This is a genomic window from Mycolicibacter sinensis, assembly GCF_001667945.1.
Taxonomy (GTDB): Bacteria; Actinomycetota; Actinomycetes; order Mycobacteriales; family Mycobacteriaceae; genus Mycobacterium; species Mycobacterium sinense_B.
On record NZ_LZJK01000059.1, the window covers coordinates 1 to 57671 of the forward strand.

Sequence of the window (57671 nt, forward strand, 5' to 3'; positions counted from 1 at the left end):
GATGGTTCTCCAGCGCGGTGCGCAGCGCGGCGACCTGGTATTCGTCGTAGTCGATCTCGGGATCGAAGCCGCGGCTGAGCAATCTGGTCAGTACGCCGACCAGATCGACCGAGACCCGGCTCCACCCGGTGGACAGTTCGTCGAGCATCTTGCCCGCCTCGTCGACCGTGGCCCCCGGGATGTTCTCGAGGCCCTCCCGGAAACGGGTGGAGGCCAAGATCTCCGGCTTCACCAGCCGCGGCTTCGATCCCGAGATCGACTACGACGAATACCAGGTCGCCGCGCTGCGCACCGCGCTGGAGAACCATCCCGCGGTGTTGCTGTTCTCCCACCGGTCCTACATCGACGGCGCGGTCATGCCGGTGGCCATGCAGGAGAATCGGCTGCCGCCGGTGCACGTGTTCGCCGGGATCAACCTGTCGTTCGGCTTGATGGGACCGTTGCTGCGCCGCTCCGGAGTCATCTTCATCCGGCGCAGCATCGGTGACAACCCGCTCTACAAGTACGTGCTCAAGGAGTACGTCGGCTACGTGATGGAGAAGCGGTTCAACCTGAGCTGGTCCATCGAGGGAACCCGGTCGCGTACCGGCAAGATGCTGCCGCCCAAGCTCGGACTGATGACCTACGTCGCTGACGCCTACCTGGACGACCGCACCGATGACGTTCTGCTGCAAGGCGTCTCGATCAGCTTTGACCAACTGCACGAGACGGCCGAATACGCCGCCTACGCCCGAGGTGGGGAGAAGACGCCAGAGGGATTCGGCTGGCTGTACCGGTTCATCAAGGCGCAGGGCGAACGCAACTACGGCAAGATCTACGTCCGCTTCCCCGAGGCGGTGTCGATGCGCCAGTACCTCGGGCCGCGCGATGGCGCCGACGCGATCGACCCGGACGCCAAACGGTTGGCGATGCAGAAGATGGCCATCGAGGTGGCCTGGCGGATTCAGCGCGTCACCCCGATCAGCGCGACCGGCCTGGTGTCCGCGCTGCTGCTGACCACGCACGGGCTGGCGTTGACGCTGGAGCAGATCCACCATTCGCTGCAGGAGGGCCTGGACTACCTGGAACGCAAGCAGACACCGATCTCCACCAGCGCGCTGCGGCTGCGCAGCCGGGACGGGGTGCGGGCGGCGGTCGACGCGCTATCGAACGGGCATCCGGTCACGCGCGTCGACGGCGGGCGCGAAGCGGTGTGGCGGATCGCCCCGGAGGACGAACACGCCGCGTCGTTCTACCGCAACTCGGTGATCCATGCCTTCCTGGAGACCTCGATCGTCGAGTTGGCGTTGGCCCACGCCGGCCGCGGCGAAGGCGACCGGCTCGACGCGTTCTGGAATCAGGCGATGCGGCTGCGCGACCTGCTCAAGTTCGACTTCTACTTCGCCGACTCGGCCACGTTCCGCGACAACATCGCCGAGGAGATGTCCTGGTTCACCGATTGGGAAGCCCGGGTCGCCGCCGGTGGCGCTGAGATCGACGGGATCTTGTCGGAGAAGAAGCCGGTGATGTCCGACGTCATGTTGCGGGTGTTCTTCGAGGCGTACGAGATCGTCGCCGACGTGCTCTGCGACGCGCCGGCCGACATCGGTGAGAAGGAGCTGACCCAGCTGGCCTTGGGTGTCGGCCGCCAGTACGTGGCGCAGGGTCGGGTCCGCAGCAGCGAGTCGGTCTCCACCCTGCTGTTCGCCACCGCACGCCAGGTGGTGGCCGACCAGCAGCTGCTGCAGGACGCACCGGATTTGGCCGAACGCCGCAGAGCGTTCCGCGGTGAATTGCGACGCATCCTCAAAGACTCCGACCACATCGCCGGGATCGCCCGCCGGGAGTTCTTCGCCCGAGATGCCGAGGCACGGCGACTGCGGCGGGCTCGCGGCGAGCGGTAGCGCGGCCGCGCCCTCGATATGCCGTGCTTGGCGGGCGCGCCATACGCTGGGGGCCATGACGGCGATTCCGGCGACCCGCGCCCGCTCGGCCACCTACCTGCCGGTACTGGTCGGGGTGGCGATCTTGGCCGGTTGCACCGCCGCCGGGATCGCCGCGCTGTCGTTGGCCGATGCGCTGACCGCGACCGGTCTGCCTGATCCCGGCCCGGTGACCACGCTGGGCCTGCCGTTCGTGCGGGCCGCCGGCGAGATCGCCGCGGTGCTGGCGGTGGGGTCGTTTCTGCTCGCCGCATTTCTGGTCCCGCCGCAGGGCAGCGGCGTGCTCGACGCCGCCGGCTACCGCGCGCTGCGGCTGGGCACGGCGGCCTCGGGCACCTGGGCGGTGTGTGCGGCGCTGCTGGTTCCGCTGACCATCTCCGATGTCTCCGGCCACCCGCTGTCCGAGCTCCTCGACCCGGTGACGACGTGGTCGCTGGCCGGCCTGATCGACACCGCGTCCGCGTGGCGGTGGACCGCACTGCTGGCCGCGGCGCTGACCCTGGCGAGTCGGCCGGTGCTGCGCTGGTCCTGGACACCGGTGCTGCTGGCGGGCTCGTTGCTGACCCTGGTCCCGCTGGGATTGACCGGGCATTCGGCGGCCGGCGGCTCTCACGACCTGGCCACCAACAGCCTGCTGATCCACCTGGTGGCTGCGGGGTTGTGGGCCGGCGGCCTGTTGGCCCTGCTCGTGCACGCCCTGCGCGGCGCGGAGCACGCCGACCTGGCGGCCCGGCGGTTCTCCACGGTGGCGCTGTGGTGCTTTGTGGCCATGGGCCTGTCCGGCGTACTCAACGCGCTGGTGCGGCTGGCCCCGTCCGACCTGCTGACCACCGAGTACGGCCGCTTGGTGCTGGCCAAGTTCATCGCGCTGTGCGTGCTCGGTGTGGTCGGGGTCCGGCAACGGCGCCGCGGGGTGGCAGCGCTGCAGGCCGACGGCCAGGCACGCGGACCGCTGATCCGGCTGGCCCTGATCGAGGCCGGTGTCTTCGCGGTCACGTTCGGCATTGCGGTCGGTTTGGGCCGCACCCCGCCGCCCCCGCCGCCGGTGCTGAACCCGTCGATCCCGATGGTCAAGATCGGCTACGACTTCGCCGGCCCGCCTACCGTGGCGCGGATTCTGTTCGACTGGCGATTCGACGTGATCTTCGGTACCGCCGCGATCGTGCTGGCGGCCGTCTACCTCGCCGGGGTGTGGCGGCTGCGTCGTCGCGGGGACGCCTGGCCGGTGGGCCGCACCGCCGCCTGGCTGCTCGGTTGTGCGACGCTGCTGGTGGCCACCTCGTCGGGAACCGGGCGCTACATGCCGGCGATGTTCAGCATGCACATGGTCGTGCACATGCTGCTGTCCATGCTGGTGCCGATCCTGCTGGTGCTGGGCGGGCCGACCACGCTGGCCCTGCGGGCGCTGCCGGCGGCCGGTCGCGGCGAGCCGCCCGCAATGCGCGAATGGTTGCTGGCGGCGCTGCACAGCCGGGTCTCGCGGTTCTTCACCAACCCGATCATCGCGGCGGTGATCTTCGTCGCCGGCTTCTACGGGCTGTACTTTTCCACCATCTTCGACTCGATCGTCGGCAGTCACGCGGGGCACGTCGCGATGAACGTGCACTTCCTGCTCAGCGGCTACCTCTTCTATTGGGTGGTGATCGGCGTGGACCCCACACCTCGGCCGATCTCACCGCTGGCCAAGCTGGCGGTGGTGTTCGCCTCGCTGCCGCTGCATGGCTTCTTCGGGGTGTTTCTGATGGGCATGCACAAGGTGCTCGGCGAGTGGTTCTACGCCGGCCTGCGGCTGCCCTGGCACACCGACCTGGCCGGAGACCAGCACCTAGGCGGTGGCATCACGTGGGCGGCGGGGGAACTGCCCCTGGTGGTGGTGATGATCGCGCTGTTGGTGCAGTGGCAGCGCAGTGACCGTCGCACCGCGAAGCGGCTCGACCGCTCCGCCGACCGGGACGAGGACGCCGAGTTGGTCGCCTACAACGCGATGCTGGCCGAGGCGGCCCGCCGGGACGCGCTCGGGCAGCACTGAGCCCGGCGCGGAGACCGGCCTAGGCGATCGGGCCGGCCGCGGTGCGCACGGCCGCGCGCACCTGATCGGCAACGACCTGTGGCGACGACGCGTCGAGTTTGCCGTCGAGGTGCAGAAAGGCCAGCCCGTGCACCAACCCCCACACGGCGGTGGACATGGCCCCCGGATCGGCCGATGGAAACACCTGCTGCACAGCGAAGTTCAGATAGTCCTGGATTGCGGTGACTGCCGCCACCCGCTCGGCGTTGCTCGGATCACATCGTTCGGTGAACATCACCCGGAACAGCCCGGGCCGGCTCAGTGCGAACTGAACGTAGGCGACGGCGATCCCCGCGAGGTCGTCCGCCGTCTTCGGTGCGGGATGTGCCGCGACCAGGTCGGAGGCCAGTTCGCGATATCCCACCGCGGCGATCGCTGACAGCAGGGCGTTCCGGTCGGCGAAATGGCGGTAGGGCGCCGCGGTCGAGACACCCGCGCGGCGCGCAGCGGCACGCAGCGACAACTCCGTGGCGCCGTTGTCCTCGAGCAACTCCATGGCGGCGCGCACCAACGTCCCGGGCAGATCGCCGTGGTGGTACGTCTTGGTCGACGCAGACATCTGTACTATCCCGTGTTGACGCCGCTTACATGAGCTCCTCACGTTAGCCGACGGGCTCTGGGCCAGCTCCGCCGGCCTCGTCGGTCTGGGCTGATCGCCACGGCTGGTGGCCGAAGCGATCGACGTGCACCACGTCGTCGATCGGCGGACGTTGGGTCGGGCCGTATCGTCCACGAGCCCAGCCGATCGGGATGATGCATACCGGCACCATCTCGGGTGGCAGCTCCAGCACGCGGCGGGTGTTGCGGACCGACCACAACGGCAGCGTCTGCAGTGAGGCGCCCAGGCCCACGGCCCGGCACGCCAGAAGCAGGTTCTGCACCGCGGGATAGACCGAACCGTAGAACGACGAGACCCTGATCTGCGGCCACCCGACGGGCTGATGCTTGAGGGTGCGCCGGTAGCAGGCCACCACGAGGGTCGGCAGTTCGTGGTAGTGCTCACGCTGCCACTCGGAGACCTTTAACTGGCGTAGCGTCGGTTCGTCGGGGGCGCTGCGCCTGGCAAACCAGCCGAACAGGGTGAACGCCCGTTGGTAGCTGCGCACCAAGCGCCGCTTCTGCTGGGCGTCGTTGACGACGACGAATGCCCAGTCTTGGCTGTTCGAACTGGTGGGAGCCTTGAGCGCCAATGCCAGCACCTCGCGCAGGACGTCGGTGTCGACGGGGTCGAAGTGCAGTCGGCGGATCGCCCGCTGGGAGCGCATGGCCTCGGCGAGCGGCATGTTCAATCCCGCAAGTGCCTCGACGGCGTCGGGGGGTACGAACGGGCCGGGGGTTGCGGTCATCCCTTCTCCCCGACGACACGAAATTCGATGCCGGCGTCGGTGAGTCGGCGCAGGAGGTTTTCGCCCATCGCGGCGACCGTGGTGAGCTGACCGGAGGTCTGCGGGTTGGCGTCGAATGCCAGGCACATGGCGGACTCCGCGAGCATTTTCGCGGTTTCGCTATAGCCCGGATCGCCGCCGCGGACCTGGGTGTGCACCTGCTTGCCGCCGCCGGCGCCGATGAAGTCGACGGTGAACCATGAACCGGCCCTTCGGGACTCCGAGGGACCCTCGCCCTGCGGTATTCGCCTGCCGAGCACGCGACGCAGCAGCGGTACCTGTGCGGCGGCGACGAATGCCCCGACGCCCGCGAGGGCAGCGGCCAGCGTGGTGGCCCGCTGGATACCCGCGTAGTGGATGTAGGTGAAGTCGGGGCCGTAATCGGCGCGGGCGGCTGCGGATCGCTGCACTATCTGGGGGTCGACCGTCGGCAGCGGCAGCAGCCACACACCGAGTTCGGCATCGTGGCGCGGAACTCCGACGCGTGCCCGCGTCCGGCGGCCATCGGTGTGCGGCTCGGCTTTCTTGCGGGCCACCTCGACCTGGCGCATCTGCCGCAACCGCGACATCTGCGCCAGCGCGGAATGCAATGTGCCGCCGGAGATCATCATGTTGGCGCGCGCCACGCCGCGCACCGTCAACGGCACCCCGTGCGGCAGCTGCTGGACGGTGAAGAAGGCGCCCAGGTCATGCGGGATGGAGTCGAAGCCGCAGGCGTGAACCAGCCGGGCGCCGGTCTGGACGGCCGTGGCGTGGTGGTTCAGATACATCCGGTCGACGAACTCCGGCTCGCCGGTGAGATCGAGGTAGTCGGTGCCGGCTGCAGCGCACGCCGCCACCAGCGGCTCACCGTGCTCCAAATACGGACCGACCGTGGCGATCACCACCCGCGCCGACTCGGCCACCGCGCGCAGCGAATCCGGATCACCGGTGTCGGCCAGCAGGAGTTGCAGCGTGGCCGCGTCCGGATTGATGGCAGCGAGCCGGTCGCGCACGGCTTCGAGCTTGGCCTGGTTGCGGCCGGCCAGGGCCCATCGGGCGCCGGCGGGCAGCTGGGCGGCGAGGTAGTCGGCGGTCAGACCACCGGTGAAGCCGGTGGCGCCGAAGATCACCAGATCGAAAGGGCGGCGGGCAGTTCGGTCAGGGATGCTCATGGTCCATTCCTTGTCGGGTGGGCTGTGTCACGAGCACGACGTCCACCGGTCCGATCAGCACAATGTTAACAGTGCTTACGTCATCCCGAGTCGACGTGGAGTCGGCCTGGTCGGCGCGCTTCGTCGAAGCTATTCGTGGAGCCCGGCCTCGGCGATGGCGTCGGCCTCTTGTTCGGTGGCCACCGACGGCCCCGAACCCGGGAGTCTCTTGCCGGCCGTCTCCGGGGTGAACCACAGCGTGATCGCGCCGATGAGGCCCGCGCCAACGAGGATGTAGGCCGGCACCATCACGTTGCCGGTACCGGAGACCAGCGTCTCGGCGACCAGTGGAGTGGTGCCACCGAAGATCGAGACCGAGATGTTGAATCCGATCGCCACCGTGAACAGGCGCACCTGGGTGGGGAACAGGGCCGGCAGGGTCGACGGTGTGGTGCTGTTGAAGCACAGCAACATCACACCGATGAGCAGCACACCGAGCAGTCGCAGCGGATAGTTTCCGCCATGCCGGATCAGCAAGAAGGCCGGCACCGAGCCGAAGATCAGCAGCAGGCTGCCGGTCCACATGATCGGTTTGCGGCCGATCCGGTCGGAGAGCTTGGCCAGCGGAATCACCGCAACCAGCATCAGCAACAGCGCCACCACGATCATCGTCAGCCCGCGGCTGCCGCTGATGCGTCCGACCTGCTTGAAGTACGTCGGCAGGTAGCCGGTGAGCATGTAGTTGGTGACGTTCTCGGCCAGCACCAGGCCCATGCAGATCAGCAGTCCCTTGCGTTGCCGCACGATGGTCTGCTGGAACTGCTGCCACCCGCTGTCGCGGGCCCGGCCGCCGTGCTCACCTAGCTCTTCAAAGGCCGGTGATTCGTCGATGCGCAACCGCATGTAGAGCGTGACGAGGGCCAGCGGGACACCCAGCAAGAAGGGGACCCGCCAGCCCCAGTGCAGCATGTCGGAGACCGGCAGCTGGGATTTGATCAGCGTCACCACCGCGGCTCCGGTGATGTAGCCGCCCAACGTGCCCAGCGGCAGGAACCCGGTGAGCGCTCCACGGCTGCGGTCCGGGGCGTGCTCGCTGACGTAGGTCATCGCGCCGACGTACTCGCCGCCGGTGGAGAAGCCCTGCATGATTTTGGTGATGATCAGCAGGACCGGCGCCCAGATCCCGATCTCGTCGTAGGACGGCAGCAGCCCGGTCACCGTGGTGCCGATCGCCATCAGCGCGACGGTCATGATCAGCACCCGCTTGCGGCCGATGCGGTCACCGAGTGCGCCGAAGACGATGCCGCCGAACGGCCGCACGGCGAAGGCCGCCGCCAGGGTGCCGAACGTGGCGATCAGACCCACCGCGCTGGAACTGTCACTGGGGTAGAACACCTGCGCGATCGTGGTGGCCAGGAAACCGTAGATGCCGAAGTCGTACCACTCCATGAAGTTGCCGACAGCAGTGCCCGCGATCGAGCGTTGCATGGCCGCGGGATCCGAGACCCGGATGTCGTCGCGTGCCCACTGTCTGCGGCTCGTGTGTGCACCGCTGCCGGATAGGCCGTTGGTATCCACCGCAAGCAACGTATACCAACTGTCTGCACAGTTCTCGTTGACACAGGACGCCCTGCCCGGGCGGGCAGGCGCCCTCTACGATGACGGGCATGCGCAGGCTCCCAGCCGTCCTGACCGTTGTGAGCGCCGCCGCTGTCCTGTTCGCCGGTTGCTCATCCAGCCCGTCCCCGCCGGCTCCGACGCCGTCATCGGCCACCGCCATGTCCTCTGCGACCTCCCCGACGACCGTGCCGCCGTCGGCGGCTCCGGCGACGTCCTCGCCCACGTCACCGTCGCCGACGTCATCGAAGAAGGCCAGCGAGCCGCTGCCCGACGCCGCGGCGATCCTCAAGGAGTCCAGCGCCACCACCGCCGACCTCGACAGCGTGCACCTGAGCATGTCGGTGACCGGCAACATCGAGAACCTGGCGATCACCGCGCTCGACGGCGACGTGACCCGCCGGCCTGACGACGCGGCGAAGGGCTACGCCAAGATCGCCTACCGAGGCGCTCCGGCCTACGTCAAATTCGTGGTGTTCGGCGGCGATTTATACGTATCGCAGTCGTCGCACCGGTGGGTCGATTACGGACCGGCCGGCAATTTCTATGATCCGGCGACGATCCTGAGTCCAGCCACCGGACTCGCCGACCTGCTGACCGACTTCATCGATCCCGAGGTCAGTGGACGCGAGACGATCGACGGTGTACACACCGTCCGGGTCACCGGCGAGGTGTCGGCCGCGGCGGCGAAGAAGATCGTCCCCCAGCTGCACGCCAACAAGCGGACCTCGTGCACCGTCTGGATCCAGGAAACCGGTGATCATCACCTGGTGCGGCTTGAGCTGGCCTCCGGCGCCGACAACTCCGTCCAGCTCACCTTCTCGAACTGGAATGCGCCGGTGAGCGTCGGCAAACCACGCATGTAGCCGCTCGGGTCTTATCCCCAGTTCGTCGTTCTTCCACAGTTGCCGCTGCGCCGGACGCGCTGTCTGCCGTCGTTGTCGGGGACGCCGGGCCTACTGGTCGCAGCACCGGCGAGCCGTTCGCCCGCCGCAACCAGGAAGGAAGTGTGCAATGTACGAAACGCCTATCACCATCATCGGCAACGTCGCCACGGACCCCGTCCGCCGCCGGGTGGGCGACCATGAACTGATCAAGTTCCGGGTCGCCAGCAACTCGCGCAAACGCCGCGCCGACGGAACCTGGGAGGCGGGCAACTCGCTGTACATGACGGTCACCTGCTGGGACAAGTTGGTCACCGGCGTAGGTGCGTCGCTGAGCAAGGGGCTGCCGGTGATCGTGGTCGGTGACGTGTTCACCAGCGAATACGAGGACAAGGACGGCAATCGCCGCTCGTCGGTGGAGCTGCGCGCAACGGCGGTCGGCCCCAATCTGGCGCGGTGCGCGGCGCGGGTGGAGAAGATCATCGCCGCGGGGCCGGACAGTCCGCCTGCTGCCGTCCACGCCGATGAGGCCACCAGCCCCGATACCGCCGAGGACGATGCCGATCCCGGCGACGAGCGGGACGGCATGGCGCTGACCGCCTGAGCGCAGCCGACGGCCGGGGAAAACCACCACCTAGGATGGTCGGCGAGCAAATTCGCGAGACCAGGAGGCGACACCGCGGCATGGCTGAGTTCATCTACACGATGAGGAAGGTCCGCAAGGCGCACGGCGACAAGGTCATCCTCGACGACGTCACGTTGAGTTTCCTGCCGGGAGCCAAGATCGGTGTGGTCGGCCCCAACGGGGCCGGCAAGTCGAGCGTCTTGCGGATCATGGCGGGGCTGGACACCCCCAACAACGGCGACGCATTTCTGACCCCCGGGGCCAGCGTGGGCATCCTGCAGCAGGAGCCGCCGCTGAACGAGGAGAAGACCGTCCGCGGCAACGTGGAGGAGGGCCTGGGCGACATCAAGGTGAAGCTGGACCGCTTCAACGAGGTCGCCGAGCTGATGGCCACCGACTACTCCGACGAGCTGATGGAGGAGATGGGCCGGCTGCAGGAGGAACTCGACCATGCCAACGCGTGGGACATCGACTCCCAACTCGAGCAGGCCATGGACGCGTTGCGCTGCCCGCCGCCCGATGAGCCGGTCACCAACCTCTCCGGTGGGGAACGGCGCCGCGTCGCGCTGTGCAAGCTGCTGTTGAGCAAGCCCGACCTGTTGCTGCTCGACGAGCCCACCAACCACCTCGACGCCGAGAGCGTGCAGTGGCTCGAAGCGCACCTGGCCAGTTACCCCGGCGCGATCCTGGCGGTCACCCACGACCGCTACTTCCTCGACAACGTGGCGCAGTGGATCCTGGAGCTCGACCGCGGCCGGGCCTACCCCTACGAAGGCAACTACTCGACCTACCTGGAGAAGAAGGCCGAGCGGATCGCTGTTCAGGGCCGCAAAGACGCCAAGCTGCAGAAGCGGCTGCAGGACGAGCTGGCCTGGGTGCGCTCGGGCGCCAAGGCCCGCCAGGCCAAGAACAAGGCCCGGTTGCAGCGCTACGAGGAGATGGTCGCCGAGGCCGAGAAGACCCGCAAGCTCGACTTCGAGGAGATCCAGATCCCGACCGGTCCGCGGTTGGGCAACCAAGTGGTGGAGGTCGAGCACCTCGACAAGGGCTTCGGCGGGCGGCTGCTGATCAAGGATCTGTCGTTCACGCTGCCCCGCAACGGCATCGTCGGGGTGATCGGCCCCAACGGTGTCGGCAAGACCACGCTGTTCAAGACGATCGTCGGCCTGGAGGAACCCGACAGCGGCACGGTCAAGGTCGGCGAGACGGTCAAGCTGAGCTACGTCGACCAGTCCCGGGCGGGCATCGATCCCAAGAAGACGGTTTGGGAGGTGGTCTCCGATGGGCTCGACCACATCCAGGTCGGGCAGAACGAGATCCCGTCCCGGGCCTACGTTTCGGCGTTCGGTTTCAAGGGACCTGACCAGCAGAAGCCGGCCGGGGTGCTCTCCGGCGGGGAACGCAACCGGCTGAACCTGGCCCTGACCCTCAAAGAGGGCGGGAACCTGATCCTGCTCGACGAGCCGACCAACGACCTGGACGTCGAAACCCTGGGATCGCTGGAGAACGCGTTGGTGAACTTCCCCGGCTGTGCGGTGGTGATCTCCCACGACCGCTGGTTCCTCGACCGCACCTGCACCCACATCCTGGCCTGGGAGGGCGACGCCGACGACGAGGCCAAGTGGTTCTGGTTCGAGGGCAACTTCGGCGCGTACGAGGAGAACAAGGTGGAACGGCTGGGAGCCGAGGCGGCGCGTCCGCATCGAGTGACCCACCGCAGACTCACCCGCGATTAAGGTAAGGCCGGTAGCGGCGCTGCCGGAGCTGACACCTGGTCAGGAGGGGTGGGGATGACGGATGCCACCGAGCGGCGATCGGCCGTATGGACGACGTTTCCCGATCCCGCTCAGCCGCAGGGCATCCCCGAGTGGGTCGCGGGCGCCTATATCGCCACCTACCGTGGCCCGCACAGCGACGCACTCGGCGGCGACGATGCATCCGGCGCTGAGTCGGCCGGCCGGGCCGCGGCCACGGCGGTCGTGACTCCGGGGCTGCTGGCAGCCCACGCGCGGCTGGCACAACACCGGCCGGCCGGGGAGACCCGGGTCGGCGTCTACACCGGCGACGATGCGGCAGGGTTCGGGCCCGCCCTGCAAGCGGTGACCGGGCATGCCGGGATGCTGGTGGATTCCGTCGCGGTCCTGCTGCACCGCCTCGGGGTGGCCTACATCGGCATCATGACGCCGGTGTTCACCGTGCAGCGCGATGCGGACGGCGAACTGCGCTGCGTCGAACCGAAAGACTCGGACGTCGAACCGACCTCGACCGAGGGCGCCGTCGCTGCCGAGACCTGGATTCACGTCCAGCTCTCGCCGTCGGTCAGCCGTGAGACGCTGGCCGAGGCGAAACGGCTGCTGCCGCATGTGATGGCCGACGTCCGCCAGGTCGCCACGGACTCCGAGGCGATGCACGACGCGCTCACCGCACTGGCCGGTGACGTCGAATCCGATGCGCACGGGCACTACACCGCGCCGGACCGCCACGACGTGGCCGCGCTGCTGCGCTGGCTCGCCGATGGGCACTTCGTGTTGCTCGGCTACCAGCGCGGAGCGGTGCGCGACGGACAGGTGCTGGTCGACGACGCGGACCGGCTGGGGGTGCTGCGGCTGCGTAAGTCCGTGCGGCCCATGCTCACCGGCGACAATCTGCTGACCCTGGCGCAGGCCACCGTGCCCAGTTACATGCGGTTCGGGTCACACACCTACGTGGTGGTGATCCGGGAGGACACCGGCGATGACATCGTCGCGCACCGGTTCGTCGGACTGTTCACCGCCGGGGCCATGAACGCCGACGTCTTCGAGATCCCGGTCGTCTCCCGGACCGTGCGTCAGGCACTGGCGCTCTCGGAGCGCGAGCCCGGCCACCCGGGACAGCTGCTCCTGGACATCATCCAAACGGTCCCGCGCTCAGAGCTTTTCGCGATCAGCGCCGAGCAATTGCTGAACATGGCGATGGCCGTCGCCGATCTGGGTACGCGGCGCGGCACGTTGCTGTTCCTGCGCGGCGACCGGACCGGGCGTTTCGTGTCGTGTCTGGTCTACCTGCCGCGCGATCGCTACACCACGCCGGTCCGGCTGCAGATGGAAGACATTCTGGCCGCCGAATTCGGCGGTGTCGGTGTGGAGTACAGCGCCCGGGTCAGCGAAGCTCCCTGGGCGTTGATCCATTTCATGGTCCGGCTGCCCGACGATCCCAAGGCACGCACCGTTGACACCTCCGAAGCCAACCGGGTGCGGATCCAGGCCCGGTTGACCGAGGCCAGCCGCACCTGGGCGGACCGGTTGATCGCTGCGGCGGGCGGAACCCCGGCGGAGCCCCAGGCGCAGCACTACGCAGCGGCATTCGCCGAAACCTACAAACAGGCCGTCACGCCGGCCGAGGCCATCGACGACATCGCCACCATCGAGCAGTTGGCCGACGGCGCGGTCCGGTTGGTGGTCTCCGGCTACGGCACGGACGACGCGGTCCCGTTGACCTGGTTTCTCGGCGGCCACGGTGCGTCATTGAGTCAATTGCTGCCGATGCTGCAATCCATGGGTGTGGTGGTGCTCGAAGAGCGGCCGTTCACCGTCGCGCGCGCCGACGGTCTGACGGTATGGATCTATAAGTTCAAGGTGTCGCCGCACCCCACCATCGAGATTCCGGCGACCGGCGCCGAACGTGATGCGGCCCAAAGGCGATTCGCCGACGGGGTCACCGCGATCTGGGAGGGACGGGTCGAGACCGACCGGTTCAATGAGCTGGTGCTGCGGGCCGGGCTGAGCTGGCAGCAGGTGGTGGTGCTGCGCGGCTACGCCAAATACCTGCGGCAGGCGCGTTTTCCCTACAGCGAAAGCCACATCGCGTCGGTGCTCAACGAGCATCCGGACACCGCACGGGCGCTGGTGGCGTTGTTCGAGGCGCTGTTCGACCCGTCCCGGAAGTCCCGCAGCCGGGATGCGCAGCTGGCGGCCGCTGATGTCGCAGCCGGCATCGACGCAGTGGTGAGCCTGGACACCGACCGGGTGCTGCGAGCGTTCGCCTCCCTGATTCAGGCCACGCTACGCACCAACTACTTCGTCACCCGCGCTAATTCGGCTCGCGCACAGAATGTTCTGGCGTTCAAGCTGGACGCCCGCCTGATCGACGAGTTGCCACTGCCGCGCCCGAAGTTCGAAATCTTCGTCTACTCGCCGCGGGTCGAAGGGGTGCACCTGCGGTTCGGTTTCGTATCCCGCGGCGGGCTGCGCTGGTCGGACCGCCGCGAGGACTACCGCACCGAGATCCTCGGGCTGGTCAAAGCCCAAGAGGTCAAGAACGCCGTCATCGTCCCTGTAGGTGCCAAGGGCGGATTCGTGGTCAAACGCCCGCCGCTGCCCACCGGTGACCCGGCGACCGATCGGGAAGCGACCCGCGCGGAGGGGATCGCCTGCTACAAACTGCTGATCTCCGGCATGCTCGACGTCACCGACAACGTCGACCACGCCACCCGCGCCATCAGTGCGCCACCGCAGGTGGTCCGGCGCGACGGCGACGACGCCTATCTGGTGGTGGCCGCCGACAAGGGCACCGCCAGCTTCTCCGACATCGCCAACGAGGTCGCGCAGTCCTACGGCTACTGGCTCGGTGATGCCTTCGCCTCGGGTGGATCGGTCGGCTACGACCACAAGGAGATGGGCATCACCGCCAAGGGTGCCTGGGAATCGGTCAAGCGGCACTTCCGGGAGATGGGCATCGACACCCAGACCCAGGACTTCACCGTCGTCGGCGTCGGGGACATGAGCGGCGATGTGTTCGGCAACGGAATGCTGCGCAGCGAACACATCCGCCTGGTGGCCGCCTTCGACCACCGGCACATCTTCTTGGACCCGGATCCGGATCCGGCCCGGTCCTTCGCCGAACGTCAGCGGATGTTTGACCTGCCCCGGTCCAGTTGGGACGACTACGACAAGTCACTGATCAGTGCCGGCGGCGGTGTCTACCCGCGCGACCTGAAATCGGTGCCGGTCAGCCCGCAGGTGCGAGCGGTCCTGGGGCTCGACGACGACATCACCGAGCTGACCCCGCCGGCGCTGATCAGGGCGATTCTGCGGGCGCCGGTCGACTTGTTGTTCAACGGCGGTATCGGCACCTATGTCAAAGCCGAATCCGAATCCGACGGCGATGTCGGTGACCGGGCCAACGACCAGGTTCGGGTCAACGGAAACCAAGTGCGCGCCAAGGTGATCGGGGAAGGCGGCAACCTCGGCGTCACACCGCTGGGCCGCGTCGAGTTCGACCTGGCCGGCGGCCGGATCAACACCGACGCGCTGGATAACTCGGCCGGCGTCGACTGCTCCGACCACGAGGTCAACATCAAGATCCTGATCGACGCCCTGGTGACCCTCGGCAAGCTCGACGCGCAGGAGCGCCCGGCGCTGCTGGCATCGATGACCGACGAGGTCAGTGCGCTGGTACTGGCCGACAACACCGCCCAGAACGACCTGATGGGCACCAGCCGGGCCAACGCCGCCAGCCTGCTGCCGGTGCACGCCGACCAGATCCGGCACCTGGTGGCCGACCGCGGCCTGAACCGCGAGCTGGAGGCGCTGCCGTCGGAGAAGGAGATCGCCCGGCGCGCCGAGGCCGGACTGGGGCTGGCCTCACCGGAGCTGGCGACGCTGATGGCCCACGTCAAACTGACGCTCAAGGCGGCGGTGCTGGCCACCGATCTACCGGATCAGGACGTTTTCGCCGCCCGGTTGCCGCAGTACTTCCCGTCGGTGCTGCAGCAGCGATTCGCTCACGAGATCCGCTCGCACCAACTGCGCCGCGAGATCGTCACCACGATGCTGATCAATGATGTGGTGGACACCGCCGGCATCACCTACGCCTTCCGGATCACCGAGGATGTCGGCGTCGACCTCATCGACGCGGTCCGGGCCTACGTGGCGACCGACGCGATCTTCGGGGTGGGCCGGTTGTGGCGCCGGATCCGGGAAGCCGGTGAGCGCGACGGCCTGCCGGTGGCGGTGACCGACCGGATGACGCTGGACCTGCGCCGGCTCATCGACCGTGCCGGGCGCTGGCTGCTCAACTACCGTCCGCAGCCGCTGGCGGTAGGCGCTGAGATCAACCGGTTCGCCGACAAGGTGGCCCAGTTGACGCCGCGAATGTCGGAATGGCTGCGCGGCGACGACGCCGACATCGTGGCCGAACACATCGGGGAGTTCCGCGCCCAGGGTGTGCCGGAGGACCTCGCCGGCGACATCGCCATGGGCCTGTACCGCTACAGCCTGCTCGACATCATCGACGTGGCCGACATCACCGACCGCGACGCGGGCGAGGTCGCCGACACCTACTTCGCGTTGATGGATCGGCTCGGCACCGACGGACTGCTGACCGCGGTGGCCCGCCTGCCCCGCGATGACCGCTGGCATGCGTTGGCGCGGTTGGCGATCCGCGACGACATCTACAATTCGGTGCGGTCGCTGTGCCTGGATGTGCTGGCGGTCGGCGAACCGGATGAGGATGGGATGCAGAAGATCACCGAGTGGGAATCGACCAACGGGTCGCGGGTGGCACGGGCACGGCGGACGTTGAGCCAGATCTATGAGTCCGACCAACGGGACCTGGCCACGTTGTCGGTGGCGGCGCGGCAGATCCGCAGCATGACCCGCGCCAGCGGCCGGGGGTCGGCCTCGTGAGCACGCCGGGGTTTGTTGCCTCGATTCCGGTGCGCTGGTCGGACATCGACATGTACCAACACATCAACCACGCGACCATGGTGACCATCCTCGAAGAGGCGCGGGTGCCGTTCCTGTCGCCGGCCTTCGCCGTCGACATCACCAGCGTCGGCCTGTTGATCGCCGAAGTCCGGGTCGCCTACAAAGGGCAGCTGCGGCTGACGGACTCGCCGCTGCAGGTGACGATGTGGATCTCGCGGCTGCGCACGGTCGACTTCACCATCGGCTACGAAGTCCGCTCGGTCAGTGCCGCGCCGGACTCCAAACCGGCGGTGATCGCCGAAACCCAGTTGGCCGCGTTCAGCATCGACGAACAGAAGCTGGTGCGGCTGTCGGCGGACCATCGCGGCTACCTGGAGAAATTCCTTCGCTGAACGCGCGCTCTTCAGCGGGTCAGCCCTCGCTCAGCATGGCGTCGAGCAGCCGGTGCACCACCGTGCTCACCTCGGTCCGCGTCCGGTCCGGGTCGTCCGCTGTTGCGATGAGCATCGCGGCCTCGTCGAGCGCGCCGATGAGGACGTGCGCCAGTGCGCGGACCGGCTGGCGGGGGAGTTGGCCGGCCTTCATCGCTTCGCTGAGCAGTTGCTCGGTCATGCCGAGGCTGTAACGCTGGGCCACATCGCGAAAACCGTCCCAGCCCAGAACGTTTGGCGCATCGAGCAGAACGATCTGGCGTATCTCCGGATCGTTGGCCACCACCAGCCAGTTTTCCGCCGCCGACCGTAATGCGGCGGCGGGGGTAGTGGCCGCCGAGGCGGCGACCGCCTCGGCAAGGCGTGTCATGACGTCGGCCTCCACCGCCTCCACGACCGCGCGGAATAGCGCTGCCTTGTCCGGGAACTGGTGGTACATCGCGCCGCGGGTCACGCCGGCGGCCTCGGCGATCTCCGGGGTGCCCACGGCGGCGAACCCGCGCGCGCCCCACAGCTTGCGCGCGGCGCTGGTCAGCGCAGCGCGCGTCGCGGCGGAGCGCTCCGCCTGCGTCCGGCGCTTGATTTCCGTACAGGCTGTCGGTAAGTTATCGGCAGGTTGCACGTAACTATGTTAGGAGCGCCCAATGCCCACCGTTGACATTGACGCCGGAACAATCCACTACAACACCGCAGGCCCCCAAGACGGCCGTCCGGTGCTGTTCGTCCACGGCTACGCCATGGGCTCTTCGCTGTGGGAACCGCTGAGCGCACGACTGGCGGCGCGGCATCTGCGTTGCATCGCCCCGACCTGGCCGCTGGGCGCGCACCCGACGGCGTTGCGGCCCGGAGCAGACCGGACCCTGCCGGGCATCGCGGCGATGGTCAACGCCTTCATGGCCGCACTCGCCCTCGAGGACGTGGTGCTGGTCGGCAACGACACCGGGGGTGTGATCGCTCAGTTGGTCGCGGTGAACCACCCGGAGCGACTCGGCGGGCTGGTGCTCACCAGCTGCGACGCCTTCGAGCATTTCCCGCCGCCGATTCTCAATCCGTTCATCCTGGCCGCCAAGACGCCCCTCACCTTCCGCGCCGCGTTACAACCGATGCGGCTGCGCATCTTCCGCAAGCGCGGTTTCGGGGCGCTGGCACACCGGGACATCGATGATCTGGTGGCCCAGTGGGTGAAACCGGGTCTGCGCGACGCGGCAATCGCGGAGGATCTTCGCCACCTGACCAAGTCGCTGCACCAGCAGACCACGCTGGACGCCGGAGCGCGGCTCAGCGGATTCGCCAAGCCGGCTCTCATCGCGTGGTCGGCCGATGACCGATTTTTCCCGGTTGACGACGGCAAGCGGCTCGCCGATACGTTGCCCAACGCCCGTTTCGAGCTCGTCGACGACGCCCGTACCTTCTCGATGATCGATCAACCCGACCGGTTGGGCGAACTGGTGGCCGAATTCGCCGTCGCCACAAGCGGCCACGGGGGCCGCGGTCGCCGCTAGGCCGTCAGATCAGCCAGGCCGCGGCGTTGGCCGGCAGCACACCGTCGGCCGCCGGCGCACTGGCCAGGATCAGCTGCCCCTCCGGCCGGGCCACCGGCTGGTCACCGGCGTTGAGCGCGCAGACCAGCCCGCCGCACCGGAACATCACCACGTCCGCGGGGGCGGGCAGCCATTCGACGCGACTGCCGAAACCGACATGCTCCCGGCGTAATGCGATCGCTTGCTGATAGAGCGTCAGGGCGGAGCCGGCGTCACCGCGTTGACGTTCGACGGTCAGCGGCGCCCAATCCCGCGGCATCGGCAACCAGGTGTCGGGATTGTCGGAGAACCCGAACGGCGGCGCGTCACCCGACCACGGCACCGGCACCCGGCAGCCGTCCCGGCCGCGTTTGGTGTGGCCGGAGCGTTCCCACACCGGATCCTGCAGCGCCCCGTCGGGCAACTCGACTTCCGGCAGGCCCAATTCCTGCCCGTTGTAGACGAACACCGCGCCGGGAAGCGCCAGCAGCACCAGCGCCATCGCCCGCGCCCGGGCCAGTCCGGCCGCCCCGCCGCCGTAGCGGGTGACGGATCGCTGCACGTCATGGTTCTCCAGCGCCCAGGTCGGGGTGCCCCCCACCGATGCGACCGCGGCCAGTGAGTTCTCGATCGCGTCGCGGATCCCGGCGGCGTCGAAGTCGGCCTGCAGCAACCGGAAGTTGAAGGCCAGGTGCAGTTCGTCGGGGCGCAGGTACTCGGCGAACAGCGCGTTGTCGTGCACCCAGACCTCGCCGACCGACACCGCGTCCGGATAGTCGTCGAAGACGGCGCGAATCGCGCGGTGGATCCGATGGACGCCCGGCTGGTTGAACCGTGGGTCGTCGTCGCGGTGAGCGAGCAGTTCCACGTCGGTCACGGGCATGTCGGGCAGGCCGGGGGGTTTGGCCATGCCGTGGGAGACGTCGATGCGGAAACCGTCCACGCCGCGGTCCAGCCAGAACCGCAGAGTCTGCTCGAAATCAGCGAGGACCTCCGGGTTGTCCCAGTTCAGGTCCGGTTGTGACGTGTCGAACAGGTGCAGGTACCACTGACCGGGGCCATCGGGCTCGGTGACCCGGGTCCAAGCCGGGCCGCCGAACACCGATACCCAGTTGTTGGGCGGTCGCTCCCCAGCCGGGCCGCGGCCGTCACGGAAGAAGTAGCGCGCCCGTGCCCGACTGCCCGGCCTATGCGGCGGTCCCAGCTTCGCCTCTCCTTCGTCGAGGCTCGCTGAACCGCCCGGCCTATGCGGCGGTCCCAGCTTCGCCTCTCCTTCGTCGAGGCTCGCTGAACCGCCGGGCGCCGAGGCCAGGGCCTCGACAAACCACGGGTGCGCCGCACTGGTGTGGTTGGGCACCAGGTCCATGGTCAGCTTGATGCCGCGTTCGTGTGCGGCCGCCACCAGCCGGTCCAGCGCGGCCAGGTCGCCGAAGAGCGGATCGATGTCGCGCGGATCCGCGACGTCGTAGCCGTGGTCCGCCATCGGCGACACCGTCACCGGGTTCAGCCAGATCGCGTCGACCCCCAGCCCGCGCAGGTAGTCCAGGCGGGCGATCACCCCGTCCAGGTCGCCGACGCCGTCACCGTTGCTGTCGGCGAACGAGCGTGGATAGGCCTGATAGAACACGCTGTTGGCCCACCACGGGTTGCCGGCGCCCATCAGATCGGAGCGTTGACCAGGAAGTCGGCCACCGAATGCAGGTAGTGCAGCAGTTCGGCGCGATGTTCGTCGTCGAGGGTCTCGGCGTCGATCTCGTCGACCGCGCTGACCATGCAGCGCAGCCAGGCGTCGCGCTGCAGCGGACCGATGCGGTAGGGGATATGCCGCATCCGGAGCCGCGGGTGGCCGCGGCGTTCGGTGTAGGTGCGCGGCCCGCCCCAGTACTGCTCGAGGAACATCCGCAACCGCTCCTCGGCGCCGGCCATGTCGTCGGCGGGGTACATCGGGCGCAGGATCGCGTCCTGGGCGACCAGTTGATAAAACCGCGACACGATGGCGTGGAAGGTCTCCGCACCGCCGACGGCGTCATAAAACGAGGGCTCTTCTATCGGCTGCATCGCCCACCATTGTGGGGCATCGACGATTCCTGCCAATGAACACACAGCAAATAGGCGTGCGACCAGCGCCGAATCATGGTGAACTGTTCGGCGGAGGATTTATGGTGCTGCACAAAAGCCGCCCCCGAAGCCGGACATGAAGCGCCGGGGCCACCGCCGACCCGGTGCCCCCACGGCGAGCCTGTCCGGGCTTGCCGCCGCCCCATGCCTGCACTCGGTCGCGACCTCCGGTTCGGCGCCCGACGCCGCCTCGATCTGGACTCGGCGGCGGGTGTTGCTGCTGAATTCCACCTTCGAACCGCTGACCGCGCTTCCGTTGCGGCGCGCCGTCGTAATGCTGATCTGCGGCAAGGCCGATGTGGTGCACGACGATCCGAACGGGCCGGTCATCCATTCGGCGACCCGGTCGGTGCCGGTGCCCTCGGTGATCCGGCTGCGGACCTATGTTCACGTGCCCTACCGCGCCCGTATCCCGCTGACCCGCGCCGCGCTGATGCACCGCGACCGGCACAGCTGCGCCTACTGCGGCGGCAAGGCCGACACCGTCGACCACGTGGTCCCGCGCAGCCGCGGCGGCGACCACTCCTGGGAGAACTGCGTGGCGGCCTGTTCGACCTGCAATCACCGCAAGGCCGACCGGTTGCTCACCGAGCTCGGGTGGACGCTGCGGCTGGTGCCGACGTCACCGAAGGGCCAACATTGGCGGCTGCTGGCCGTGATCAGCGACCTCGACCCGGTGTGGATACGCTACCTGGGTGAAGGCGCCGCCTGAGCTCGGCTAGCCCCGCTGCAGCCATCCGGCGACGAACCCGGCGAGCAGAACGGCGAACCCGCCCATCTCACCGACGATGAGCAGCACCATCGAGACGTGCAGGCCCGTGCTGGGCTGCTCGAACTGATTGGTGGTGTCCTGCAGGGCGCCATGCACGATGTAGCTGACGATGGCGGCCAGGAAGTAGAACACCATCACCATGGCCGTGGTCAGGTTCACCCAGGTCGGCCAGGCGCTCAGCTCGACGAACACCGCCGTCAACAGCGTGGCGAAGGAATACAGCAGCGCGGCGCGGTGCGCGATGTCGACGTAGGGATGCGCCAAGCGCTCCGGCCGGGTCACCATCTGCCGGTATTTCCATACCCCGAGACCCAGCGCGAGCTGGAAGATCAGGCCCGCTGCCAGCAGCGTTACCAGCGTGTCGGCGCCCAGTGTCCGGCCGGTCCACTCCACGATGTCGCCTCCTCAGACGTTCTGCGCGACGTTGCGCCGGTAAAAGCGACGGCCATGCCAGCGTTGGTAGTGCCACACCGCGGCGGGCAGCGTCCCGCGGCGATGCAGCCAGAAGCCGGCCGGCGGTGCCAGCCGGGCCGGCTGCCGCCCCAGGGTGATCTCACCGAGCGCGACCCCTTCGCCCTCGTCGAAGCGCCGTTCCGCGACGACGGTGCCGTCCGCGGCGGCGATCAACGTGGCGCCTTCGAAGTGGCCGCGATAGCGCAGGGGCGCCCAGGGCATGGCGCAGTCCAGCGCACCCGCATGGGCGGCGTGCACCACCGGCGCCCCGACATACTGGGCGAAGGATGCCGCCGCCTGACGTGCGGTGCCGGCGTTTCTGCGTTCGAGGTGCTCGAACAGCGGGCGCGGCGACCAGCTCGGTATGGACCACCAACCCGAGCCCGTCATCACCAGGTCCACCCGGCCGCGCAGCCGGCGCACCGTCTGGGTGCGCATCAGCTCCCAGCACACCGCGGCCCCGACCGTGTGGTCGCCGGCGGCGAGCACCCCGTCGTCGTCGCCGCCGGTGTAGAACGCGTTCTCCCACATCGTCGGCAGATCCTTGTCGTGGCGGCCCACCACCCCGTCAGGATCAGCGAGCAGGTAGGCGTTGCGGACGTGGCCGTCGGGATCGCGGCACAGGAACGACCCGCCGACCAGCGCTCGGTGCCGGCGGGCCAGCGCGGTGAGAAGCTCGGTGGCCGCACCATCGGGCGGTAGTGCGGCGGCGGCCAGCGATGGCTCGAAACCGATCCCGGTGGTGAAGAACTCCGGCAGCGCGATAATCGCGGCGCCCGCTCGGCCCGCCTCATCGGCAAGGCGCTCGCAGGCGGCCAGATTGGCGGGGACATCGCCGAGCACCGCCTCCAACTGGACAGCCGCGGCAAGAACCATCGTGGTCACCTTTCTGGAACGATGGCGCAGCCCTGTACCTCGAGCAACGCCTGGGGGAGGGAGAGCCGCGCGACACCGATCGAAGTCAGAGCCGGTCTGTGCTCTCCGGCCCACGGTGCGTACACCCGCGTCAGCGCGACCGACAAGTCGTCGATCGCTGTGCTGAACATGGTCATGGCCACGATCTGCGTTCGATCGGAGCCGACCGCCGCCAACATGACGTCCAGCTTGTCCAGAATGAACGCCAGCTGCCCGGAGACGTCAGCCGCAGCGATGCTGATACCGTCCGAGACCGATTGGGCAGCAACGATTCCCGACCAGTGGACCATGCCGCCGGCGATCACGAGTTGGGAGATTCCCAACTCGTCGAACATCGCCGGGGGCAGATAGCCGACGTCGGGCGTGAGCCGCTGGATCATGGTGATCTCCCCTCGCTCAATTGGTTTCCGACCGCAATTGCACGGCGTCACCGACGCCGATCGCGCCCGCCGCCGTCACGGTGGCGTACACGCCGGCGCACGCCAGCTGACCCAAACCCGCAATGGTCTTGCTGTTGTGCTTGGCGATGGTGCGCAGGGTCGCCCGATCCAGCGGTACATCCTTGGCGTGCGCGAGCGTGGACATCACACATCGTGGCGTCCACATGTCGACCTTGGCCGATATCGCCGCTCCGATGGTGAGTCGTCCGCCCACCCAGGCATCTTCGGCAAGACCGGGTGCAGGGGTGTCGATGACCATCGTCGGCCGGTAGCGGCGCGGGTCGAAGTTCGCGCCGGGTTCCAGGCGCCGGAAATGCTGGATCGTCGAGGTGGTGATCAAGTGCAGCGGTGTCAGGTCGAAGAACCTATCGGCTTGCAGCGGGCCGTAGGTCAGGACGTCGTCGCCGTCGGAATTCTTGGTCGTGTAACGGTACACACCGTCTTTGGCCAGACCGGTGGTTGCGTCCCAGACCAACTCGGTCGTCGCGTCGCTGGGCACGGCGTCGACGAGTCGCACGTCGCGGCCGAGGTAGCGCGACATGGCGTCGTCCAGATCGGTGCCGACGTTTCGATGCCTGCTTCCGTCGGGGAAGGCGACTTCCAGGGTGGGCAGTGGTTCCCCAAGCCGTGGCTCGTCGAGATAGTAAGCGCGACAGCCCAGCATGCTGCCGTACTTGCGTGGGTTCTTCGCGTTGCACAAATTGCCGGTCTCGGTGTCGACAAAGGCGTACCGGTGATCTCCCAACCCGCCGTGGATGTCGATGTAGGCGCGGGCGACGCTTTCACCGCCGACCGACTTGATGGGGTAACGGAAGATGGTCTTGATCCGGCCGACCACATCGTCGGGCCGTGGATCGTCGTTCATGGAACTCCCACTGGCAGGACCCCTGCTGCCCAACGGCGCGCCCGCCTCGTGGAGGAAGAAGGCATCGCCGGCATCGCAGCAATGGGTGATCGTGCTATCGCCGAGGCCCGTTGCCAGGCCTCCCATGACTGCCCGGGGCAGCCCTTCCTCACGCTGATTGCCAGTGCGAAGGTATGGCGTCACCATATAGACGGCCCTGCACCGGCGCAAGACAGGTGCCTGGGCCTGGGTTCCCGCACCGATCGATTCGCCGTGGGATACGGTCTACGGCGTGAGCGTGTTGTCATTCCTCGGCTACTTCGTCGGCATTCCGGTTGTGCTGGTGTTGCTGCTGTCAGCGCGGATCTGGTCGAAAAAGGGGCCGCGTGCGGCCGTCTACCGGATGTCGGACCGTTGGACGCACCCGCCGATCCTGTGGGCGGCCACCGATGAGGTCATCGGTGGCGGACACGGCCACGGCAAGTCCGAGTTCAGTGTGGGGGGTGGAGCCAGTGGCAACTGGTGAGGTCGCGACGATCGATCCCGCGGACCTGCCGTACGGGTCGGCGATCACTTACAGCGGTCGGATCTCCGGGGTCACCGAGCCCGGTGAGGCCTCGCTGCACTATCCGTTCCCGGTCAAGGAGCTGGTGGCGCTCGATGACGCCCTGACCTACGGGTCGCGGGCGTCGAAGGCGCGTTTCGCCGTCTACATCGGCGACCTGGGTTCCGACACCGCCGCGCGGGCCCGCGAGATCCTGGCGAAGGTGCCCACCGCCAATGACGCGGTGCTGGTCGCGGTCTCGCCGGACCAGCGGGCCATCGAGGTGGTCTACGGCGCCGGCCTGACCGGCCGCATCGCCCCGGCCGCGGCACCGCAAGGTGTGGCTGCCGCGGCGGCGGCCTTCGCCGACGGCAACCTGATCGACGGCCTGGTCAGCGCGGTGCAGGTGCTCAGCGCCGGCATCACCCCGGCCTAGCCCCGGTCGTATCGGTCGCGCGCGTGCGGGTCTCAGCTCGCGCTGTCGCGGTCACGGCGTCCCCGGCGCACCGCAGCTGGCTGGCAAACCTCGACCGGCACGCGGTCGCCCCGCAGGCGGTAGCCGACATCGTCCGTCAGCGGCGCCTCACCCGCGACAGCTTTCGGGCGCTCGACGCGATGGAGCAGGTCACCGACTCGGACGGTAAGAGCTTCTTCCTGCTTCCCCGCGGCATCGGCGGCAGGGACGCCTGTCGGGCGGCTCTGCTGACCTACATCCTCAACGCCGGCACCGGCTATGGCCGGACCGGTAGCCGCAACGACTTTCCCGAGACACCGTACGGCGCCGCAGAGCTGCGGCGGATCGCCGAGCGGCAGCGCGCCAACCGCTGGAGCTACGAGGCTGTGCGGGGCATCGGCAACACCGGCGGTTGCTTGGTCACCACGCCCAACGGCGTCCTGATGGGGTTGGCGGGCAATCGGTTTCACGCCCAGCTCAGCCGCCGGGCCGGCACCATGTGGGGCGACTTGTTCATGCTCAACCTCACTCGTGTCTCCGACCCGGCTCGCCGGCTGCGGGACATCGTGGAATCCGGACGGGTCTGCAGCGGCGGGCCGGATCTGGACAGGCTGCTGCACCATGAGGAGATTCATGCCCAGCAGTGGGCCGCCCTGGGGCCGATACAGATGCCCGCGCGCTATCTCGCCGAAGAGGCAAAGGCACGGATCCTCGGCGGCGTCAACAGTTTTGAGCGGGCGGCCGGGTTATCCGACGGGGGATACCGGTGAGCCCCTCGCGGTTCTGACGGAACGGTGAATCAGCCGGCAGCTGTTCACGCGGTATCGAAGGTCCGCGCCCGCAGTGACCGCTCCACCCCGGCCCGACCCTCCAGCACCAGCCGCCGAAGCGCCGGTGGCACCGCGGGATCGGCCAGGAACGCATCGGCGGCGGCCAACCCGGCCTCGCTGACGTCCCATCCCGGGTACAGGCCCACCACCACCGTCTGCGCCACCTCGCTGGAGCGCCGCTCCCACACGCCGGGGATCGCCGCGAAGTACTTTTCGGTGAACGGCGCCAACAGGTCGCCCTGTCCGGGCTGGACGATGCCGGCGATGATCGCCCGGCCGGTGATATTGGCCAGCGTGTCGTCCTCGATCACCTGCTGCCAAGCCGCCTGTTTGACCGCCGCTTGCGGCCGCGCCGCGGCGGCCTGGGCGCCCTGGCGTTTGCCGGCCGCGGTCGGGTCGCGTTCGATCTCGGCGTCGATCGCCTCGGAGTCGAGGACGCCGCTGCGGGCCAACGCCACCACGATCCGCCAGCGCAGATCGGTGTCGACCGCCAGTCCGGCCAGGCCCTGATCCGCCGGGTCGGCATCCAGCAGGCTGGTCAGTACCGCGGTGTGGCGCTCGGCCAGTACCGACGTACACAGCGCGTTGACGTAGGCCAGTTGGTGATCCGAACCGCCCTCGGCCGCGCGGGCCAATTCCAGCAGCCGGTCGGCGAACGCCGGCCAGCCGTGCTCGGCGGCCCAGCCGGGGTCGGCGTAGAACCCCAGCGCGGTCTGTGCCTGCAGCAGCAGCCGCGAGGCGACGCCGACCTCGGTCTCGGCCTGAATTCCGCCTTGCACCAGCGCCAGGAAATCGCGGGCGCGCATCTCGGCCTCGCGGGTCATCTCCCAGGCCGCCGACCAGACCAGCGTGCGCGGCAGCGGTTCGGCGATATCAGCGATCCGTTCCAACGCGGTCGCCAGCGACTCCGGGTCCAGCCGCAGGGCACAGTAGGTCAGGTCGTCATCGTTGACCAGAATCAGCTTGCCGCGCGCAACCCCGACCAGGCCCGGCACGGCTGTCGCCGGCCCCTCGATGTCGAGTTCCTCCCGGTGCACCCGCACCAGCCGGCCGGAACCGGACGGGTCGTCGTCGTAGATGCCGACGGCCAACCGGTGCACCCGGGTCTCGCCTTCGCCCGGGGCGGCCCCGTCCTGGGTGATGGCGAACCGGGTGAATTTGCCGGCGTCGTCGAGGTCGAAGTTCGCGCGCAGGGTGTTCAGGCCGGTGGTCTTGAGCCACTGCCGGCCCCAGTCGGACAGGTCACGGCCGGAGGCCTTCTCCAGTGCCGCCAACAGGTCGTCGAAGGTCGCGTTGTCGAAGGCGTGCGCGGCGAAGTAGTCGCGAAGCCCGGCCAAAAAGTGTTCCAGCCCGACGTAGGCCACCAGCTGTTTGAGCACGGATGCGCCCTTGGCGTAGGTGATCCCGTCGAAGTTCACTTCGACGGCGGCCAGATCCGGGATGTCGGCGGCGATCGGATGCGTCGACGGCAGCTGGTCTTGGCGGTAGGCCCACGACTTCTCCGCGTTGGCGAACGTGGTCCAGGCATTGGTGTATTCGGTCGCCTCGCTCTGACACAGCACGGAGGCGAACGTCGCGAACGACTCGTTGAGCCACAGATCGTCCCACCAGCGCATGGTGACCAGATCGCCGAACCACATGTGCGCCATCTCGTGCAGCACCGTCTCGGCGCGCCGCTCATACGACGCCCGGGTCACCTTGCTGCGAAAGACGTAGTCCTCCAAAAACGTTACGGCTCCGGCATTCTCCATCGCCCCGGCGTTGAACTCCGGTACGAACAGCTGGTCGTACTTACCGAACGCGTACGGGGTGCCGAAGTTGCGGTGATAGAAGCCGAAGCCCTGCTTGGTCTCGGTGAACAGACGCTCGGCGTCCATGTGCGGCGCCAGCGAGGCGCGGCAGAACAGGCCCAGCGGAATCTCGCCGTGCTCGTCGCGGTAGACGTCGTCCCATCGGGCATATGGCCCGGCGATCAGCGCCACCAGGTAGGTGCTCATTTTGCGGGTGGTCGCGAAGGTGTGTACGCCGGCGTCGACGCTCACTGTGGCGCCATTGGAGACCACCTGCCAGTGCTGCGGAGCGGTGACGGTGATGTCGAAGGTGGCCTTGAGGTCCGGCTGATCGAAACAGGCGAACATCCGCTTGGCGTCGGCGGTTTCGAACTGGGAGTACAGGTACACCTCGTCGTCGACCGGATCGACGAAGCGGTGCAGGCCCTCACCGGTGTTGGAGTAGTAGCAGTCGGCGTCGATCTCGAGAACGTTGTGCTGATCCAGCCCGGTCAAGACGATGCCGGTCGACTCGTCGTAGGCCGAGACGTCGAGCGCGCGGCCGTTGAGGGTGGCGCTGCGAACGGTCTCGGCGGCGAGGTCGATGACCGTCTCGGCGCCGGGCAGGGCCTCGAACGTGACGGTTGTGGTGGAACGGAACGTGCGCTCGCCCGGGTTGCCGCTGCCGTCGGTCAGGTCCAGCGCGATCCGGTAATTGTCGACAGTGACCAGCGCGGCCCGTTCGGCGGCCTGGTCGCGGGTGAGGTTAGGAAGTGCCACGTCCGCCAACAGTAGTTGCGGCGGGCCGGGAACACCGGCCCGGCGGGCATAGTTGTGCTCAACGAAGCGTCCGTCGCCGGTTGAGAGGATCCCCATGCCCGAGAAATCACAAGCCGCATTCTGGTTCGACCCGCTGTGCCCGTGGTGCTGGATCACCTCGCGGTGGATCCTGGAGGTCGAGAAGGTCCGCGACATCGACGTCACCTTCCACGTGATGAGCCTCGCCGTGCTCAACGAGGGCCGCGACGACCTCCCCGAGCAGTACCGTGACGGCCTCAAGCAGGCGTGGGGCCCGGTGCGGGTGGCGATCGCCGCCGAACAGCTGCGCGGCAACGAGGTCCTGCGCCCGCTGTACACCGCGATGGGAACCCGGATCCACAACCAGAACAACAAGGACTTCGCGGACGTCATCGCGGGTGCGCTGGCCGAGGTGGGCTTGCCGGCCGAGCTGGCCGACGCGGCCACCACCGACACCTACGACGAGGCGCTGCGCAAGAGCCACCACGCCGGGATGGACGCCGTCGGCAAGGACGTCGGCACCCCGACCATCCACGTCAACGGGGTGGCGTTCTTCGGTCCGGTGCTGTCCCGCATTCCCCGCGGCGAACAGGCCGGCAAGCTGTGGGACGCGTCGGTGACGTTCGCGTCCTACCCGCATTTCTGGGAGCTCAAGCGCACCCGCGCCGAGGCGCCCGAATTCGACTGACTCGCCTCTCCCCGCGAGTCGGAACCACACGACGCGACACGCCGCAAACGCGTCGTGTGGTTCCGGTTCGGCGCGCAGGCTGGGGAAAGTTCGGTGCGCCGGCTCTGAGACAATGGCCGCCATGCGCGTCTACCTGGGTTGTGACCACGCCGGCTATGAGCTCAAAGAACAGATCATCGAGCACCTGAGGCATGCCGGGCATGAGCCGGTCGACTGCGGGGCCTACAGCTACGACGCCGACGACGACTACCCGGCGTTCTGCATCGCCGCGGCATCGCGCACGGTCGCCGACCCGGACAGTCTCGGAATCGTGATCGGCGGGTCCGGCAACGGTGAGCAGATCGCGGCCAACAAGGTGCCCGGGGCGCGCTGCGCGCTGGCGTGGAGCACCGAGACCGCGCAGCTGGCCCGCGAACACAACAACGCGCAGCTGATCGGTATCGGCGGCCGGATGCACTCGACGGCCGAGGCGCTCGCGATCGTCGACGCCTTCCTGAGCACCCCGTGGTCGCAGGCCGAACGCCACCAGCGCCGCATCGACATCCTGGCCGCCTACGAAACCACGCACGAGGCACCCCCGGTCCCCGGCGCGCCCGCTTGACCCCGACCGCACCGACATGCCCGAGGGGCACATCCTGCACCGGCTGGCCCGGTTGCATCAGCGGCGCTTCGCCGGCGCCCCGGTGGCGGTGTGCAGTCCGCAGGGCCGGTTCGCAGCCGGTGCCGCCGTGGTCGACGGGCAGCCGCTGGTTCGTGCCGAAGCGTGGGGCAAGCATCTGTTCCACCGCTACGCGCACGGGCAGATCGTGCACGTACATCTGGGGATTTACGGGCACTTCACCGAATTCCAGCTGTCTGAGGGCGGCGTGCCCGACCCGGTCGGGCAGGTCCGCATGCGCATGATCGGCTTGAAAAACGGTTCGGCATACGGCACCGACCTGCGGGGCCCGGCGGCTTGTGAGGTGGTCGACGAGGCGCAGGTCACCGACGTGATCGCCCGCCTCGGGCCGGACCCGCTGCGTCGCGACGCCGACCCGGCGCTGGCGTTCAAACGAATTGCAAAGTCGCGCAGGCCAATTGCCGCACTGCTGATGGACCAGTCGGTGCTGGCCGGCGTCGGCAACGTTTACCGCAGCGAAGTGTTGTTCCGCCATCGGATCGACCCGTACCGGCCCGGCACCGACATCGGCGAAGCGGAATTCGCCGCGGTCTGGGCCGATCTGGTGACGTTGATGAACGTTGGGCTGCGCCGCGGCAACATCGTCGTCGTGCGGCCCGAGGACGACCACGGGGCTCCGGCGTATGCACCCGGCAAGCCGCGCACCTACGTCTACCGCCGCGCCGGCGATCCGTGCCGGCTGTGCCGAACAACCGTGCGCACCGCGGAACTGGAGGGCCGCAACGTGTTCTGGTGTGCGGCCTGCCAGGGCTAGTCGTCGTACACGGTTTCCCGCCGGGGCCGGATCGGCACGCCGAGGGCCCGGTAGATCTCGTTGGACAGCACCACGCTGCGCGGGTCGGCGTTGGCTTGGGTGTGGTCGAACCGGTTCATCACATAGCCGTAACCGATCCGGTGCTCCAGATCGACGAACGCGAACGAGCCGCCCAGGCCACCGTGACCGAAGATCCGCCGGTTGGGTCCGTTGACCCCCTGGGCGTTGAGCATGTAGCCCAGGCCCCAGCCGTGCTCGGCGACCCGGGGCCCGAGCACCAGATCGGTTTCGGTGCCGCCCTGCAGCACCCGAAGCCGGTCCATGGCCGCCCGGCTGAGCAACTTCTCCTGCACCAGCGCGTTGTAGAACGTGGCCATGCCCAGCGCGGAGACCTGGGCGTTGGTGCCGGGGAACTCCAATTGCCGCCACAGCGTCAGGTCGTTGGTGGCGATCTCGTCGTCGGGGGCGAACCCCATCGCGACCGCCAGCCCCGCCTTGGGGTGGTCGTCCAGCGAGGTCGGACGCTTGGGCGCGCCGGCCGAGGCCAGCATCTCCCGGATCGTCGGCTTGCCCACCGGGTCGGCGCAGCGGTAGGGCTGCTGGTCGGCCGGCACGCCGATGTGCACTTCGGCGCCGAGCGGACCGGCGACCTCCTTCTGCAGGTACTGGCCCACCGTCATCCCGGTTACCCGCCGGACGACCTCGCCGACGATGAAGCCGTAGGTCGTCATGTGATAGCCCTGGGCGGTGCCCGGCCGCCACCACGGTTCGGCGGCGGCCAGTCTTTCGCAGACCAGATCCCAGTCGGTGACGTCGCGCCAGTGCATCGGTTCGCGCGGGCCGATCGCCCCGGAGCGATGCGCCAGCACCATCGCCAGCGAGATGTCCTGCTTACCGGCCCGGCCGAACGCCGGCCAGTAGTGGGCCACCGGCGCGCGCAGATCCAGTTCGCCGGCCTCGGCGAGCCGGTGCACACAGGTGCTGGTCAATCCCTTGGTGCCCGAGAGCACGGTGCTCAGGGTGTCTTCCGCCCAGGGGCGTTGGCCCTCGACATCGACTGAGCCGGCCCACAGATTGACGACGAGTTCGCCGTCCACATACGCCGCGACCGCCGCCCCGAGCTCGTCGCGCAGCGTGAAATTGCGCTCGAACTCGTACCGCACCTTCTCGAAGCGCGGTGAGCACGACCCATGAATCTGGACGCGCTGGGTGCCGCCCATGGCGTGCCTTCCTGCCAGGGAAAATCCCCGTTTCGAGCGGGCGACGGGAATCGAACCCGCGTAGCTAGTTTGGAAGACTAGGGCTCTACCATTGAGCTACGCCCGCAATATCCAGGGCAGACTGTACCGGCGAAGTCGGCCCCAAATCCAATTGGCACTCCCATTGCGGCCGTGTGGTGCGGGCGGCTGTGTTGCCGTAGGCGCCGGGCCGTAGGATCGCCTGGTCAGTGCGGGGTGTAGCGCAGCTTGGTAGCGCATCCGCTTTGGGAGCGGAAGGCCGCAGGTTCAAATCCTGTCACCCCGACCAGCAGCGCGCGCCGCACCGGCACGACTGACCGTCAACGATATCGAGGAGTAAGCCCGTGAAGAGCACCGTCGAGCAGCTGACCCCCACCCGGGTTCGCATCAACGTGGAGGTGCCGTTCACCGAGCTGCAGCCGGACTTCGACCGGACCTACAAGCAGCTGGCGCAGCAGGTGCGGATGCCGGGCTTCCGGCCGGGCAAGGCCCCGGCCAAGCTCATCGAGGCCCGCGTCGGCCGTGCCGCGGTGTTGCAGCAGGTCGTCAACGAGGCGCTGCCCAGTCGCTACAGCGAGGCGGTGACCAGCTCGGACCTCAAGCCGCTCGGTCAGCCCGACATCGAGGTCACCAAGCTCGACGACGGCGACCAGATCGCCTTCACCGCCGAGGTCGACGTGCGGCCGGAGATCACGCTGCCCGACCTGGAGAAGCTCACGATCAGCGTGGACCCGATCGAAGTCGGGGACGACGAGGTCGAGGCCGAACTGAACTCGCTGCGCGCCCGGTTCGGCACGCTGACCGGCGTCGACCGGCCGGCCGCCGACGGCGACTTCGTCTCGATCGACCTCGATGCGACGGTCGACGGCGAGCAGGTTCCCGGGGCCGCCACCGAGGGCTTGTCCCACGAGGTCGGGTCGGGACAGCTCATCGACGGACTCGACGAGGCGATCATCGGGTTGTCGGCAGGGGAGAGCAAGGTCTTCACCACGACCCTGGCCGCCGGCCCGCAGGCCGGCAAGGAAGCCGAAGTGACGGTGACGGTTCAGGCGGTCAAGGAACGCGAGTTGCCGGAGGCCGACGACGATTTCGCGCAATTGGCCAGCGAATTCGACACCGTTGCCGAACTGCGGGAGAACCTCAGCGAGCAGGTCGCCCGGACCAAGCGCATCCAGCAGGCCGAGAAGGTCCGGGAGGCGACGCTGGAGGCGCTGGTCGAGCAGGTCGAGATGCCGCTTCCCGAGGCCGTGGTGCAGGCGCACGTGGACAATGCGCTGCACAACGCCCTGCACGGTGTCGACCACGACGAGAACAAGTTCGCCGAGGCGCTGGCCGACCAGGGCTCCTCACGGGCCGAATTCGACGCCGAGACCCGTAGCGAGGCCGAGAAGTCGGTCAAGACGCAGCTGCTGCTCGACGCGCTGGGCGACAAGCTCGAGATCCAGGTGGGCCAGAACGACCTCACCCAGCACCTGGTGCTGATGTCGCGTCAGTACGGCGTCGCCCCGCAGCAGCTGATGCAGTTCCTGCAGCAGAACAACCAGCTGCCCGCGGTCTTCGCCGACGTGCGTCGGGGCATGGCGCTGGCAGCGGCGGTGCGTGCCGCGTCGGTCAGCGACACCGACGGCAACCAGATCGACACCGCAGAGTTCTTCGGCACCGGCAAGGCCCCCGCCGGGGCCGAGGAGGCCGACGCGACCGCAGACGACGTGGTCGAGGCCGAGGCGGCGACCGACGAGTGACGCTGTAAGCGAACGAAGCCGGTTCGGGCCGCCCCCAGGGCCGCCGGTTCGTTAGGGTCGGTGCATATGAATCTCGAGAAAGCAGGTATCCCACTGTGAGCCAGCCCGGACTGAATCTCGTCGACTCGGTATACGAGCGTCTCCTGCGAGAACGCATCATCTTCCTGGGGTCGCAGGTGGACGACGACATCGCCAACCGGCTGTGCGCCCAGATCCTGCTGCTGGCAGCCGAGGACCCGACCAAGGACATCTCGCTGTACATCAACTCCCCGGGCGGTTCGATCAGTGCCGGGATGGCGATCTACGACACCATGGTGCTGGCACCGTGCGACGTCGCCACCTACGCGATGGGCATGGCCGCCTCGATGGGCGAGTTCCTGCTCGCGGCGGGCACCAAGGGCAAGCGCTACGCGCTGCCGCACGCCCGGATCCTGATGCACCAGCCGCTGGGCGGGGTGACCGGTAGCGCCGCCGACATCGCCATTCAGGCCGAGCAGTTCGCGGTCATCAAAAAGGAGATGTTCCGGCTCAACGCCGAATTCACCGGTCAGCCGATCGAGCGCATCGAGGCCGACTCCGACCGCGACCGCTGGTTCACCGCCCAGGAAGCGCTGGAATACGGCTTCGTCGACCACATCATCACCCGCGCCCACACCAACGGAGCCGCATCATGAACCCCGAAACCTTGCGCGCTATCGCACCGCAGGCCCGCTACATCCTGCCGTCGTTCGTCGAGCACTCCAGCTGGGGCGTCAAAGAGTCCAACCCCTACAACAAGCTGTTCGAAGAGCGCATCATCTTCCTGGGCGTGCAGGTCGACGATGCGTCGGCCAACGACATCATGGCCCAGCTGCTGGTGCTGGAGTCGCTGGACCCCGACCGCGACATCACCATGTACATCAACTCTCCCGGCGGCTCTTTCACCTCGCTGATGGCGATCTACGACACCATGCAGTACGTGCGGGCCGACATTCAGACCGTGTGTCTGGGTCAGGCCGCCTCGGCCGCCGCGGTGCTGCTGGCCGCCGGCACGCCGGGCAAGCGGATGGCGCTGCCCAACGCGCGGGTGCTGATCCATCAGCCGTCGCTGTCCGGGGTGATCCAGGGGCAGTTCTCCGACCTGGAGATCCAGGCCGCCGAGATCGAGCGGATGCGGACCCTGATGGAGTCGACGTTGGCCCGCCACACCGGCAAGGACGCCGAGGTGATCCGTAAGGACACCGACCGCGACAAGATCCTCACCGCCGAAGAGGCCAAGGAGTACGGGATCATCGACACCGTGCTGGAGTACCGCAAGCTCTCGGCGCAGGTCAGTTAACCCGGCCACGCCGAGCGTGCACTCAGCGCGAATTGCCGGCTGGTTTTTCGCGCTCAGTACACGTTCGGCGCACGGCTGACGCTGCCGTGGCGATCTCGGCCGGCCCGACCCGGCAACAGCCGCCGATGATGCGGGCGCCGGCGGCCACCCACTGCGTGGCCAACGCCGCCGAAAACGTCTTCGGCCCCACCCACCGGTGGCCGTCCCAGCCCTCCCCGCTGTTGGGGTAGACGATGACCGGCTTGCCGGTGACCTCGCGGGCGATCTCGATGGCCGGCAGCACATCCGCGGGCGCGCAGCAATTCACCCCGACCGCGACGATCTGTGGCACTCCGGCGGCGACGGCGAAGGCGTCGGTCAGCGGCTGCCCGGCGCGAGTCCGGGTGCCGTCGATGGTGTAGCTGAGCCAGGCCGGTACCTGCGCTTGGCGGACCAGGCCCACCAGCGCCTCGGCCTCATCGATGTCGGGCACGGTCTCGCACGCGAGTACGTCAGCGTCGGTGCCGGCCAAGACCTCCAGCCGGGGCTGATGCCACGCGGTGAGTTCGGCGACCGAAAGCCCGTAGCGGCCAAGGTATTCCGAACCGTCAGCCCGGGCGGCGCCGTACGGGCCGATCGATGCCGCCACCCAGCGGGGGCGGCCGTCGGCGGCGTGGCTTGCCCGGCGGGCCAGTTCCACGCTGCGGCGCAGGAGCGCGACTGCGCCGCGACGGTCGATCCCGCGGGTGGCGAAACCGTCGAAGCTCGCCTGATAGCTGGCGGTGGTGGCGATCTGTGCGCCGGCGGCGAAGAAGGCCGCGTGCACCGCCGCAATGTCGTCGGGGGCGTCGAGCAGCAGCCGGGCCGACCACAGCGGATCCGACAGGTCGGCACCGCGGGCTTCCAGTTCGGTGGCCAGCCCCCCATCAGCAATGAGCACGGTATCGTCGGGCACGGCGAACCCCACGTTCGCCACTGTAGGGCTCCCCGGCGCCGGCCGTCTCACGACGGGGTAACGCCGGCGACACGCTCACGCCACGCCAGCGCGTCACGCACCGGTGTGACGGTACGGGCGATATCTTCTTGGAGCAGACATACAGGCCCAGAAACGAAATACCAACGACGCGATTCGGCCTTATCGGTCGCCTCGCACCGGAATGAGCGGGTAGCGTCGGGGCAGACACCGGTACCCCGACGACGGACGGCGAACAGGAAGTAGGTCCTTACGCACTATGGCGCGCATCGGAGACGGCGGTGACTTGCTGAAATGTTCGTTCTGCGGGAAGAGCCAGAAGCAGGTCAAAAAGCTCATTGCGGGGCCGGGCGTTTACATCTGCGATGAGTGCATCGACCTGTGCAACGAGATCATCGAAGAGGAGCTGGCCGACGCCGACGACGTCAAGCTCGACGAGCTGCCCAAGCCCGCTGAGATCCGGGACTTCCTGGAGGGCTACGTCATCGGTCAGGACACCGCCAAGCGCACGCTGGCGGTGGCCGTCTACAACCACTACAAGCGCATCCAGGCCGGCGAGAAGAGCCGCGATTCCCGCTCCGGTGAACCGGTAGAGCTGACCAAGTCCAACATCTTGATGCTGGGTCCCACCGGCTGCGGCAAGACCTACCTGGCCCAGACCCTGGCCAAGATGCTCAACGTTCCGTTCGCGATCGCCGACGCCACCGCGCTGACCGAGGCGGGCTACGTCGGTGAGGACGTGGAGAACATTCTGCTCAAGCTGATTCAAGCCGCCGACTACGACGTCAAGCGCGCCGAGACCGGGATCGTCTACATCGACGAGGTCGACAAGATCGCCCGCAAGAGCGAGAACCCGTCGATCACCCGCGACGTCTCCGGCGAGGGCGTGCAGCAGGCGCTGTTGAAGATCCTGGAGGGCACCCAGGCGTCGGTTCCGCCGCAGGGCGGGCGCAAGCACCCGCACCAGGAGTTCATCCAGATCGACACCACCAACGTGCTGTTCATCGTCGCCGGGGCATTCGCCGGACTGGAGAAGATCGTCTCCGACCGGGTCGGCAAGCGCGGCTTGGGTTTTGGTGCCGAGGTCCGTTCCAAAGCGGAGGTCGACACCGTCGACCACTTCGCCGAGGTGATGCCCGAAGACCTGATCAAGTTCGGATTGATCCCGGAGTTCATCGGCCGGCTGCCGGTGGTGGCCTCGGTGACCAACCTGGATATGGAGTCGTTGGTCAAGATCCTCTCGGAGCCGAAGAACGCTCTGGTGAAGCAGTACACCCGGCTGTTCGAGATGGACGGGGTGGAACTGGAGTTCACCCAAGACGCGCTGGAGGCGATCGCCGATCAGGCCATCCACCGTGGCACCGGGGCGCGTGGCCTGCGGGCGATCATGGAGGAAGTGCTGCTGCCGGTGATGTACGACATCCCCAGCCGCAACGATGTCGCCAAGGTCGTGGTGACCAAGGAAACGGTGCAGGACAACGTGTTGCCGACCATCGTTCCGCGCAAGACCTCGCGCGCCGAGCGTCGCGACAAGAGCGCCTGATGCCCGGCGGCCAGGTGCGCCGCCGAAGGTTACTCACCGGTAGCGAAACTTTCTTAAAGTTGAGCTGCCGCCAAACGTGACCAAAACCACATTTCGGCCCGAAGTTGGCCGAGAACCCCGCCGTGACGTCGGGGTTTAACAATAAGTCGGTGGGGTTTCGACACGGTGTGGCGTCGAATCGTCTCTAAGAACGGTGCAATAATCGGTACCGCCAGTGACAGAAAAAAGTGTGGGTGCGCCAGCCGCGCTGTGCGGGCCCGGGGAGACAGTGATGGAAGGCGGGGCCGTGGGTCCGAGCGGTAACGGAGCCGGGTCGGCGCCCGGGCGCCAAAAACTCGAGAAAGTCGTGATCCGTTTCGCCGGGGACTCCGGTGACGGCATGCAGCTCACCGGCGATCGTTTCACCTCCGAGGCGGCGCTGTTCGGCAACGACTTGGCCACCCAGCCCAACTACCCGGCCGAGATCCGCGCCCCGCAGGGCACCCTGCCCGGAGTGTCGTCGTTCCAGATCCAGATCGCCGACTTCGACATCCTGACCGCCGGTGACCGCCCCGATGTGCTGGTGGCGATGAACCCCGCGGCCCTGAAAGCCAACATCGGCGACCTGCCCCGCGGCGGGATGGTGATCGTCAACTCCGACGAGTTCACCAAGCGCAATCTGGCCAAGATCGGGTACGAGACCAGCCCGCTGGAGACCGACGAGCTCTCCGACTACGTGGTGGTCCCGGTCGCGATGACCTCCCTGACACTCGGCGCGGTCGAGGCGATCGGCGCCACCAAGAAGGACGGGGCGCGCGCCAAGAACATGTTCGCGCTCGGCCTGCTGTCCTGGATGTACGGTCGCGAGCTGGAGCACAGCGAGACCTTCATCCGCGAGAAGTTCGCCAAGAAGCCCGACGTCGCCGACGCCAACGTGCTGGCGCTCAAGGCTGGCTGGAATTACGGCGAGACCACCGAGGCGTTCGGCACCACCTACGAGATCTCGCCGGCCAAGCTGCCGCCGGGCGAGTACCGCCAGATCTCGGGCAACACCGCGCTGGCCTACGGTGTCATCGCCGCCGGCCACTTGGCCGACACCCAGGTGGTGCTGGGCACTTACCCGATCACCCCGGCCTCGGACATCCTGCACGAGCTGTCCAAGTACAAGAACTTCAACGTGCTGACCTTCCAGGCCGAGGACGAGATCGCCGGGATCGGTGCGGCGATCGGCGCCTCCTACGGCGGCGCGCTGGGCGTCACCAGCACCTCCGGCCCGGGCCTGGCGCTCAAGGCCGAGGCGCTGGGCTTGGCCGTGATGACCGAGCTGCCGCTGGTGCTGATCAACGTCCAGCGCGGCGGCCCCTCGACCGGCCTGCCGACCAAGACCGAACAGGCCGACCTGATGCAGGCGCTCTACGGCCGCAACGGCGAGTCGCCGGTAGCGGTGCTGGCCCCGTGCACGCCGTCGGACTGCTTCGACGTCGCCGTCGAGGCCGTCCGGATCGCGCTGACCTATCGCACGCCGGTGGTGCTGCTCTCCGACGGGGCGATCGCCAACGGCTCGGAGCCGTGGCGCATCCCGGACATCGCCGCGATGGAGCCCATCGAGCGCAACCTGGCCCAGGCCGGCGAGGACTTCCAGCCGTATGCACGTGACCCGGAGACCCTGGCCCGGCAGTTCGCCATCCCCGGCACCCCGGGCCTGGAGCACCGGATCGGTGGTCTGGAGAAGGCCAACGGCTCCGGGGCGATCTCCTACGAGCCGGCCAACCACGACCTGATGGTGCGGCTGCGGCAGGCCAAGATCGACGGCATCAAGGTTCCCGACCTGGTTGTCGACGACCCGAGCGGCGACGCCGAACTGCTGATGCTGGGCTGGGGCAGCTCCTATGGCCCGATCGCCGAGGCGTGCCGGCGGGCCCGGCGCGGCGGGGTCAAGGTCGCGCAGGCGCACCTGCGCCACCTCAACCCGCTGCCGGCCAATCTGGGTGAGGTGCTGCGGCGCTACCCGAAGGTGGTGCTGCCGGAGATGAACCTGGGCCAGTTGGCGTTGCTGCTGCGCGGCCGCTACCTGGTCGATATCCAGTCGGTGACCAAGGTGGCCGGTCAGGCCTTCCTCGCCGACGAGGTCGAGGCGATCATCGACGACGCGCTGGCCGGGACGCTGGCCGAGCGGGAGAACGAGAAGGCGTCGCTGGCCAAGGCCGCGGCGGTCACCATTGCGGGTACAGCAGGAGTGAACGCATGACTACCACCGAAGCCGCCGGATCCCTGGTCGGCACCGAGTTGGGGCTGACCGCCCTGAGCGGGGTGCCCACCACCGACGAGCCGCAGAAGTCGAAGGACTTCACCTCCGACCAGGAGGTGCGCTGGTGCCCGGGCTGTGGCGACTACGCCATCCTCAACACGATGCGCAACTTCCTGCCCGAGCTGGGGGTGCGCCGGGAGAACGTGGTGTTCGTCAGCGGTATCGGCTGCTCCAGCCGCTTCCCGTACTACATGAACACCTACGGGGTGCACTCGATCCACGGCCGCGGACCGACGTTCGCCACCGGGCTGGCGACCGCCCGCGAGGACCTGAAGGTGTTCCTGATCACCGGTGACGGCGACGCGCTGTCGATCGGCGGCAACCACCTGATCCACACGCTGCGCCGCAACGTCAACATCACCATCCTGCTGTTCAACAACCGGATCTACGGCCTGACCAAGGGCCAGTACTCGCCGACGTCGGAGACCGGCAAGATCACCAAGTCGACGCCGTTCGGTTCGCTGGACAACCCGTTCAATCCGGTCTCGTTGGCGGTCGGGGCCGAGGCGACGTTCGTCGGGCGCGCCCTGGACTCCGACCGCAAGGGCCTGACCGAGGTGCTGCGGGGCGCGATGGAGCATCGCGGCTCGGCGCTGGTGGAGATCCTGCAGGACTGCCCGGTCTTCAACGACGGCTCCTTCGACCTGCTGCGCAAGGACGGCGCCGAAAACCGCATCATCAACCTTCGGCAGGGCGAGCCGATCGTCTTCGGTGCCAACGGTGAATACTGCGTGGTGAAGTCCGGATTCGGCCTGGAGGTCGCCAAGACCGCCAACGTGTCGGCCGACCAGATCGTGGTACACGATGCCACCCTGGCCGACTCCTCCTACGCGTTCGCGCTGTCGCGGCTTTCCGAACAGGATCTGTCGCACTTCCCGACGGGCATCTTCCGCAAGGTCAACAAGCCCACCTACGACGACCAGGCCCGCGCGCAGGTCGCCCAAGCCCGGCAGTCCACCCCGCACGACACCGCCGCACTCCAGGCGCTGCTGCGTGGCCGCGACACCTGGACCGTGGATTGAGGCGAAGCCTGACGCCATGACCGGCCGGTTCGCCGGTGTCATACTGGCCGGCGGCGCGTCGCGCCGGATGGGCCGCGACAAGGCCACCCTGACCGTGGCCGGCCGGTTCGGCGGACGGACCCTGGTCGAGCAGCTGGTGTCGATCGTCTCCCAGCGCTGCAACCCGGTCTTTGTGGTGGCCGCCCAAGGGCAGGCCTTGCCCGTTCTTCCCGCCCAGGTGCTGCGCGATGAGGTGCCCGGACTCGGTCCGCTACCGGCGATGGGGCTCGGCCTGCGCGCCGCGGCAGGCGCCGGCGCCGATCACGCGTTCGTCTGCGCGGTGGACATGCCGAACCTGACGCCGGAGGTGATCGACCGGTTGGCGGATGCGCCGCCGGCCGACGTCGTGCTGCCCCGGGTGGGCCGGGACCATTACCTGGCGGCGGTGTATCGCACCGCCCTGGCCGACACCGTCGATGCGCTGATCGCCGCAGGGGAGCGGCGCGTGGGTGCGCTGGTCGACATGGTCGGTGTCCGACGAGTCGTGCTGCCCGACGACTCCCCGCTGGCCAACCTCAACTCACCGGACGACCTGGCCGGCCTGTCCTGAGGGCAACGCCGAAGCCGGTTCCCTGAGCTGGCGACAGCAAATATCACGCTGCGGTTTCTTTAATGGCTTCAGCGGCGCTTCCGTAGAAATCGACAAACCAATCCGTTATCTCAGCGCAATAGGGTGATTATTGGCCTCGGCCGGGCGCCGCGCAGCCGGTTGGGATCATCGGTCACCTGCGGGCGAAAGCCCTTGGGGCCAAACGGTGTTCGCCTGCCGTCGGGTGGGCTGGTGCGAACGGCGCCGAAGCGCCGTCATTCCGGGCCCATAATGTCGACGGCGTTTCTGCCAAAGTAAAACTCTTTTGACGACGGGCGGGATTATCAATTGCCGCGGGCCTGCTGGGCTGGCATGTCCGGCGTCATGGCGGCAGCCGGCGTCATCGCAGCTAGATAAGCTAATGAGCTGCGTTTTTGGGACAGGTGATGCTGCTGGGACTGGCATTGCCTGCTGACTCGGCCACCCCGGCAGGCCGTCTCAGGCGTAAAACCGCACCGTTGACAGTGGTCCAGCCCACAAAATAGCCGTGATTTGACTCACGAATGTCGGCGCGAAGACAAACGGGTCAGGAAGCAAAAACGCATTGCTGACCTGCTGAAACCATCCGATTCGCAGCCGTGATGGTTTCGTTATCTGCCCGAAATGCGTCCGTCATGCGGTTGGACTTGTTGTCTGGCTATTTCGTAAATTTCCCTTCGCCCGAACGCAGGGCAAACAAATTGAATCCACGGAACCGCGTGCGAGCGGGGCCGCGGGCGGCCCAACGAATGCTTCCGCGGTGCCGGGTGTCAACCCGGCGGGCAACTCCTGCCCCCGCTGTCGTGCCTGACCGAGAAGGCACGTCTCGAAGACCACCCCGCCTGGACGCCAGGCACACCGACCCCCGGGCACTTCGGCGCGCGCACTGCGAAAGGAACGATGTTGAAGAACGTCCGGAAGCCCCTCACCCTGGCCGCGATCGCCGGCGCCCTGATCACCGGCGCGGTCGCCCTGTCCGACGCCACCGCCAAGGCGGACAGCGTCAACTGGGACGCCATCGCAGCCTGCGAGTCGGGCGGTAACTGGTCGATCAACACCGGTAACGGCTACTACGGCGGCCTGCAGTTCAACGCCGGCACCTGGCGTGCCAACGGCGGCACCGGACTGCCGCACAACGCCAGCCGGGCCGAGCAGATCCGGGTGGCCGAGAACGTGCTGCGCAGCCAGGGCATTGGCGCGTGGCCGGTCTGCGGCCGTCGCGGCTGATCATCCGCATCGCGCAGACGACGGCGCCGGGCCGATGGCCCGGCGCCGTCGCGGTCGGACCGGCTCGTGGACGGGTAGCGAGAAACATATGACTGAAACGTCACGTGAGCTCGACCTGATCATCTACGGCGCGACCGGCTTCGCCGGGAAGTTGACCGCCCAGTACCTGTCCCGTGCCGGTGGCGCTGCCCGAATCGGGCTGGCGGGCCGCTCGGCGGAGAGGTTGCGCGCGGTTCGCGATCGGTGCTGCTGGCCGAGAGCGCGCTGGCGCTGAACCGCGACCTGCCCTCCGATCACTACAGGAGTGCACACCCCGGCGGCCGCAATGGGCGACGCGTTGCTGGTCCGGCTGCCCGCGGCGAGGCCACCCTGCCAGGTGTCCCGGCTGAGCTGACCGGTGCCGAATTGACCGGTGCGGAGGCTGGTGTTTCCGCTAGTGTCTTTTTCGACCCTGTCACGGCAGCACCGAGCGACGAAGGTGGACGAATATCTCATGGCCGGCCTTGACGACCTGTTCGCGCAGATCCCCATCCAGGACATCGCCAACCAGCTCGGTGCCGACTCGGGCGAGGTGGACAGCACCATCCGCACCCTGGTCCCGGTGCTGGTCAGCGGGCTGAACCACAACGCGCAGGACCCGGGCCAGGCCGACAACATCGCCAGCACCGCCAACAGTTTCGCCGCCCAGGGCCTGCTGGACAACGTGCTCGGCGGCAACCAGGCCGCGGGGCAGCAGGTGATCTCGACCATCTTCGGCGGCAACGACACCAGCCAGGTCGCCTCAGCGCTGTCGGGCGCCGGTGCCGGCAACAACGACCTAGTGCAAAAGCTGCTCCCGATCATCGCCCCGATCGTGCTGGCCTACATCGGCAAGCAACTGAGCGGCCAGAAGTCCGAGCCGGCCCAGCAGGAGGCCTCCGGCGGCGGCCTCGGTGACGTTCTGGGCAGCATCCTGGGGGGCATGGCCGGTGGCGGCGGCGCCAAGAACCAGTCGATGGGCAGCATCCTCGGCAACATGCTCGGTGGCAAGACCGGCGGCGCCATCGGCGACATCCTCGGTGGACTGCTCGGCGGCAAGAAGTAATAGCCTCGCGAAAAGCCGCCGGACCGAGCACCCGGTCCGGGGGCTTTCGTGTCGTGCGGGTCGTCGTTCCTAGAATTGAGCGGTGACCCTCACCCCCAACGCCGCCAACACCGATCGCCTGCCCAAATCCTGGGAGCCGGGTGCGGTCGAGGAGGCGATCTACCAGCGCTGGGTGGATGCCGGCTACTTCACCGCGGATCCGGGCAGTGCCAAGCCCGGTTATTCGATCGTGCTGCCGCCGCCGAACGTCACCGGCAGCCTGCACATGGGGCACGCGCTCGACCACACCCTGATGGACGCGTTGACCCGCCGCAAACGCATGCAGGGCTATGAGGTGCTGTGGCTACCGGGAATGGATCACGCCGGCATCGCCACCCAGAGCGTGGTGGAGCGGCAGCTGGCCGCCGATGGCCAGACCAAGGAAGAGCTGGGCCGGGAACGTTTCGTCGAGCAGGTCTGGGAGTGGAAACGTGAGTCCGGCGGCACCATCGGCACCCAGATGCGCCGGATCGGCGATGGGGTGGACTGGAGCCGCGAACGGTTCACCATGGACGAGCGCCTGTCGCGTGCGGTCCGCACCATCTTCAAGCGGCTCTACGACGCCGGGCTGATCTATCAGGCCGAGCGGCTGGTCAACTGGTCGCCCGTGCTGGAGACCGCGATCAGCGACCTCGAGGTCAAATACGAAGACATCGAAGGCGAGCTGATCTCATTCCGGTACGGCTCATTAGAGGAAACACAGCCGCACATCGTCGTGGCCACCACCCGGCTCGAGACCATGCTCGGCGACACCGCGATCGCGGTGCACCCCGACGACGATCGGTACCGCGACCTGGTCGGGACCAGCCTGCCGCACCCGTTCTTGGACCGGGAGATCCGCGTGGTCGCCGACTCCCACGTCGATCCCGAATTCGGCACCGGCGCGGTCAAAGTCACGCCCGCGCATGACCCCAACGACTTCGAGATCGGGCTGCGCCACCAGCTGGCGATGCCGACCATCCTGGACACCCGCGGCCGGATTACCGGCACCGGAACGCAATTCGATGGCATGGACCGCTTCGAGGCGCGCGTCGCGGTGCGCGAAGCGCTGGCCGCCCAGGGGCGTATCGTCGCCGAGAAGCGGCCCTACCTGCACAGCGTCGGCCATTCCGAGCGCAGCGGCGAGGTCATCGAACCGCGGCTGTCGATGCAGTGGTGGGTCAATGTGTCCTCGCTGGCCAAGGCTGCCGGTGACGCGGTTCGCCACGGCGACACCGTCATTCATCCGAAGAGCCTGGAGCCGCGCTGGTTCGGCTGGGTCGACGACATGCACGACTGGTGCATCTCCCGTCAGCTGTGGTGGGGTCACCGCATCCCGATCTGGCATGGCCCCGACGGGCAGCAGGTGTGCCTCGGGCCGGATGAGACACCGCCGGAGGGCTGGGAACAGGACCCCGATGTGCTGGACACCTGGTTCTCCTCGGCGCTGTGGCCGTTCTCCACGATGGGCTGGCCGGATGCGACACCTGAGCTGGAGAAGTTCTATCCGACCAGCGTTCTGGTGACCGGCTACGACATCCTGTTCTTCTGGGTGGCTCGGATGATGATGTTCGGCACTTTCGTCGGCGGTGACGCCGCGCTGCCCGATGCCAAGGTTCCGTTCCAAAACGTGTTCCTGCACGGTCTGATCCGCGACGAGCACGGCCGGAAGATGAGCAAGTCCAAGGGCAACGGTATCGATCCGCTGGACTGGGTGGAGGCCTTCGGTGCCGACGCGCTGCGGTTCACCCTGGCTCGCGGCGCCAGTCCCGGCGGCGACCTGTCGATCGGCGAGGACCACGCCCGGGCATCGCGTAACTTCGTCACGAAGTTGTTCAACGCCACCCGGTTCGCCCTGATCAACGGCGCGCGACCGGCGCCGCTACCGTCGCTCGACGAGTTGACCGATGCCGACCGCTGGATTCTGGGGCGGTTGGAAGAAGTGCGCGCCGAAGTGGATTCGGCGTTCGACGGCTACGAGTTCGGCCGGGCCTGCGAGGCGCTCTACCATTTCGCCTGGGACGAATTCTGCGATTGGTACGTCGAATTGGCCAAAACTCAGCTGGCCGAAGGGCTTACGCACACCACGGCGGTGCTGGCCGCGGTGCTCGATACCCTGCTGCGCCTGCTGCACCCGGTGATCCCGTTCGTCACCGAGACCCTGTGGAAGGAGCTCACCGGCGCAGAGTCCCTGGTGATCGCTGATTGGCCGGAGCCATCCGGAATCGTCCTGGATCAGGTTGCCGCCCAACGGATTGTCGACATGCAGAAGCTGGTGACCGAGGTGCGCCGGTTCCGCAGCGATCAGGGCCTGCGCGACCGGCAGAAGGTTCCGGCCCGGCTGACCGGTATCGACGGCGCTGATCTGTCGACCCAGGTGGCCGCGGTGACCTCGCAAGCCTGGTTGACCGAGCCGGGAGCGGATTTCACGCCATCGGCGTCAGTGGAGGTGCGCCTGTCCGCGGCCACCGTGGTCGTCGAACTCGACACCTCGGGCACCGTCGACGTCGCTGCCGAACGTCGCCGGTTGGACAAGGATCTGGCGGTCGCCCAAAAGGAACTGGCCACCACCTCGGCCAAGCTCGGCAACGACGCGTTTCTGGCCAAAGCCCCGACCGCCGTGGTCGAGAAGATCCGTGGTCGCCAGCAGCTGGCCCGCGAGGAGGTCGACCGGATCACGGCACGCCTTGCGGATCTGGCATGACCGAACCCACTCCGGATGAGATCGCGGCGCTGCTGCAAGTCGAGCATCTGCTTGACCAGCGGTGGGGCGAGACCAAGATCGAGCCGAGCCTGACCCGGATCAACGCACTGCTGGAGCTGCTCGGCTCCCCGCAGCGCAGCTATCCGTCGATCCACGTCGCCGGCACCAACGGCAAGACCTCGGTGGCGCGGATGATCGACGCGCTGCTGACGGCGTTCAGCCGTCGTACCGGGCGCACCACCAGCCCGCATCTGCAATCGGCGGTCGAGCGCATCGCCATTGACGGGGTTCCGATCAGCCCGGCCAAGTACGTCGAGACCTACGCCGAGATCGAGCCGTTCGTGCAGATGGTGGACGCCTCCTCGCAGGCCGAAGGTGGGCCGGCGATGAGCAAGTTCGAAGTGCTCACGGCGATGGCGTTCGCGGCGTTCGCTGACGCCCCGATCGACGTGGCCGTCGTGGAGGTCGGCATGGGCGGGCGCTGGGACGCCACCAATGTCGTCGCGGCGCCGGTGGCGGTGATCACCCCGATCGGCATCGACCACGTCGACTACCTCGGCGACGACCTCGCCGGCATCGCCGCGGAGAAGGCCGGCATCATCCACCGCTCCGCTGATGAACTCGTCGACACCGTGGCGGTGATCGCCCGCCAGGTGCCCGAGGCGATGGAGGTGCTGCTGGCCCAGTCGGTGCGCGCGGATGCCGCGGTGGCGCGGGAGAACTCGGAGTTCGCGGTGCGCAGCCGCCAGCTGGCGGTGGGAGGTCAGTTGCTGGAGCTGCAAGGCCTGGGCGGGGTGTACTCCGATATCTTTCTGCCGCTGCACGGCGAGCACCAGGCGCACAACGCGGTGCTGGCGCTGGCGGCGGTGGAGGCGTTCTTCGGTGCGGGCGCGCAGCGTCAGCTCGACGTCGACACGGTTCGGGCCGGCTTCGCCGCGGCGGCGAGCCCCGGGCGGCTGGAGCGGATGCGCAGCTCGCCGACGGTTTTCGTCGACGCCGCGCACAACCCGGCGGGCGCGGCCGCCCTGGCTCAAGCGCTGGCCGAGGAGTTCGACTTCCGGTTCCTGGTCGGGGTGGTCAGCGTGCTCGCCGACAAGGACGTCGACGGGATCCTCGCGGCCCTCGAACCGGTCTTTGACCGAATCGTGGTGACCCACAATGGTTCTCCGCGTGCCGTGGATGTCGAGACACTGACTGCGGCAGCGGTGCGGTGGTTCGGCGACGACCGGGTGGTGACCACCGAGACGCTCGGGGACGCCATCGATACCGCCACCGCGCTCGTCGATGAGTTCGACGCCGAGGGCGACGCGGCGGGCACCGGCATCGTGATCACCGGTTCGGTGGTCACCGCCGGGGCCGCCCGCACCCTGTTCGGGAAGGATCCGGCATGACCGACCAATCGGGTGCGCCCGACCCCTGGCGCGGCTTCCGCGGCGTGATGGCCGCGACGCTGATCCTCGAGGCGATCGTGGTGCTGTTGGCGCTGCCGGTGGTCCACGTGGTCGGGGGCGGGCTGACACCGGCGTCGCTGGCCTACCTGCTCGGCCTGGCGCTGGTGTTGTTGCTGTTCACCGGAGTCCAGGGCCGCTCCTGGGCGATCTGGGCCAATCTGGCGCTGCAGCTGGTGCTGGTCGCCGGGTTCGCGGTCTATCCGGGCGTGGGGGTGATGGGCCTGGTGTTCACCGCGGTGTGGGCCCTGATCGCCTACTTCCGTGCCGAGGTGCTGCGCCGCTCGTAGTGGGGCGGCTATTCGGTACGCTGACGCGGTGCCGCTGGCGACGATGCAGAGCGTCAGCGATGAGGAGGAGCGGCGCTTCATGACTGAGCGGACTTTGGTGCTGATCAAGCCGGACGGTGTCAATCGCCGGTTGGTGGGCGAGATCATCAGCCGGATCGAGAAGAAGGGCCTGACGCTGGCGGCGCTGGAGCTGCGGCCGGTGCAGCAGGCGGTGGCCCGACAGCACTACGGCGAGCACGAGGGCAAGGCGTTCTTCGCCTCGCTGCTGGACTTCATCACCTCCGGCCCGGTGGTCGCCGCCGTGGTGGAGGGCCCGCGGGCCATCGAGGCGTTCCGGCAGCTGGCCGGTGGCACCGACCCGGTGGCCAAGGCCGCCCCGGGCACGATCCGGGGTGATTTCGGGCTGGAGACCCAGTTCAATCTGGTGCACGGCTCCGATTCGCCGGAGTCGGCCGAGCGCGAGATCGCGCTGTGGTTCCCCGACCTCAAGGCGTCGGCGCCGACGTCTCCGATGACACTGGCCTGACGTCGTAGTTAATGCCTTTCGCCCGGGCTGCTCCGGTTGTGTGGGATACTGACCATCGGGTGAACGTCACCGGACCGGTGTCCGACACCCGAATGAAGACTTAGGCGAGTGCGACGGTCGCGATATGTGATGCGGCGCCGATCGCCGGTCCTCATTCAGCCAGGCACCGAGTCGGTTCCACCCGAACCCCTCGGAGCGAGACCACCACAAGCCCGGGGAAGTGAGCCGGGCGAATAACGAGAAGCCCTCGCGTGGCCGCGTCATAGCAACGCGCCCGGGGGCTTGAGGAGACCTACGTGGCAGACCCCTCTCTTTTTAAGGGCCCTTACTCAGATGTACCTGCGGTGCCGGCCGAGCAGGAGGAGTTGCCGGACCGGCTGAGAGTGCACTCCCTCGCCCGGGTACTGGGCACCACCAGCAGGCGGGTACTGGATGCCCTGACCGAGCTGGACGGCCGGGTACGCAGCGCCCATTCCAGCGTGGACCGCGTCGAGGCGGTCCGGGTCCGTGATCTGCTGGGTTCGGTCGAGGAACCCACCGCAGAGGTGGCGCCGGAAGCTGAGGTGTCCGCCGAGGTTCCCGAGGAGCCCGAGTCCCGGCTGCTGCTGGAGACCGCCCCGGAGGCCGCCAGCACGCGGGTCGACTACATGCCGCTGTTCGTGGCACCGCAGCCGATCTCCTTCGAGCCGCCGGTGTCCGACGACAACGGATCCGACGAGGACGACGACCTCGGCCCCGACGGCGACGACGAGACCGGGGACCGCCCCGCCAGCCGCCGTCGCCGCCGCGGCCGCCGCGGCCGCGGACGGGGCCGCGGCTCCGACGGCGGAGCCGCCGACGACACCGCCGACGCGGCCGACTCCGACGACGACACCGACGACGACGATTCCGCCGCGGAATCCGACGAGACCGGGGATGTCGACGAGTCCGGCGACGACGACACCGACTCCGCCGACGAGCCGGGCACCCGGCGTCGGCGCCGTCGCCGTCGGCGCAAGTCCGGCACCGGCGAGGACGAGGACACCGGCTCCGCGGATGACCCGCCCAACACCGTCGTGCACGAGCGGACTCCGCGCGCCAAGACGGCCAGGAACTCCAAGGGCGAGAAGAGCTCATCCGACGACGAGATCCAGGGCATCACCGGATCGACCCGGCTGGAGGCCAAACGTCAGCGTCGCCGCGACGGCCGCGACGCCGGGCGCCGCCGCCCGCCGATCCTGAGCGAGGCCGAGTTCCTGGCCCGCCGCGAGGCCGTGGAACGCCGGATGGTGGTCCGGGATCGGGTCCGCACCGAGCCGCCGCACACCGGTGCCCGCTACACCCAGATCGCCGTGCTGGAAGACGGCGTGATGGTCGAGCACTTCGTCACGTCGGCCGCCTCTACTTCCTTGGTGGGCAACGTCTATCTGGGGATCGTGCAGAATGTGCTGCCCTCGATGGAGGCCGCATTCGTCGACATCGGCCGCGGCCGCAACGGGGTGCTCTACGCCGGTGAGGTCAACTGGGAGGCGGCCGGCCTGGGTGGCGCCAATCGCAAGATCGAGCAGGCGCTCAAACCCGGTGACTATGTCGTCGTGCAGGTCAGCAAGGATCCGATCGGGCACAAAGGGGCCCGGCTGACCACCCAGGTCTCGTTGGCCGGCCGGTACCTGGTGTACGTGCCCGGGGCGTCGTCGACCGGGATCAGCCGCAAGCTGCCCGACACCGAGCGTCAGCGGCTCAAGGAGATTCTGCGCGAGGTGGTGCCCGCCGATGCCGGCGTAATCATCCGCACGGCGTCGGAGGGCGTCAAAGAAGAGGACATCCGCGCCGACGTGGAACGCCTCCAGGAACGCTGGAACCTGATCGAGGCCACCGCCGCCGAGACCAAGGCGAAAGCCGCCGGTGCCGCGGTGGCGCTCTACGAAGAGCCCGATGTGCTGGTCAAGGTGATCCGCGACCTGTTCAACGAGGACTTCTCCGAGCTGGTGGTATCTGGTGACGACGCCTGGGCGACGATCACCGAGTACGTCGGCTCGGTGGCGCCGGAATTGATGCCGAAGCTGACCCGCTACCAGGCTCCGGAGGGGCCGGACGGTCAGGCCGGGCCGGACGTGTTCGCCGTGCACCGCATCGACGAGCAGCTGGCCAAGGCGATGGACCGCAAGGTCTGGCTGCCCTCGGGCGGGACGCTGGTGATCGATCGGACCGAGGCCATGACGGTCGTCGACGTCAACACCGGCAAATTCACCGGGTCCGGGGGCAACCTCGAGGAGACGGTGACCAAGAACAACCTGGAGGCGGCCGAGGAGATCGTGCGGCAGCTGCGGCTGCGCGATATCGGCGGCATCATCGTCATCGACTTCATCGACATGGTGTTGGAGTCCAACCGCGATCTGGTGCTGCGCCGGCTGACCGAGGCGCTGGGCCGGGACCGCACCCGTCACCAGGTTTCGGAGGTGACGTCGCTGGGGCTGGTGCAGTTGACCCGCAAACGACTGGGCACCGGGCTGATCGAGGCGTTCTCCACGTCGTGTCAGCACTGCGCCGGGCGCGGCATCATGCTGCACGCCGACCCGGTCGACTCGGCCGCGCCGGGCCGTAAGGCCGAGCCGAGCAGCCGCCGCAGCAAGCGCTCGAAGAAGCCCAAGGCCGACGAACCGGTGGTGGCCAAGGTTCCGGTGCACACCCCCGGTGACCATCCGATGTTCAAGGCGATGGCCACTATGACCAAGGCCAGCGACCGTCACGACGACGACGTCGAGGAACCGGAGGGCGCGACGGAGCCTGACGAGCAGCCCGACGTTGCGATCGACGAGCAGCTGCCGGCCGAGGCCGTGGAGGCGGCGGCGGACGAAGACATCGACGAGGACGACACCGACGAGGACACCGAGGACTCCGAGGAAGACTCCGACGATGACGATGTCGAGGTCGATCTCGACGACGATGACGACGACTACGACGATGACCTGGATGTCATCGACGAGTCCGACGAGTCCGACGAGTCCGACGAGTCCAATGGGGACACGGTGGTCGCCGCGGCGCCCTACGAGCGTCCCCGGCGGCGCCGGGCCGCGGCCCGGCCGGCCGGGCCGCCCAGCTGAGCAGGGCCGGTTTGACCCCGTAGTCGCTGGTCACGTACCCTAGACCAGTTGTCACCAGGCCGGCTGACTCGGCCGACAAACCCCAGCTGTACGCGAGCCTCGATAGCGCGCGCTCGGAAAGAAGAGGAAGACACCAACGATGGCGACGTACGCAATCGTCAAAACCGGCGGCAAGCAGTACAAGGTTGCCGTCGGTGACGTGCTCAAGGTCGAGAAGCTCGATTCCGAGCCGGGTGCATCGGTTTCGCTGCCGGTCGCGCTGGTCGTGGACGGCTCCACTGTCACCACCGACGCCGCCAAGCTGGCGAAGGTCGCGGTCACCGGCGAGGTGCTCGAGCACACCAAGGGCCCCAAGATCCGCATCCACAAGTTCAAGAACAAGACCGGCTACCACAAGCGGCAGGGTCACCGTCAGCCGCTGACCGTGCTCAAGGTCACCGGAATCAAGTAGGGGAGCGAACGAGATGGCACACAAGAAGGGCGCTTCCAGCTCACGCAATGGGCGCGACTCCAACGCGCAGCGACTCGGCGTCAAGCGGTTCGGCGGCCAGGTCGTCAAGGCCGGCGAGATTCTGGTCCGCCAGCGGGGAACCCACTTCCACCCGGGCATCAACGTCGGGCGCGGCGGCGACGACACGCTGTTCGCCACGGCGCCCGGTGCGGTCGAGTTCGGCCTGAAGCGTGGCCGCAAGACCGTCAACATCGTGCCTGTCGCCCGCGCGGAGAGCTAACCAACCGGCCCTGCGTCGCGAACGTGTACTGACTGCGAGAAGGAGCGACGAAACTCGCAGTGGTTGCACGCTCGACGCGTGGGATGGGTGAGAGGAAGCCCGATGTCCCGGTTTGTCGACCGCGTCGTCATCCATGTGCGTGCGGGCAATGGGGGCAACGGCTGCGCGTCGATTCACCGGGAGAAGTTCAAGCCGCTCGGCGGCCCGGACGGCGGTAACGGTGGCCGCGGCGGCAGCGTTGTGCTGGTCGTCGATCCGCAGGTGCACACCTTGCTGGACTTCCATTTCCGGCCGCACATCAACGCTGCGTCCGGAAAGCAGGGGCAGGGCAGCAACAAAGAAGGTGCCGCCGGATCCGACCTGGAGATCAAGGTGCCGGACGGCACCGTGGTGCTCGACGAGCACGGACGGCTGTTGGCCGACCTGGTGGGAGCGGGCGCCCGATTCGAAGCCGCCGCGGGCGGCCGCGGCGGGCTGGGCAACGCCGCACTGGTGTCGCGGGCCCGTAAGGCGCCGGGCTTCGCGCTGCTGGGGGAGAAGGGCGAGTCCCGTGACCTCACCCTGGAACTCAAGACGGTCGCCGACGTCGGCCTGATCGGATTTCCCTCGGCGGGCAAATCGGCCCTGGTGTCGGTGATCTCGGCGGCCAAACCGAAGATCGCCGACTACCCGTTCACCACGCTGGCGCCGAACCTGGGCGTGGTCTCCGCCGGGGACAACACTTTTACCGCCGCCGACGTCCCGGGGCTGATCCCGGGCGCGTCGACCGGCCGCGGGCTGGGATTGGACTTTCTGCGCCACATCGAACGGTGTGCGGTGCTGGTACACGTCATCGACTGTGCCACCGCGGAACCGGGCCGAGACCCGCTCTCCGACATCGAGGCCATCGAAGCCGAGCTGGCCGCCTACACGCCGACCATGCAAGGGGATTCGGCCCTCGGTGACCTGGTGGACCGCCCGCGCGCGGTCGTGCTCAACAAGATCGATGTACCCGAAGCGCGGGAGATGGCCGAGTTTGTCCGTGACGACATCGTGGCCGAGCGCGGCTGGCCGGTGTTCATGGTGTCGACCGTGAGCCGGGAAGGGTTGCGCCCGTTGATCTTCGCGCTGGCCGAGATGGTGTCGGCGTATCGTGCGGCGCAGCCGGAACCGGTGGCGCGCCGGCCGGTGATCCGGCCGATACCCGCGGGCGAGACCGGGTTCACCGTGGAAGCCGACGGCGACGGTGGGTTCATCGTGCGCGGCTCACGGCCCGAGCGCTGGGTGCACCAGACCAACTTCGACAACGACGAGGCGGTCGGCTACCTCGGTGACCGGCTGGCCCGGCTCGGGGTCGAGGAGGAGCTGCTGCGGCTGGGCGCCACACCGGGCTGTGCGGTGACGATCGGGGACATGACCTTCGACTGGGAGCCGGCCACACCGGCCGGGGTCGACGTCACGTTGTCCGGGCGGGGCACCGATGTTCGGGTAGAGCGCAGCGACCGGGTCGGGGCCGCTGAACGCAAAGCCGCGCGCAAGCAGCGCCGTGAACACTCGGAGGAGTCGTGAGTTCCGCGGCGCGCGAAGCGGTCCGGACCGCGCGCAGCGTCGTCGTCAAGATCGGCACCACCGCACTGACCACCGAGAACGGTATGTTCGACGCGGCCCGCCTCGCCGGGCTCGCCGAGGCGATCGAAGCCCGGATGAAGGCCGGCTCGGACGTGGTGATCGTGTCGTCCGGCGCCATCGCCGCGGGACTGGAGCCGCTCGGGTTATCCAAGCGGCCCACCGATCTGGCCACCAAGCAGGCGGCCGCCAGCGTGGGCCAGGTGGCGCTGGTCAACGCCTGGAGTGCCGCGTTCGGCCGGTTTGGCCGAACCGTCGGGCAGGTGCTGCTCACCGCACAGGACACATCGATGCGGGTGTCGCACACCAATGCTGCCCGCACCCTGGACCGGTTGCGTGCCCTGCACGCGGTGGCGATCGTCAACGAGAACGACACGGTGGCCACCAACGAGATCCGGTTCGGCGACAATGACCGGCTCTCAGCGCTGGTAGCGCACCTGGTCGGCGCCGATGCGCTGGTGCTGCTCTCCGACATCGACGGTCTCTACGATGGCGACCCCCGCAAGGGGCCGGCCCGCCTGGTGCCCGAGGTGACCGGCCCGGACGACCTCACCGGCGTGGTGGCCGGCGAAGGCAGTCACCTGGGCACCGGTGGCATGGTGTCGAAACTGTCCTCGGCGCTGCTGGCCGCCGACGCGGGCGTTCCGGTGTTGCTGGCCGCCGCCGCCGATGCCGCCGCCGCGCTGTCGGATGCGTCGGTGGGCACGGTGTTCGCAGCGCGTTCGCAGCGGTTGTCGGCGCGCAAATTCTGGGTGCGCCACGCCGCCGATGCGGCGGGCACGTTGACGCTGGACGCCGGCGCGGTTGAGGCGGTGCTGAGCCGGCGGCGCTCCCTGTTGGCGGCCGGCATCACCGGAGTGTCGGGCCGGTTCCACGGCGGCGACGTGGTCGAGCTGTGCGGCCCGGACGGGTCGGTGGTGGCCCGTGGTGTCGTCGGCTACGACGCCGGGGAGCTGGCGGGGATGATCGGCCATTCCACCGCCGAACTGGCCCCGGATGCGCGCCGCCCGGTCGTGCACGCCGACGACCTGGTCGCCGTGTAGGGCCGGCCGCCGTGAGCACCGTCTTCACCATCGACGGCGCGGGATGGAGCGGGTTTCTGCGGTTCATGTGCCGGGGTGTGGTCACCAAGGGCAAGGCCATCCGAGCCGTCAAGTACCCCAACACCTACTTCGAAGGACTGCGTTACGTGCCTGCGGTCACCGCGGTGCAACGCGGTGCACAAGCCCTCGACGACATGCTGACCGCGCACTTTCACGGTCACCCCGAAGCCGACGATGTGCTGGTCTACGCGGTGAGTATGGGGGCGCAGGTTGCCTGCAAGTGGCTGCGCGAGTACGGCCCCACCTCCTCGGTGCCCACCGGCAAGGTGTCGTTTCTGCTGCTGGCAAACCCCGAACAGCCGTTCCACGGCATTTATCGGGCTGACCCCAAGCTGGTCAGGTTCATGACACTGCCCGACTACGGCGGCGTCGGGGTGCCGGCGGACACCCCCTTCGCGGTGACGGATCTGTGCCGCCAGTACGACGGCATGGCTGACTTCCCCAATCGTCCTGCAGCACAGGTCAGTTCACTGGGCGTCCGCAACGCTCTACTGGGGCTTGTGACTGTCCACAACAACTATTTCCGAGTCGACATCAACAGCCCCGACAATCTGCGCACGCACCGCGGCAACATCACCTACGTCTTGTCACCGACCCGCCTGCCGCCGGCCTGCGGCCTGTCCGCGCTGTTCCCCACCCGGCTGAAAAAGCAGCGTCGTAGGATCGAGACCTGCTACGACCGCTCAGCCTGGCACAGGTAGTGCCCGCGCTATTTCCCGGCGGGACTCAGATACAAAGCGCCCCAGACGATTTCGGTCAGCGCGGTGGCGAGTTCGGAATCGTAGTCGGTATCGCGGCCCGGCAGGTTCTGCTGGCACGCCCGCTCCACCATCCAGGTCAGGGCACTGGCCGTGGCGGTGACGGGTAACGCGCGGCGAATGGAGCCGTCGGCCTGGCCGGCTTCGATCACCTGCGCCACCCGCCCGGAGATACCGGTCAGCAACTCCCGATACGTGGCCGCCACCAGCGGGTCATAGCCGGCCATCTCGCTGAGCGCGATCAGCAGCGGTTGGTGCCGTCGATAGCTGGCGATGATCGCGGCCATCGCAGCGCGGACATCGTCGGGATCACGACGCCCGGCCACGCCCCACCAGCGCTCGGCGCTCGCGGCGAGATCGCCGAATACCTGGTCGGCGAGTCGGCGCAGCAGATGGCCCTTGTCCTCGAAATAGATGTAGAAGCTCGCGCGCGACATCCCGGCCTCGGTGGCGAGCCGGTCCACGCTGAGTTCGGTGAAGCTGGCACCGTCGCCCATCAACCGCTCGGTGGCATCCAGCAGGCGGCGCTCGATCTCACCGCGCCGCTCCTGGCGGCTGCTCGGGGGCTTGCGGGTCACAGAAGCCACGGAGCAAAGCTTAGCCGCCCCTGGAACAGCTTGACTAGACATTCTGTCTAGACCTATTGTCTGGATTGCTGACTGTGACCGGCGTCATAAGCCGAGGAGGAGCCATGACAAAACCATCCGCCCCGCTGCGCGGCTACGACCCGATCGACTTGTCGTCCCGCGCGTTCTGGGCAGGTACCGCCGCGGAGCGGGAACGCTCATTCGCGGTGCTGCGTGCCGAGCGACCGGTGAGCTGGCACCCGCCGGTCGAAGACGCCATGCTCAACGATCCGGACGATCACGGCTTTTGGGCCGTCACCCGACATGCCGACATCGTCACGGTGAGCCGCACCAACGAGGTGTTTCTGTCCGGCAAGGGTGTGCAGTTCGAGAACTTTCCCCCGGAGCTGCTGGAAACCACGCAGTCCTTCTTGGCCATGGATCCGCCGCGGCACACCACACTGCGCAAGCTGGCCACCGCGGCGTTCACGCCCCGGCAGGTCCGGCGCATCGAGGACTCGATCACCGCCAGCGCCACGGCCATTGTCGATGAACTCAAGGCCGCCGGCAGCGGGGCCGACTTCGTCGACTACTGCGCCAAGGAACTGCCGCTGCGCACGCTGTCGGACATGATGGGAATTCCGCCTTCCGAGCGGGAACAGGTTGCCCATGCCGCCGACGCGCTGGTATCGGCGGGCGACCCGGTGTTCCTCGCCGGGCGAGACCCGTTGGCGGTGATGGGCGAGAACATCATGTACTTACATCAGGTCGCCGGTGCGCTGGCCGCGCAGCGTCGCGAGCACCCCGGCGACGACTTGTTCAGCAGCCTGGTGAACACCGAAGTCGACGGTGACCGGCTCACCGACGCTGAGGTGTCCGCCTACTTCGTGCTGCTCGCAGTGGCCGGTAACGACACCACCCGCCAGACCACCAGCCACGCCCTCAAGGCGCTCACCGACTTCCCCGAGCAACGGGCCTGGCTGCTGGAGGATTTCGACCACCGCATCGGGACGGCCGTCGAGGAGTTCATTCGCTACGCCACCCCGGTGATGACGTTTCGGCGCACCGCCGCAACCGATTACGAGCTCGGTGGCGAAACCATTCGGGCTGGCGACAAGGTCGCGATGTTCTATGCGTCCGGCAACTGGGACGAGACGGTGTTCGATGAGCCGGCCCGGCTGCTTCTGAGCCGCGATCCCAACCCGCACCTGGGCTTCGGCGGCGGCGGGCAGCATTACTGCCTGGGAACGCATGTGGCGCGAGCTCAGCTGCGCGCCATCTTCGGCCAGTTGCTGCGGCAGCTACCGGGTATCGAGGCCGGCGAGCCGGAGTACGTGGCGGGCAGCTTCATTCACGGCATTCGTGCCATGCCCTGCACGTTCTGATCGAGGGCGGCTCAGGCGGGCACGATCAGACGCGAGACCCCTCATTCTGCATGCAGAAGGGTGCTTTCACGTCTGTTCGGCGGGAGTTGGGTGGCCGGTCCCGAA

General features: G+C 68.0%; 50 protein-coding genes, 2 tRNA genes and 3 pseudogenes (1 of these 55 running past the window's edge). 37 read left to right on the forward strand and 18 right to left on the reverse strand.

What is annotated here, in order from left to right:
* Nucleotides 1-241 (reverse strand): annotated as a pseudogene (locus tag A5694_RS22445) (glycerol-3-phosphate 1-O-acyltransferase); the annotation flags it as partial.
* Between A5694_RS22445 and A5694_RS07580 the strand changes: the two are divergent.
* Both A5694_RS07580 and A5694_RS07585 read left to right on the forward strand, forming a co-directional pair.
* Nucleotides 234-1883: pseudogene (locus A5694_RS07580) on the forward strand (glycerol-3-phosphate 1-O-acyltransferase); the annotation flags it as partial. The pseudogenes A5694_RS22445 and A5694_RS07580 overlap by 8 nt on opposite strands.
* A gap of 55 nt (nt 1884-1938) precedes the next feature.
* Nucleotides 1939-3951, forward strand: a complete 2013-nt coding sequence (locus tag A5694_RS07585) for a cytochrome c oxidase assembly protein (protein ID WP_064921227.1) — start codon at nt 1939-1941, stop codon at nt 3949-3951.
* A gap of 19 nt (nt 3952-3970) precedes the next feature.
* Here A5694_RS07585 and A5694_RS07590 read toward each other — a convergent pair whose 3' ends face one another.
* The 4 genes from A5694_RS07590 to A5694_RS07605 all read right to left on the reverse strand — a co-directional run bounded on the left by A5694_RS07590 (nt 3971) and on the right by A5694_RS07605 (nt 7996).
* Nucleotides 3971-4549: a TetR/AcrR family transcriptional regulator gene (locus tag A5694_RS07590; protein WP_064921228.1), complete on the reverse strand. Its 579-nt coding sequence runs from the start codon at nt 4547-4549 to the stop codon at nt 3971-3973.
* A 43-nt stretch (nt 4550-4592) separates the two neighbouring features.
* Nucleotides 4593-5336, reverse strand: coding sequence for a nitroreductase family protein (locus A5694_RS07595; RefSeq protein WP_064921229.1), 744 nt, complete (start codon nt 5334-5336; stop codon nt 4593-4595).
* The gene (locus A5694_RS07600; RefSeq protein ID WP_064921230.1) at nt 5333-6529 is read right to left on the reverse strand and encodes a saccharopine dehydrogenase family protein; all 1197 of its coding nucleotides are present in this window, start codon (nt 6527-6529) and stop codon (nt 5333-5335) included. Before A5694_RS07600 ends, A5694_RS07595 begins: the two co-directional genes overlap by 4 nt.
* A gap of 129 nt (nt 6530-6658) precedes the next feature.
* Entirely contained in the window at nt 6659-7996 is a 1338-nt protein-coding gene (locus tag A5694_RS07605) for an MFS transporter (RefSeq protein WP_064921294.1), read from the reverse strand.
* Nucleotides 7997-8175: 179 nt separating this feature from the next.
* Here A5694_RS07605 and A5694_RS07610 point away from each other — a divergent pair, with 179 nt between their 5' ends.
* The 5 genes from A5694_RS07610 (at nt 8176) to A5694_RS07630 (ending at nt 16712) form a co-directional block, all read left to right on the forward strand.
* A complete protein-coding gene (locus A5694_RS07610; RefSeq protein WP_207515945.1) occupies nt 8176-8991 on the forward strand; it encodes an LppX_LprAFG lipoprotein in 816 nt (271 codons plus the stop codon).
* Nucleotides 8992-9139: 148 nt separating this feature from the next.
* Nucleotides 9140-9613, forward strand: coding sequence for a single-stranded DNA-binding protein (locus tag A5694_RS07615; RefSeq protein WP_064921231.1), 474 nt, complete (start codon nt 9140-9142; stop codon nt 9611-9613).
* A gap of 80 nt (nt 9614-9693) precedes the next feature.
* Nucleotides 9694-11370 carry an energy-dependent translational throttle protein EttA gene (ettA, locus tag A5694_RS07620; protein ID WP_064921232.1) on the forward strand — a complete coding sequence of 559 codons (1677 nt, stop codon included), beginning with the start codon at nt 9694-9696 and terminating at the stop codon, nt 11368-11370.
* A 54-nt stretch (nt 11371-11424) separates the two neighbouring features.
* Nucleotides 11425-16299: an NAD-glutamate dehydrogenase gene (locus A5694_RS07625; protein ID WP_064921233.1), complete on the forward strand. Its 4875-nt coding sequence runs from the start codon at nt 11425-11427 to the stop codon at nt 16297-16299.
* Nucleotides 16296-16712: an acyl-CoA thioesterase gene (locus A5694_RS07630; RefSeq protein WP_267887745.1), complete on the forward strand. Its 417-nt coding sequence runs from the start codon at nt 16296-16298 to the stop codon at nt 16710-16712. Before A5694_RS07625 ends, A5694_RS07630 begins: the two co-directional genes overlap by 4 nt.
* Nucleotides 16713-16731: 19 nt before the next feature.
* Here A5694_RS07630 and A5694_RS07635 read toward each other — a convergent pair whose 3' ends face one another.
* Nucleotides 16732-17373 (reverse strand): TetR/AcrR family transcriptional regulator, encoded by a 642-nt coding sequence (locus A5694_RS07635; RefSeq protein WP_064921234.1) that lies wholly within the window; start codon nt 17371-17373, stop codon nt 16732-16734.
* Nucleotides 17374-17395: 22 nt separating this feature from the next.
* Between A5694_RS07635 and A5694_RS07640 the strand changes: the two genes are divergently transcribed.
* Entirely contained in the window at nt 17396-18253 is an 858-nt protein-coding gene (locus tag A5694_RS07640; protein WP_064921235.1) for an alpha/beta fold hydrolase, read from the forward strand.
* A 4-nt stretch (nt 18254-18257) separates the two neighbouring features.
* Here A5694_RS07640 and A5694_RS07645 read toward each other — a convergent pair whose 3' ends face one another.
* Nucleotides 18258-19931 carry a glycoside hydrolase family 13 protein gene (locus tag A5694_RS07645; RefSeq protein WP_064921236.1) on the reverse strand — a complete coding sequence of 558 codons (1674 nt, stop codon included), beginning with the start codon at nt 19929-19931 and terminating at the stop codon, nt 18258-18260.
* On the reverse strand, nt 19931-20329 hold the full coding sequence (locus A5694_RS07650) for a globin (protein WP_064921237.1): 399 nt from the start codon (nt 20327-20329) through the stop codon (nt 19931-19933). The genes A5694_RS07645 and A5694_RS07650 overlap by 1 nt, the downstream gene beginning before the upstream one ends.
* Nucleotides 20330-20465: 136 nt before the next feature.
* On the opposite strand from A5694_RS07650, the gene A5694_RS07655 reads away from it, so the two are divergent.
* Nucleotides 20466-21101, forward strand: a complete 636-nt coding sequence (locus A5694_RS07655) for an HNH endonuclease (protein ID WP_064921238.1) — start codon at nt 20466-20468, stop codon at nt 21099-21101.
* A 6-nt stretch (nt 21102-21107) separates the two neighbouring features.
* Here the strand turns inward: A5694_RS07655 and A5694_RS07660 are convergent, their stop codons facing one another.
* The 4 genes from A5694_RS07660 to A5694_RS07675 are packed head-to-tail and all read right to left on the reverse strand — an operon-like array spanning nt 21108 to nt 23834.
* Nucleotides 21108-21533 (reverse strand): hypothetical protein, encoded by a 426-nt coding sequence (locus A5694_RS07660; protein WP_109535634.1) that lies wholly within the window; start codon nt 21531-21533, stop codon nt 21108-21110.
* Nucleotides 21534-21566: 33 nt separating this feature from the next.
* Nucleotides 21567-22490, reverse strand: coding sequence for a carbon-nitrogen hydrolase family protein (locus tag A5694_RS07665; protein ID WP_064921296.1), 924 nt, complete (start codon nt 22488-22490; stop codon nt 21567-21569).
* A 5-nt stretch (nt 22491-22495) separates the two neighbouring features.
* Nucleotides 22496-22909 carry a RidA family protein gene (locus A5694_RS07670; RefSeq protein ID WP_064921240.1) on the reverse strand — a complete coding sequence of 138 codons (414 nt, stop codon included), beginning with the start codon at nt 22907-22909 and terminating at the stop codon, nt 22496-22498.
* A gap of 16 nt (nt 22910-22925) precedes the next feature.
* A complete protein-coding gene (locus A5694_RS07675; protein ID WP_064921241.1) occupies nt 22926-23834 on the reverse strand; it encodes an MOSC domain-containing protein in 909 nt (302 codons plus the stop codon).
* A 271-nt stretch (nt 23835-24105) separates the two neighbouring features.
* Between A5694_RS07675 and ctaJ the strand changes: the two genes are divergently transcribed.
* From ctaJ to A5694_RS07690, 3 genes are read left to right on the forward strand one after another with little or no spacing between them, the layout of a single operon-like run.
* The gene (gene ctaJ / locus A5694_RS07680) at nt 24106-24339 is read left to right on the forward strand and encodes an aa3-type cytochrome oxidase subunit CtaJ (protein ID WP_064921242.1); all 234 of its coding nucleotides are present in this window, start codon (nt 24106-24108) and stop codon (nt 24337-24339) included.
* On the forward strand, nt 24326-24793 hold the full coding sequence (locus A5694_RS07685; RefSeq protein ID WP_064921243.1) for a DUF5130 family protein: 468 nt from the start codon (nt 24326-24328) through the stop codon (nt 24791-24793). The genes ctaJ and A5694_RS07685 overlap by 14 nt, the downstream gene beginning before the upstream one ends.
* Before the next feature lie 23 nt (nt 24794-24816).
* On the forward strand, nt 24817-25581 hold the full coding sequence (locus A5694_RS07690) for a hypothetical protein (RefSeq protein WP_234787905.1): 765 nt from the start codon (nt 24817-24819) through the stop codon (nt 25579-25581).
* Between the two features lie 44 nt (nt 25582-25625).
* On the opposite strand, the gene pepN is transcribed toward A5694_RS07690, so the two are convergent.
* The gene (gene pepN / locus A5694_RS07695; protein ID WP_064921298.1) at nt 25626-28190 is read right to left on the reverse strand and encodes an aminopeptidase N; all 2565 of its coding nucleotides are present in this window, start codon (nt 28188-28190) and stop codon (nt 25626-25628) included.
* Nucleotides 28191-28284: 94 nt separating this feature from the next.
* On the opposite strand from pepN, the gene A5694_RS07700 reads away from it, so the two are divergent.
* From A5694_RS07700 to A5694_RS07710, 3 genes are all read left to right on the forward strand, one after another.
* Nucleotides 28285-28896 carry a DsbA family oxidoreductase gene (locus A5694_RS07700; RefSeq protein WP_064921244.1) on the forward strand — a complete coding sequence of 204 codons (612 nt, stop codon included), beginning with the start codon at nt 28285-28287 and terminating at the stop codon, nt 28894-28896.
* A 121-nt stretch (nt 28897-29017) separates the two neighbouring features.
* Entirely contained in the window at nt 29018-29497 is a 480-nt protein-coding gene (locus A5694_RS07705) for a ribose-5-phosphate isomerase (protein ID WP_064921299.1), read from the forward strand.
* A gap of 16 nt (nt 29498-29513) precedes the next feature.
* Nucleotides 29514-30329, forward strand: coding sequence for an Fpg/Nei family DNA glycosylase (locus tag A5694_RS07710; RefSeq protein ID WP_064921245.1), 816 nt, complete (start codon nt 29514-29516; stop codon nt 30327-30329).
* Here the strand turns inward: A5694_RS07710 and A5694_RS07715 are convergent.
* Both A5694_RS07715 and A5694_RS07720 read right to left on the reverse strand, forming a co-directional pair.
* Nucleotides 30326-31549 carry a serine hydrolase domain-containing protein gene (locus A5694_RS07715; protein ID WP_064921246.1) on the reverse strand — a complete coding sequence of 408 codons (1224 nt, stop codon included), beginning with the start codon at nt 31547-31549 and terminating at the stop codon, nt 30326-30328. The two genes, A5694_RS07710 and A5694_RS07715, sit on opposite strands and share 4 nt — an antisense overlap.
* A gap of 35 nt (nt 31550-31584) precedes the next feature.
* Nucleotides 31585-31655 (reverse strand) — tRNA-Gly (locus A5694_RS07720).
* Between the two features lie 124 nt (nt 31656-31779).
* Here A5694_RS07720 and A5694_RS07725 point away from each other — a divergent pair.
* The 4 genes from A5694_RS07725 to clpP2 all read left to right on the forward strand — a co-directional run bounded on the left by A5694_RS07725 (nt 31780) and on the right by clpP2 (nt 34627).
* A tRNA-Pro gene (locus tag A5694_RS07725) sits at nt 31780-31856 on the forward strand.
* Between the two features lie 55 nt (nt 31857-31911).
* A complete protein-coding gene (gene tig, locus A5694_RS07730; RefSeq protein ID WP_064921247.1) occupies nt 31912-33309 on the forward strand; it encodes a trigger factor in 1398 nt (465 codons plus the stop codon).
* Between the two features lie 95 nt (nt 33310-33404).
* Nucleotides 33405-33983: an ATP-dependent Clp protease proteolytic subunit gene (locus A5694_RS07735; protein WP_046315102.1), complete on the forward strand. Its 579-nt coding sequence runs from the start codon at nt 33405-33407 to the stop codon at nt 33981-33983.
* A complete protein-coding gene (gene clpP2 / locus A5694_RS07740; RefSeq protein WP_064921248.1) occupies nt 33980-34627 on the forward strand; it encodes an ATP-dependent CLP protease proteolytic subunit ClpP2 in 648 nt (215 codons plus the stop codon). Before A5694_RS07735 ends, clpP2 begins: the two co-directional genes overlap by 4 nt.
* Before the next feature lie 22 nt (nt 34628-34649).
* On the opposite strand, the gene mmuM is transcribed toward clpP2, so the two are convergent.
* Nucleotides 34650-35582, reverse strand: coding sequence for a homocysteine S-methyltransferase (mmuM, locus tag A5694_RS07745; protein ID WP_109535631.1), 933 nt, complete (start codon nt 35580-35582; stop codon nt 34650-34652).
* A 256-nt stretch (nt 35583-35838) separates the two neighbouring features.
* Here mmuM and clpX point away from each other — a divergent pair, with 256 nt between their 5' ends.
* The 17 genes and pseudogenes from clpX to A5694_RS07830 all read left to right on the forward strand — a co-directional run bounded on the left by clpX (nt 35839) and on the right by A5694_RS07830 (nt 55558).
* A complete protein-coding gene (clpX, locus tag A5694_RS07750; protein ID WP_064921249.1) occupies nt 35839-37122 on the forward strand; it encodes an ATP-dependent Clp protease ATP-binding subunit ClpX in 1284 nt (427 codons plus the stop codon).
* Between the two features lie 286 nt (nt 37123-37408).
* Nucleotides 37409-39349 (forward strand): 2-oxoacid:acceptor oxidoreductase subunit alpha, encoded by a 1941-nt coding sequence (locus A5694_RS07755; RefSeq protein ID WP_064921301.1) that lies wholly within the window; start codon nt 37409-37411, stop codon nt 39347-39349.
* Nucleotides 39346-40431, forward strand: a complete 1086-nt coding sequence (locus A5694_RS07760; protein ID WP_064921250.1) for a 2-oxoacid:ferredoxin oxidoreductase subunit beta — start codon at nt 39346-39348, stop codon at nt 40429-40431. Before A5694_RS07755 ends, A5694_RS07760 begins: the two co-directional genes overlap by 4 nt.
* Before the next feature lie 16 nt (nt 40432-40447).
* Nucleotides 40448-41020 (forward strand): molybdenum cofactor guanylyltransferase, encoded by a 573-nt coding sequence (gene mobA / locus A5694_RS07765; protein WP_064921251.1) that lies wholly within the window; start codon nt 40448-40450, stop codon nt 41018-41020.
* A 921-nt stretch (nt 41021-41941) separates the two neighbouring features.
* Nucleotides 41942-42265: a transglycosylase family protein gene (locus A5694_RS07770; RefSeq protein ID WP_207515948.1), complete on the forward strand. Its 324-nt coding sequence runs from the start codon at nt 41942-41944 to the stop codon at nt 42263-42265.
* Nucleotides 42266-42353: 88 nt separating this feature from the next.
* Nucleotides 42354-42506, forward strand: a pseudogene (locus A5694_RS07775) (enoyl-ACP reductase); the annotation flags it as partial.
* Between the two features lie 252 nt (nt 42507-42758).
* Nucleotides 42759-43349: a DUF937 domain-containing protein gene (locus tag A5694_RS07780; protein WP_064921302.1), complete on the forward strand. Its 591-nt coding sequence runs from the start codon at nt 42759-42761 to the stop codon at nt 43347-43349.
* Nucleotides 43350-43431: 82 nt separating this feature from the next.
* Nucleotides 43432-46071 (forward strand): valine--tRNA ligase, encoded by a 2640-nt coding sequence (locus A5694_RS07785; protein WP_064921254.1) that lies wholly within the window; start codon nt 43432-43434, stop codon nt 46069-46071.
* Complete coding sequence (gene folC, locus A5694_RS07790; RefSeq protein ID WP_064921255.1) at nt 46068-47462, forward strand: bifunctional tetrahydrofolate synthase/dihydrofolate synthase; 1395 nt, start codon at nt 46068-46070, stop codon at nt 47460-47462. The genes A5694_RS07785 and folC overlap by 4 nt, the downstream gene beginning before the upstream one ends.
* Nucleotides 47459-47809, forward strand: coding sequence for a DUF4233 domain-containing protein (locus A5694_RS07795; protein ID WP_064921256.1), 351 nt, complete (start codon nt 47459-47461; stop codon nt 47807-47809). Before folC ends, A5694_RS07795 begins: the two co-directional genes overlap by 4 nt.
* A gap of 79 nt (nt 47810-47888) precedes the next feature.
* The gene (gene ndk, locus A5694_RS07800) at nt 47889-48335 is read left to right on the forward strand and encodes a nucleoside-diphosphate kinase (protein WP_064921303.1); all 447 of its coding nucleotides are present in this window, start codon (nt 47889-47891) and stop codon (nt 48333-48335) included.
* Nucleotides 48336-48679: 344 nt separating this feature from the next.
* The gene (locus tag A5694_RS07805; protein WP_064921257.1) at nt 48680-51418 is read left to right on the forward strand and encodes an Rne/Rng family ribonuclease; all 2739 of its coding nucleotides are present in this window, start codon (nt 48680-48682) and stop codon (nt 51416-51418) included.
* A 139-nt stretch (nt 51419-51557) separates the two neighbouring features.
* A complete protein-coding gene (gene rplU / locus A5694_RS07810) occupies nt 51558-51869 on the forward strand; it encodes a 50S ribosomal protein L21 (RefSeq protein WP_064921258.1) in 312 nt (103 codons plus the stop codon).
* Nucleotides 51870-51882: 13 nt separating this feature from the next.
* Nucleotides 51883-52149, forward strand: a complete 267-nt coding sequence (gene rpmA / locus A5694_RS07815; RefSeq protein ID WP_064921259.1) for a 50S ribosomal protein L27 — start codon at nt 51883-51885, stop codon at nt 52147-52149.
* Nucleotides 52150-52251: 102 nt separating this feature from the next.
* Complete coding sequence (gene obgE / locus A5694_RS07820; RefSeq protein WP_064921260.1) at nt 52252-53697, forward strand: GTPase ObgE; 1446 nt, start codon at nt 52252-52254, stop codon at nt 53695-53697.
* Nucleotides 53694-54797: a glutamate 5-kinase gene (gene proB, locus A5694_RS07825; protein WP_064921261.1), complete on the forward strand. Its 1104-nt coding sequence runs from the start codon at nt 53694-53696 to the stop codon at nt 54795-54797. The genes obgE and proB overlap by 4 nt, the downstream gene beginning before the upstream one ends.
* 11 nt (nt 54798-54808) lie before the next feature.
* A complete protein-coding gene (locus A5694_RS07830) occupies nt 54809-55558 on the forward strand; it encodes a PE-PPE domain-containing protein (protein ID WP_064921262.1) in 750 nt (249 codons plus the stop codon).
* Between the two features lie 8 nt (nt 55559-55566).
* Here the strand turns inward: A5694_RS07830 and A5694_RS07835 are convergent, their stop codons facing one another.
* The gene (locus A5694_RS07835; RefSeq protein WP_064921263.1) at nt 55567-56202 is read right to left on the reverse strand and encodes a TetR/AcrR family transcriptional regulator; all 636 of its coding nucleotides are present in this window, start codon (nt 56200-56202) and stop codon (nt 55567-55569) included.
* A 104-nt stretch (nt 56203-56306) separates the two neighbouring features.
* Here A5694_RS07835 and A5694_RS07840 point away from each other — a divergent pair, with 104 nt between their 5' ends.
* Nucleotides 56307-57566: a cytochrome P450 gene (locus A5694_RS07840; RefSeq protein WP_064921264.1), complete on the forward strand. Its 1260-nt coding sequence runs from the start codon at nt 56307-56309 to the stop codon at nt 57564-57566.
* Nucleotides 57567-57632: 66 nt separating this feature from the next.
* Here the strand turns inward: A5694_RS07840 and A5694_RS07845 are convergent, their stop codons facing one another.
* Nucleotides 57633-57671: the final stretch of an MFS transporter gene (locus A5694_RS07845; protein ID WP_109535632.1), read on the reverse strand. Its footprint extends 1209 nt past the window's final position; only the last 39 of its 1248 coding nucleotides appear in the window; its start codon lies off the right edge, out of view; the stop codon is at nt 57633-57635.

Coding starts and splice junctions, on each gene's coding strand:
- A5694_RS07715 (WP_064921246.1), bottom strand. CDS start 31,549: ATGGGCGGCACCCAGCGCGTCCAGATTCATGGGTCGTGCTCACCGCGC.
- ndk (WP_064921303.1), top strand. CDS start 47,889: ATGACTGAGCGGACTTTGGTGCTGATCAAGCCGGACGGTGTCAATCGC.
- A5694_RS07625 (WP_064921233.1), top strand. CDS start 11,425: ATGACGGATGCCACCGAGCGGCGATCGGCCGTATGGACGACGTTTCCC.
- A5694_RS07610 (WP_207515945.1), top strand. CDS start 8,176: ATGCGCAGGCTCCCAGCCGTCCTGACCGTTGTGAGCGCCGCCGCTGTC.
- rplU (WP_064921258.1), top strand. CDS start 51,558: ATGGCGACGTACGCAATCGTCAAAACCGGCGGCAAGCAGTACAAGGTT.
- A5694_RS07760 (WP_064921250.1), top strand. CDS start 39,346: ATGACTACCACCGAAGCCGCCGGATCCCTGGTCGGCACCGAGTTGGGG.
- A5694_RS07655 (WP_064921238.1), top strand. CDS start 20,466: ATGAAGCGCCGGGGCCACCGCCGACCCGGTGCCCCCACGGCGAGCCTG.
- A5694_RS07585 (WP_064921227.1), top strand. CDS start 1,939: ATGACGGCGATTCCGGCGACCCGCGCCCGCTCGGCCACCTACCTGCCG.
- obgE (WP_064921260.1), top strand. CDS start 52,252: ATGTCCCGGTTTGTCGACCGCGTCGTCATCCATGTGCGTGCGGGCAAT.
- A5694_RS07780 (WP_064921302.1), top strand. CDS start 42,759: ATGGCCGGCCTTGACGACCTGTTCGCGCAGATCCCCATCCAGGACATC.
- A5694_RS07665 (WP_064921296.1), bottom strand. CDS start 22,490: ATGGTTCTTGCCGCGGCTGTCCAGTTGGAGGCGGTGCTCGGCGATGTC.
- clpX (WP_064921249.1), top strand. CDS start 35,839: ATGGCGCGCATCGGAGACGGCGGTGACTTGCTGAAATGTTCGTTCTGC.
- A5694_RS07605 (WP_064921294.1), bottom strand. CDS start 7,996: ATGCAACGCTCGATCGCGGGCACTGCTGTCGGCAACTTCATGGAGTGG.
- A5694_RS07840 (WP_064921264.1), top strand. CDS start 56,307: ATGACAAAACCATCCGCCCCGCTGCGCGGCTACGACCCGATCGACTTG.
- A5694_RS07670 (WP_064921240.1), bottom strand. CDS start 22,909: ATGATCCAGCGGCTCACGCCCGACGTCGGCTATCTGCCCCCGGCGATG.
- A5694_RS07675 (WP_064921241.1), bottom strand. CDS start 23,834: ATGAACGACGATCCACGGCCCGACGATGTGGTCGGCCGGATCAAGACC.
- A5694_RS07710 (WP_064921245.1), top strand. CDS start 29,514: ATGCCCGAGGGGCACATCCTGCACCGGCTGGCCCGGTTGCATCAGCGG.
- A5694_RS07705 (WP_064921299.1), top strand. CDS start 29,018: ATGCGCGTCTACCTGGGTTGTGACCACGCCGGCTATGAGCTCAAAGAA.
- A5694_RS07650 (WP_064921237.1), bottom strand. CDS start 20,329: ATGCAGCCGATAGAAGAGCCCTCGTTTTATGACGCCGTCGGCGGTGCG.
- A5694_RS07795 (WP_064921256.1), top strand. CDS start 47,459: ATGACCGACCAATCGGGTGCGCCCGACCCCTGGCGCGGCTTCCGCGGC.
- mobA (WP_064921251.1), top strand. CDS start 40,448: ATGACCGGCCGGTTCGCCGGTGTCATACTGGCCGGCGGCGCGTCGCGC.
- A5694_RS07590 (WP_064921228.1), bottom strand. CDS start 4,549: ATGTCTGCGTCGACCAAGACGTACCACCACGGCGATCTGCCCGGGACG.
- A5694_RS07645 (WP_064921236.1), bottom strand. CDS start 19,931: ATGGGCGCCGGCAACCCGTGGTGGGCCAACAGCGTGTTCTATCAGGCC.
- folC (WP_064921255.1), top strand. CDS start 46,068: ATGACCGAACCCACTCCGGATGAGATCGCGGCGCTGCTGCAAGTCGAG.
- clpP2 (WP_064921248.1), top strand. CDS start 33,980: ATGAACCCCGAAACCTTGCGCGCTATCGCACCGCAGGCCCGCTACATC.
- rpmA (WP_064921259.1), top strand. CDS start 51,883: ATGGCACACAAGAAGGGCGCTTCCAGCTCACGCAATGGGCGCGACTCC.
- A5694_RS07595 (WP_064921229.1), bottom strand. CDS start 5,336: ATGACCGCAACCCCCGGCCCGTTCGTACCCCCCGACGCCGTCGAGGCA.
- A5694_RS07640 (WP_064921235.1), top strand. CDS start 17,396: ATGCCCACCGTTGACATTGACGCCGGAACAATCCACTACAACACCGCA.
- A5694_RS07615 (WP_064921231.1), top strand. CDS start 9,140: ATGTACGAAACGCCTATCACCATCATCGGCAACGTCGCCACGGACCCC.
- A5694_RS07700 (WP_064921244.1), top strand. CDS start 28,285: ATGCCCGAGAAATCACAAGCCGCATTCTGGTTCGACCCGCTGTGCCCG.
- ettA (WP_064921232.1), top strand. CDS start 9,694: ATGGCTGAGTTCATCTACACGATGAGGAAGGTCCGCAAGGCGCACGGC.
- A5694_RS07600 (WP_064921230.1), bottom strand. CDS start 6,529: ATGAGCATCCCTGACCGAACTGCCCGCCGCCCTTTCGATCTGGTGATC.